General features: G+C 69.4%; 38 protein-coding genes and 6 pseudogenes. 25 read left to right on the top strand and 19 right to left on the bottom strand.

Going from position 1 to position 44,561, the window contains the following annotated elements:
• Positions 1-91: 91 nt before the first annotated feature.
• Complete coding sequence (locus ACH4F2_RS33060; protein ID WP_398136431.1) at positions 92-535, bottom strand: VOC family protein; 444 nt, start codon at positions 533-535, stop codon at positions 92-94.
• Between the two features lie 703 nt (positions 536-1,238).
• Here ACH4F2_RS33060 and ACH4F2_RS33055 point away from each other — a divergent pair.
• Positions 1,239-2,222, top strand: coding sequence for an ATP-binding cassette domain-containing protein (locus tag ACH4F2_RS33055; RefSeq protein ID WP_398136430.1), 984 nt, complete (start codon positions 1,239-1,241; stop codon positions 2,220-2,222).
• Positions 2,219-3,010 (top strand): ABC transporter permease, encoded by a 792-nt coding sequence (locus ACH4F2_RS33050; protein ID WP_398136429.1) that lies wholly within the window; start codon positions 2,219-2,221, stop codon positions 3,008-3,010. The genes ACH4F2_RS33055 and ACH4F2_RS33050 overlap by 4 nt, the downstream gene beginning before the upstream one ends.
• Here ACH4F2_RS33050 and ACH4F2_RS33045 read toward each other — a convergent pair.
• From ACH4F2_RS33045 to ACH4F2_RS33035, 3 genes are all read right to left on the bottom strand, one after another.
• Positions 2,991-6,128: an ATP-binding protein gene (locus tag ACH4F2_RS33045; protein WP_398136428.1), complete on the bottom strand. Its 3,138-nt coding sequence runs from the start codon at positions 6,126-6,128 to the stop codon at positions 2,991-2,993. The genes ACH4F2_RS33050 and ACH4F2_RS33045 overlap by 20 nt on opposite strands.
• Before the next feature lie 248 nt (positions 6,129-6,376).
• Complete coding sequence (locus tag ACH4F2_RS33040; RefSeq protein ID WP_398136427.1) at positions 6,377-6,919, bottom strand: ATP-binding cassette domain-containing protein; 543 nt, start codon at positions 6,917-6,919, stop codon at positions 6,377-6,379.
• Positions 6,920-7,050: 131 nt separating this feature from the next.
• Complete coding sequence (locus ACH4F2_RS33035; protein WP_398136426.1) at positions 7,051-7,707, bottom strand: type III effector protein; 657 nt, start codon at positions 7,705-7,707, stop codon at positions 7,051-7,053.
• A 128-nt stretch (positions 7,708-7,835) separates the two neighbouring features.
• Here ACH4F2_RS33035 and ACH4F2_RS33030 point away from each other — a divergent pair, with 128 nt between their 5' ends.
• The 3 genes from ACH4F2_RS33030 to ACH4F2_RS33020 all read left to right on the top strand — a co-directional run bounded on the left by ACH4F2_RS33030 (position 7,836) and on the right by ACH4F2_RS33020 (position 9,305).
• Positions 7,836-8,273 (top strand): Hsp20/alpha crystallin family protein, encoded by a 438-nt coding sequence (locus ACH4F2_RS33030; RefSeq protein WP_398136425.1) that lies wholly within the window; start codon positions 7,836-7,838, stop codon positions 8,271-8,273.
• A 97-nt stretch (positions 8,274-8,370) separates the two neighbouring features.
• Positions 8,371-8,793, top strand: a complete 423-nt coding sequence (locus tag ACH4F2_RS33025) for a DUF2267 domain-containing protein (protein ID WP_398136424.1) — start codon at positions 8,371-8,373, stop codon at positions 8,791-8,793.
• Between the two features lie 71 nt (positions 8,794-8,864).
• Positions 8,865-9,305, top strand: coding sequence for a DUF2267 domain-containing protein (locus ACH4F2_RS33020; RefSeq protein ID WP_398136423.1), 441 nt, complete (start codon positions 8,865-8,867; stop codon positions 9,303-9,305).
• 232 nt (positions 9,306-9,537) lie between these two features.
• On the opposite strand, the gene ACH4F2_RS33015 is transcribed toward ACH4F2_RS33020, so the two are convergent.
• The 3 genes from ACH4F2_RS33015 to ACH4F2_RS33005 all read right to left on the bottom strand — a co-directional run bounded on the left by ACH4F2_RS33015 (position 9,538) and on the right by ACH4F2_RS33005 (position 11,869).
• A complete protein-coding gene (locus ACH4F2_RS33015; RefSeq protein ID WP_398136422.1) occupies positions 9,538-10,116 on the bottom strand; it encodes a TetR/AcrR family transcriptional regulator in 579 nt (192 codons plus the stop codon).
• A 165-nt stretch (positions 10,117-10,281) separates the two neighbouring features.
• The gene (locus tag ACH4F2_RS33010; protein ID WP_398136421.1) at positions 10,282-11,673 is read right to left on the bottom strand and encodes an amidase; all 1,392 of its coding nucleotides are present in this window, start codon (positions 11,671-11,673) and stop codon (positions 10,282-10,284) included.
• The gene (locus tag ACH4F2_RS33005) at positions 11,660-11,869 is read right to left on the bottom strand and encodes a hypothetical protein (protein WP_398136420.1); all 210 of its coding nucleotides are present in this window, start codon (positions 11,867-11,869) and stop codon (positions 11,660-11,662) included. The genes ACH4F2_RS33010 and ACH4F2_RS33005 overlap by 14 nt, the downstream gene beginning before the upstream one ends.
• A 572-nt stretch (positions 11,870-12,441) precedes the next feature.
• Between ACH4F2_RS33005 and ACH4F2_RS33000 the strand changes: the two genes are divergently transcribed.
• Together ACH4F2_RS33000 and ACH4F2_RS32995 are read left to right on the top strand one after the other, a co-directional pair.
• On the top strand, positions 12,442-12,609 hold the full coding sequence (locus ACH4F2_RS33000) for a hypothetical protein (protein WP_398136419.1): 168 nt from the start codon (positions 12,442-12,444) through the stop codon (positions 12,607-12,609).
• A gap of 50 nt (positions 12,610-12,659) precedes the next feature.
• The gene (locus ACH4F2_RS32995; protein ID WP_398136418.1) at positions 12,660-13,562 is read left to right on the top strand and encodes an MBL fold metallo-hydrolase; all 903 of its coding nucleotides are present in this window, start codon (positions 12,660-12,662) and stop codon (positions 13,560-13,562) included.
• Between the two features lie 532 nt (positions 13,563-14,094).
• Here the strand turns inward: ACH4F2_RS32995 and ACH4F2_RS32990 are convergent.
• Positions 14,095-14,856, bottom strand: a complete 762-nt coding sequence (locus ACH4F2_RS32990; protein WP_398136417.1) for a calcium-binding protein — start codon at positions 14,854-14,856, stop codon at positions 14,095-14,097.
• A gap of 759 nt (positions 14,857-15,615) precedes the next feature.
• Here ACH4F2_RS32990 and ACH4F2_RS32985 point away from each other — a divergent pair.
• Both ACH4F2_RS32985 and ACH4F2_RS32980 read left to right on the top strand, forming a co-directional pair.
• The gene (locus tag ACH4F2_RS32985; protein ID WP_398136416.1) at positions 15,616-16,221 is read left to right on the top strand and encodes a lytic polysaccharide monooxygenase; all 606 of its coding nucleotides are present in this window, start codon (positions 15,616-15,618) and stop codon (positions 16,219-16,221) included.
• A gap of 117 nt (positions 16,222-16,338) precedes the next feature.
• On the top strand, positions 16,339-16,518 hold the full coding sequence (locus ACH4F2_RS32980; protein WP_398136415.1) for a hypothetical protein: 180 nt from the start codon (positions 16,339-16,341) through the stop codon (positions 16,516-16,518).
• A gap of 189 nt (positions 16,519-16,707) precedes the next feature.
• Here the strand turns inward: ACH4F2_RS32980 and ACH4F2_RS32975 are convergent, their stop codons facing one another.
• The gene (locus tag ACH4F2_RS32975) at positions 16,708-18,393 is read right to left on the bottom strand and encodes a ribonuclease J (RefSeq protein ID WP_398136414.1); all 1,686 of its coding nucleotides are present in this window, start codon (positions 18,391-18,393) and stop codon (positions 16,708-16,710) included.
• A 132-nt stretch (positions 18,394-18,525) separates the two neighbouring features.
• Here ACH4F2_RS32975 and ACH4F2_RS32970 point away from each other — a divergent pair, with 132 nt between their 5' ends.
• Positions 18,526-19,014 carry a GNAT family N-acetyltransferase gene (locus tag ACH4F2_RS32970; protein ID WP_398136413.1) on the top strand — a complete coding sequence of 163 codons (489 nt, stop codon included), beginning with the start codon at positions 18,526-18,528 and terminating at the stop codon, positions 19,012-19,014.
• A gap of 525 nt (positions 19,015-19,539) precedes the next feature.
• Here the strand turns inward: ACH4F2_RS32970 and ACH4F2_RS32965 are convergent.
• From ACH4F2_RS32965 to ACH4F2_RS32955, 3 genes are all read right to left on the bottom strand, one after another.
• Complete coding sequence (locus ACH4F2_RS32965; protein WP_398136412.1) at positions 19,540-20,760, bottom strand: MFS transporter; 1,221 nt, start codon at positions 20,758-20,760, stop codon at positions 19,540-19,542.
• Positions 20,761-21,274: 514 nt separating this feature from the next.
• Positions 21,275-24,064, bottom strand: coding sequence for a GH32 C-terminal domain-containing protein (locus tag ACH4F2_RS32960; protein ID WP_398136411.1), 2,790 nt, complete (start codon positions 24,062-24,064; stop codon positions 21,275-21,277).
• 207 nt (positions 24,065-24,271) lie between these two features.
• Complete coding sequence (locus ACH4F2_RS32955) at positions 24,272-27,205, bottom strand: GH32 C-terminal domain-containing protein (protein ID WP_398136410.1); 2,934 nt, start codon at positions 27,203-27,205, stop codon at positions 24,272-24,274.
• Between the two features lie 268 nt (positions 27,206-27,473).
• On the opposite strand from ACH4F2_RS32955, the gene ACH4F2_RS32950 reads away from it, so the two are divergent.
• The 7 genes and pseudogenes from ACH4F2_RS32950 to ACH4F2_RS32920 all read left to right on the top strand — a co-directional run.
• Entirely contained in the window at positions 27,474-28,508 is a 1,035-nt protein-coding gene (locus ACH4F2_RS32950) for a LacI family DNA-binding transcriptional regulator (protein WP_398136409.1), read from the top strand.
• 149 nt (positions 28,509-28,657) lie between these two features.
• A complete protein-coding gene (locus tag ACH4F2_RS32945) occupies positions 28,658-29,959 on the top strand; it encodes an ABC transporter substrate-binding protein (RefSeq protein WP_398136408.1) in 1,302 nt (433 codons plus the stop codon).
• Positions 29,960-30,024: 65 nt separating this feature from the next.
• Positions 30,025-30,960, top strand: coding sequence for a carbohydrate ABC transporter permease (locus ACH4F2_RS32940; RefSeq protein WP_398136407.1), 936 nt, complete (start codon positions 30,025-30,027; stop codon positions 30,958-30,960).
• A gap of 1 nt (position 30,961) precedes the next feature.
• Positions 30,962-31,834, top strand: a complete 873-nt coding sequence (locus tag ACH4F2_RS32935) for a carbohydrate ABC transporter permease (RefSeq protein WP_398136406.1) — start codon at positions 30,962-30,964, stop codon at positions 31,832-31,834.
• A 76-nt stretch (positions 31,835-31,910) separates the two neighbouring features.
• Entirely contained in the window at positions 31,911-33,371 is a 1,461-nt protein-coding gene (locus ACH4F2_RS32930; protein ID WP_398136405.1) for a glycoside hydrolase family 32 protein, read from the top strand.
• Positions 33,372-33,550: 179 nt separating this feature from the next.
• A complete protein-coding gene (locus ACH4F2_RS32925; RefSeq protein ID WP_398136404.1) occupies positions 33,551-34,519 on the top strand; it encodes a carbohydrate kinase in 969 nt (322 codons plus the stop codon).
• 213 nt (positions 34,520-34,732) lie between these two features.
• Positions 34,733-34,942 (top strand): annotated as a pseudogene (locus ACH4F2_RS32920) (GNAT family N-acetyltransferase); the annotation flags it as partial.
• A 13-nt stretch (positions 34,943-34,955) separates the two neighbouring features.
• Here the strand turns inward: ACH4F2_RS32920 and ACH4F2_RS32915 are convergent.
• The 5 genes and pseudogenes from ACH4F2_RS32915 to ACH4F2_RS32895 all read right to left on the bottom strand — a co-directional run.
• Positions 34,956-35,150: pseudogene (locus ACH4F2_RS32915) on the bottom strand (transposase); the annotation flags it as partial.
• A gap of 47 nt (positions 35,151-35,197) precedes the next feature.
• Complete coding sequence (locus ACH4F2_RS32910) at positions 35,198-35,572, bottom strand: peptidase inhibitor family I36 protein (RefSeq protein WP_398136403.1); 375 nt, start codon at positions 35,570-35,572, stop codon at positions 35,198-35,200.
• 127 nt (positions 35,573-35,699) lie between these two features.
• Positions 35,700-36,009: pseudogene (locus ACH4F2_RS32905) on the bottom strand (integrase core domain-containing protein); the annotation flags it as partial.
• A pseudogene (locus tag ACH4F2_RS32900) lies at positions 36,005-36,331 on the bottom strand (transposase family protein); the annotation flags it as partial. The pseudogenes ACH4F2_RS32905 and ACH4F2_RS32900, both read right to left, overlap by 5 nt.
• Positions 36,286-36,528 (bottom strand): annotated as a pseudogene (locus ACH4F2_RS32895) (FAD-dependent monooxygenase); the annotation flags it as partial. The pseudogenes ACH4F2_RS32900 and ACH4F2_RS32895, both read right to left, overlap by 46 nt.
• 141 nt (positions 36,529-36,669) lie before the next feature.
• Here ACH4F2_RS32895 and ACH4F2_RS32890 point away from each other — a divergent pair.
• From ACH4F2_RS32890 to ACH4F2_RS32865, 6 genes are all read left to right on the top strand, one after another.
• On the top strand, positions 36,670-37,455 hold the full coding sequence (locus ACH4F2_RS32890) for a hypothetical protein (RefSeq protein WP_398136402.1): 786 nt from the start codon (positions 36,670-36,672) through the stop codon (positions 37,453-37,455).
• A 392-nt stretch (positions 37,456-37,847) separates the two neighbouring features.
• Positions 37,848-38,060, top strand: a complete 213-nt coding sequence (locus ACH4F2_RS32885) for a cold-shock protein (protein WP_398136401.1) — start codon at positions 37,848-37,850, stop codon at positions 38,058-38,060.
• A gap of 189 nt (positions 38,061-38,249) precedes the next feature.
• On the top strand, positions 38,250-38,582 hold the full coding sequence (locus ACH4F2_RS32880; RefSeq protein ID WP_398136432.1) for a 3-oxoacyl-[acyl-carrier-protein] synthase III C-terminal domain-containing protein: 333 nt from the start codon (positions 38,250-38,252) through the stop codon (positions 38,580-38,582).
• A gap of 211 nt (positions 38,583-38,793) precedes the next feature.
• Positions 38,794-39,357: an EF-hand domain-containing protein gene (locus ACH4F2_RS32875; RefSeq protein ID WP_398136400.1), complete on the top strand. Its 564-nt coding sequence runs from the start codon at positions 38,794-38,796 to the stop codon at positions 39,355-39,357.
• A 394-nt stretch (positions 39,358-39,751) separates the two neighbouring features.
• Positions 39,752-40,321: a hypothetical protein gene (locus ACH4F2_RS32870; RefSeq protein WP_398136399.1), complete on the top strand. Its 570-nt coding sequence runs from the start codon at positions 39,752-39,754 to the stop codon at positions 40,319-40,321.
• A 211-nt stretch (positions 40,322-40,532) separates the two neighbouring features.
• Positions 40,533-41,144 carry a hypothetical protein gene (locus tag ACH4F2_RS32865; protein ID WP_398136398.1) on the top strand — a complete coding sequence of 204 codons (612 nt, stop codon included), beginning with the start codon at positions 40,533-40,535 and terminating at the stop codon, positions 41,142-41,144.
• A 644-nt stretch (positions 41,145-41,788) separates the two neighbouring features.
• Here ACH4F2_RS32865 and ACH4F2_RS32860 read toward each other — a convergent pair.
• Positions 41,789-42,616: a helix-turn-helix transcriptional regulator gene (locus tag ACH4F2_RS32860; protein ID WP_398136397.1), complete on the bottom strand. Its 828-nt coding sequence runs from the start codon at positions 42,614-42,616 to the stop codon at positions 41,789-41,791.
• A gap of 162 nt (positions 42,617-42,778) precedes the next feature.
• Here ACH4F2_RS32860 and ACH4F2_RS32855 point away from each other — a divergent pair, with 162 nt between their 5' ends.
• Complete coding sequence (locus tag ACH4F2_RS32855) at positions 42,779-43,186, top strand: nuclear transport factor 2 family protein (protein WP_398136396.1); 408 nt, start codon at positions 42,779-42,781, stop codon at positions 43,184-43,186.
• Positions 43,186-44,028 carry an NAD(P)H-binding protein gene (locus ACH4F2_RS32850; RefSeq protein WP_398136395.1) on the top strand — a complete coding sequence of 281 codons (843 nt, stop codon included), beginning with the start codon at positions 43,186-43,188 and terminating at the stop codon, positions 44,026-44,028. The genes ACH4F2_RS32855 and ACH4F2_RS32850 overlap by 1 nt, the downstream gene beginning before the upstream one ends.
• Positions 44,029-44,170: 142 nt before the next feature.
• Here ACH4F2_RS32850 and ACH4F2_RS32845 read toward each other — a convergent pair.
• Positions 44,171-44,278: pseudogene (locus ACH4F2_RS32845) on the bottom strand (IS5/IS1182 family transposase); the annotation flags it as partial.
• Positions 44,279-44,561: the final 283 nt, after the last annotated feature.

Raw genomic sequence — 44,561 nt, 5'->3', positions numbered from 1 at the left:
CCGGTCCGGGAGCAACGGCTCGATCCGCGCCCACTGCGCATCAGTCAACGGCACACCCGAACCAACGACCGACTGATCCAAACGAAACTGCCTAGCAGCGCAGTTGCTCGGCCAGTCCGACAATGATGCCCTCCGGACCGCGGAGGTAGCAGAGGAGATAGCTGTCCTCGAACCGGGCGATCTCGCCGACGAGTTCGGCGCCGTGGGTGCGCAGGCGGGCAACGGTGTCCTCGATGTCGTCGACGGCGAACATGACGCGATGCGTGCCCAGAATGTTGTGCGGGGGGTTGCGCGGCCCGGCACTGGTCGCCGCAGGGCTGCGGTACCTCGCCAGCTCGAGCCGGCTGTGACCGTCCGGGGTCCGGACCATCGCGATGTCACAGCGGACGCCGTCGAGTCCGGTGCACTGGTCGGCGACGATCCCCTCGACCTCCGCCCTGCCCTCCAGCTCCATACCGAGTTCCACAAAGAAGGCGATGGCGGCATCCAGGTCCCCGACGACAATGCCGACGTTGTCCATCCGCTGAATCGCCATGATGGTTTCTCCTTCTTCCTCGTGCGGCCGGTAGTGGCCGCGGATGTCCCTGGGACGGAGCCGGTGTCACGTTCTCGGCATCCGCAGAGCGCCGAACTTCAATCAATCAGGATCGCGCCTCAGCACCGCTACAGCAGCGCCACGAGCCAGGCACCCCCCACCGAAGGTGAGTGTGGCGCTGGTGACCGCTTCCATAAAAGGCGATCAGCCGCAGCGTGCTGTTTCCATTCCTCAATGGTCCCTCGACTATTCGCGGCGTGCGCGCTTGCGCGTTGCGCATCCCCGAACTAATGCATGGTGCCGGGTCCCCTCTGGAGGGTGGAGTTCCCCGTGCCGCTCGCCCTCGCGCCGCCACCCCCTGCCCGCCGCCCGGCGCGAGCGGGGACACCGCGTCGGCCCCCGGTGGGACCGAGCGTCCCTGGACGGGAAGGCAGATCAACGCTGAACGGGGCTCTGTGAAGAAGCTCCGGTCTCTCACCGTCCAGCCGAACCTCGACGCCGACGTACCGCTGACACAGCGAGTACGCGGTCACCCTCTTGTCGGCTCATCTGTCCCGAGTCGGCTGGTGAGGCCGGCGACGGCCGGTACTCCGCTGCGTACATGCGAGGCCGCGCCGCGCCCGTTCCCTCCGCCGCCCCGGTTTCAGGGCACTGAAAGCATCGTGAAACAGCGCTGAATGCGCCCTGCCGCAAACTCTGCGGCATGACGACAACGACATCGCACCCTTTCGCCATCGCGGCCGAGGGGCTGCGCAAGGCGTACGGGGACAAGACGGTCCTCGACGGCATCGACCTGACGGTGCCGGCCGGCACCGTCTTCTCACTGCTCGGGCCGAACGGCGCGGGCAAGACCACCGCCGTCAAGATCCTCTCCACCCTCGTCACCGCCGACGCCGGCGACCTGCATGTCGGCGGCCACGACGTGACCACCGACCCGCAGGCCGTGCGGGCCGCGATCGGCGTCACCGGGCAGTTCTCCGCCGTCGACGGCCTGATCACCGGCGAGGAGAACATGCTCCTCATGGCGAACCTTCATCACCTGACCCGCACCGCGGGCCGCCACACCGCCACCGAACTCCTCGAGCGCTTCGACCTGGTGGAGGCCGCCAAGAAGCCCGTCTCCACCTACTCCGGCGGCATGAAACGCCGCCTCGACCTCGCCATGACCCTGGTCGGCACCCCTCGGATCATCTTCCTCGACGAGCCCACCACCGGCCTCGACCCCCGCAGCCGCCACAACATGTGGCAGATCATCCGCGAGCTCGTCTCCGATGGCGTCACCGTCTTCCTCACCACCCAGTACCTGGAGGAGGCCGACGAACTCGCCGACCGCATCGCGGTGCTGAGCAACGGCAAGATCGCCGCCGCGGGGAGTGCGGACGAGCTGAAGCGGCTCATCCCGGGCGGGCACGTGCGGCTGCGGTTCTCCGACCCGGCCGCGTACCGGTCCGCCGCCGTCGCCCTGCGCGAGGCGACCAGGGACGACGAATCCCTGGCGCTGCAGATCCCCAGTGACGGAAGCCAGCGCGAGCTGCGCTCGATCCTCGACTGGCTGGACTCGGCAGGTGTCGAGGCGGACGAGCTGACCGTGCACACTCCCGACCTCGACGACGTGTTCTTCGCCCTGACCGGCGGCGACGCCCGCGTCCCCGACCAGCCCAGCCAGACCAAGGAGGCTGTCCGATGAGCGCCTTCTCCCTCGCCGTGCGTGATTCGTCCACCATGCTGCGCCGCAACCTCCTGCACGCCCGGCGCTACCCGTCCATGACACTGAACCTGCTGCTCACGCCGATCATGCTGCTGCTGCTCTTCGTCTACGTCTTCGGAGGCGTGATGAGCGCGGGCATCGGTGGCGGTGGCGCCGACCGCTCCGACTACATCGCCTACCTCGTCCCGGGCCTCCTGATGATGACCATCGGCAGCACCGTGATCGGGGCCGCGATCTCCGTCTCCATGGACATGACGGAGGGCCTGATCGCCCGCTTCCGTACGATGGCGGTCTACCGCGGGTCTCTGCTCGTCGGGCACGTCGTCGGCAGCGTGCTGCAAGTGCTCGCCAGCCTGGTCCTCGTCGGTGCCATCGCCGTGGCCATCGGTTTCAGGTCCACTGACGCCACGGCCGTGGAGTGGCTGGCGGCGTTCGGACTGATTGCCCTGTTCACCCTCGCGCTCACCTGGATCGCGGTCGGGATGGGCATGGCCAGCCCGAACCCCGAGGCGGCCAGCAACATGGCATACCCGCTGATCCTCCTCCCGCTCATCTCGAGCGCCTTCGTCCCCATCGACGCGATCCCGGGCTGGTTCCAGCCGATCGCCGAGTACCAGCCGTTCACGCCGGCCATCGAGACCCTGCGTGGCCTGCTGCTCGGCACCGAGATCGGCGCCAACGGGTGGATCGCGATCGCCTGGTGCGTCGGCCTCACCGCCCTCGGCTATCGCTGGTCGACGGCGTTGTTCAACCGCGACCCGAAGTAACCGCCATGACAGCGCGGGCCGCCTCCCGCAGCTCGTCCCGCTGCAGAGCGGCGTACTCAGACACCGCGTCGGCGTACGCCGCTCTGTCAGCGTCCTCGGCCGCCTTCCGGGCACGGGCCGCCGACATCGTCGGACAGAACTCACGCAACACCCGCAGCCGTTCGGCCAGCGCGATCATCCGTACGGCGGAGGCGTCGCCGGACGCGAGCCCCGCCATGCCCAGCGCATGCATCACCGTCCCCGCCACAGGGAGTTCCATGGGCGAGCCGGGCGGACCGGAGAGCAGGGCCCGCAGCCCCTTCCGCAGCCGGCCGAGCGGCTCCGCGACCAGCTCGAGCCGTCCCGCGTGCGCGTGCGCCGTCACCGCCGCCGACTGGATCTGCAGCACCCACCGGTCGAGGAAAGGGTCGCCGCTGTACACCGGGCCGGCCTCGGCCATCCCCTCCACGGCGCTGCGCCACAAGCCGAGCCCGACCTCCGTCAGTCCGCGGGTGAGCGCGATCTCCGCACGTCCGCCGAGGCCGGGGCCGTGGAAGTCGTCCTGCTGCGAGGCGTTGTCGCCCTCCGCCTGCCGTAGCCAGTCCTCGGCCTCGTCGGGGTCGCCGCGCTGCAGGCAGGCGAGGACGAGGCTCCCGCGGACGCCGATGGAGTCGTGCTCGTCACCGAGTCGCAGCAGTGCCTCGAGCGTCGACTTGAGGTGCCCGTACGCGGCCTCGCCCTGCTCCATCTGCAAACACAGCTCGCTCAGCCGGGCGTGTCCCATGACCTGCAGGAACGGGTTGTCGACCGGCGCCAGTGCGGCGATGATCCGGTGAGCCGAGGCGAACGCGCGGTCGATGTCGTGCTCGTGCTCCCAGACGTAGGTGGCGACGCACTCGGCGACACCGGCGAGCAGCGGCTGCTCGCTGTCGCAGAGCTTCTGCAGCACTTGGTAGTCGGGAGGCAGCATCTCGGGCACCGCGCTCAGCACCACCGCGATGGCGCGCAGCAGTGTGTCCGGCGGGGCCGGGGGCAGCCGCCGGAGGGTGACGAGCTGGCGTACGGCGTGCGGGCCGTAGCCCATGAACAGGCTCCCCGTGCACATCACCGCGGCGGCGCGGGCGACTTCGACGTATTCGGGTTCGGGGTGGTAGTGCGACAGCGTCGGGCCGGTGTCCGCGGCGAGGGCGGTGAGGCGGGGGTAGCTGGAACCGATGGACCACAGGGCGGCGAGGACGGCGGTGAGGGCGGTGGTGGTGGGGCCGTCCGACCGGGCCAGGGCGTGTCGCAGGGCCAGGACGAGGTTGTCCTGCTCGGCCCTGATCCGCTCCCAGGCGACCCGTGGTTCCGAGCCGAAGAACCAGTCGTGGTGGGCGACCCCGAAGTCCCGCGCCCAGGCGAGAAACCGGCCGATGGCCTCCCCTTCCTCGCCCGCCTCCGCGCGCCGGACCGCGCTGAACTCCCGTACGGTCTCCAGCATCCGGAACCGCACGCCGGCCGGGGTGTCGGCGACGGTGAGGAGCGACTGATCGGCCGACTGCTCAAGGAGGAACAGCGCGTCCTCGCCGAGCACTTGCTCCGCCGCCTCACCGGTGAAGCCGCCGGGGAAGACGGACAGCGTGCGCAGCGCGGCCCTGGCGTCCTCGTCGAGCAGGTTCCAGCTCCAGTCCACGACCGCGTGCAGTGTGCGGTGGCGCTCCGGCACGTCCCGCACCCCGCCGCGCAGCAGTGCGAACCGGTCGCCGAGGCGGCGGGCGATCTCCGGCACCGAGAGCACCCGCACCCGCGCCGCGGCCAACTCCACGGCGAGCGGCAGCCCGTCGAGGTGGCGGCACAGCTCGGCCACCGTGTCCGGCGGCAGCTCCACGCCGGGCCGGGCGGCGCGGGCCCGCTGTGTGAACAGCTCGATGGAGGTGCAGAGAGCGAGCTCCGGCAGCGCGTACACCGCCTCCGATGTCAGGCCGAGCGGGGCCCGGCTGGTGGCGAGCACCCGCAGGTCCTTCGAGGCCGCGACCAGGGCCCGTACGAGGTCGGCGGCGCCCCGGACGACCTGCTCGCAGTTGTCCAGCACCAGCAGTGCGGGCGCGGAGCCGAGCACACCGAGGATGCCGGACACCGGGTCGGCGGCGGTGCGGCCGCCCACGGCGCCGGGCCGCCCCTCGCCCGCGCCGAGCGCGGAGGCCACCTCCGCGGCCACGTCCGCGTCCGCGGTGACGCCGGCGAGCGGCACGAAATACACCACGCGCTGCTCTGCCCGGCGGCTGACGGCGTGCGCGAGCCGGGTCTTGCCGAGGCCGCCGGGACCGACGACGGTGACGGCGCGGGAGGCGCGCAGCAGCCGCTGCACCGCCGCGATGTCCTCATCCCGGCCGAGGAGCGGGTTCGGCTCGTGCGGCACGCCGTGCCGGACCACGGCCGCCTCGCCGCGCAGCAACTCCCGCTGGACGGCCTTGAGCCCTGCGCCCGGATCTGTGCCGAGCTCGTCGCGGAGTTCACGGCGGTACACCTCGTACCGCGTCAGCGCGTCGGACGGGCCCGCCGTCGCCGCCACGCCGCGCAGTAACTCGGCGAGCACCTCCTCGTCGCGCGGATGCTCAGCGGCGGCTACGGCCAGCGGCCCGGCCGCCTCCGCGTGCCGTCCGAGGCGGGCGAGCGCGAGGGCCTGCGCGCGTACGAGCGTGCCGCGGACGGGGGCGCGCTCGGTGCGTAGCGCGGCTACGGGGTCGTCGGTGTCGCCGACCAGGGCAGGGGTGCCCTCCCACAGCGCGAGCCCGGCCTCGGCCGCGGCCAGCGCCCCCGCGTGGTCCCCGGCCCTGGCCCGGTCCGCGCTCGCGGCGGCGTGCAGCAGCAGGGCGGAGCTGTCGACCCGGTCCTCGGCGAGGGCGAGCCGGTATCCGGTCGGCGTGCTCGCGAGGACATCGGCGCCCAGCTGCGCCCGCGCCCTGGACACAAGGACCTGCAGCGCCCTTCCCGGACGCTCCGGCAACTCGTCCGGCCACAGCCCCGCCACCAGCCTCTCGGTACTGCAGCCCGCGCGCACGTCGTCCGCGAGCAGCGCGATGAGACCACGGAGCCGGGGCGCGGTGACCTCCTGTCCGCGATAGGCGACACGCGGCAGCAGGGTCAGGTCGATGGTCACCCATGCAGATTAGCCAAGGCTCGGCGGCCGTCCGAACTCCCGTCGTGCGGGCGGTCCCCGTCCAACGCCCGCCCGCCGCACCCGCCCCGACCGTGCCTGCACCCGCGCCGACCGATCCCGCCACCGTGCCGCCGGAGCGCAGCGGCCAACACCGCCAGTAGGAGCACTTACCTGGTTGCGCACCGCCGACACTGCGGGAGTCCAGGGCCTACACGCGTCATTGCGGCGCGAGACCGGTCACACAATGATCAAAGGCCCGCACCCCTGGGTCGTGGGTGACCAGGAGCGTGGTGCGACCGCGGGTGGCGTCGAGGATGTCGGCCAGCACGGCTGCGGCGGGGGTCGGGGTCGAGTCCTTCGGTGGGCTCGTCCAGGACGAGGACGAGGACGAGGACGAGCCGATCGGCGAGCAGCGCGCGGGCCAGCAGCGGACGACTGCGCTGGCCGCCGGACATGGCGGTACCGTCCTCGCCGAGGAGGGTGTCCCAGCCGTCGGGCCGCGACTGGACCCACTCCAGGAGCCGGGCCCTGCGCACCGCCTCGCGCAGGTCGGTGTCCGTGGCGTCGGGGCGGGCCAGGAGCAGGTTGGCGAGGATCGTCGTGTGGAAGACATGGGCGTCCTGGGTCATCCCCGTGATGACGCGGCGGGCGGCGCTGCCCGCGACCTCGCGCAGTTCGCGTCCGGCGACCAGGACGCTCCCGGCCTCGTAGTCGACGAACCGCATGAGCACCGCGCGCCCGCCTGGCGTGGTTCTACGGACACACCCGTCGGAGGCACCTGCCTCCAGCACGGGAAGCAGGCTCACCCGCAAAGATGCACTGCGGTCGCCGTGGCCCACGCCGCAAGCGCCACGGCCGAACCTGGAGCGCATCCGGGGGTGACGGCCCTGTCGTTTCCTCGGCGCTGTCGCCCCCTCACGATTCATTCCGGAGGCCGGCGTTCGCTGTTCGCTGATGCACGGACCTGCTCTGCGTGGCGGGTCAGGGCGTCGATGCGGGTGATCAGTTCTGTGTGGTCGGCTGCAAGGTGATCGCGTGCGCGGGCCAGCGGACCGATGAGTCCGCCGGCGTCGTCCTGGCCGAGTGCCTGCAAGAGGGGGGTACGGGCCTCAGCGGGGAGACCGGTGAGAGCGGTGACCTGACCGGCGAGCTGGCGCAGGTCGCCGGCGTTGCCGCGGGCCCAGGCGGTGACAGTGCGGTCGGCGGCGCGGCGGTCCCGGGCGGCCTGGACGCGCTGTTCGCCCGTGGTGCCGGGGGCCCCGGGGCGCAGGCGCAGATAGCGGCGTTCGGCGGCCTGCCGACTGGCGACGCCGAGTGGACGGGCGAGATCGGCCCAGCTGGCCCCCGCAGAACGTGCGGTTTCGATCAGACCCGTCTCCCAGCCCGCGAGATGGGCGCGGACCTGGCGCAGGAGGAGCAGCGCGGCGAGTGCCTGGTCGGAACTGACCTCGCTGCTGAGCCGCCCTTCGGGCTCATGTGCCTGGGCGGTGTGGACGGCCTCGTCGATCGCCGCCAGTGCCGCCTCGGCGGCAAGGAACGACGCGGGCTGCGTACCGGCTTTCTGGGGGTCTGCGGTCATGATTCACCTCCACTCGAAGGCGTCACCCGACAGGTGACATCTGAACTTGTCATCGTTTCGATGACATGCTACAAGAAATACAGGAAGCAGCGCATGAGCGGTTCTGTTCGTAGTGGAGGTGCTTCACGATGCTGATGCGTACCGACCCTTTCCGTGAGTTCGACCGGCTCACCCAGCAGTTGTTCGGCAACACGTCCGGCACCTGGTCGCGTCCCACGGCGATGCCCATGGACGCCTACCGTGAGGGGGACGCCTACGTCATCGCCCTCGACCTGCCCGGTGTCGACCCGGGCGCGATCGACATCGACGTCGAGCGCAACATGCTGACCGTCAAGGCCGAACGCCGGCCCGTCACCAAGAGCGACGACGTGCAGATGGAGCTCTCGGAGCGGCCCCTGGGCGTCTTCTCCCGCCAGGTGATGCTGGCCGACACACTCGACACCGAGCACATCAGTGCCGACTACGACGCGGGTGTGCTCACCCTGCGCGTGCCGATCGCTGAGCGCGCCAAGCCCCGAAAGATCTCCATCGGCGCCGACCAGGGGCGCAAGGAGATCTCCGGCTGACACGCAGCCACCGCGGTGACGGAGGGCGGACCCGGTCTGCCCGCAGCACCCGCCCTCCGCCCGCCGGTACGAAACCGTGAGGGCAAGGAGGACCCCCATGGCCATGCACTGGGACGTGTTCCTCGACGAGGTACAGGAACGCGGCGAGTACAAGACCCGTGCGGAGGCGGACCGTGCCGCACGCACCGTGCTGGGGCTCCTGGGCGCGCACCTGGTGGGCGAGGTAAGGGTGGAGCTTGCCGCCCGGCTCCCGGAGACCTTCGCCCTGATCCTCCTCAACCCGCTCCAGGCCGCCGAACCCCTCTCCGCCGAACGGTTCGTACGCGCCACCGCGGCCTGGATCGACGGCGCCACCGAACGGACCGCAGCCTGGGACGTCGGCGCCGTGCTCAGCGTGACCGCCGACGCGGCGGGCGAGGAGCTCACCCGCCGCGTCCTGCTGCAACTCCCACCCGGATACGACCTTCTCTTCGGCCGGCCGCACAACGGCACCACCCTCGCCACCACATCCGATGACTGAAACCTGCCGCGTCGGCGGCCACCGGCCCACACAACCGACACGCCCACGAGCGAGAAAGGCACCCTTCACCGATGCAGACCCAGACGGCCCCGGAGACGGTCACCACGACCCCGGCCATGTCGTACGGACAGATGCTGGAACAGGTCCGCTACAACGGCGCCTACCCCACTCGCGAGCGGGCCGAGGAAATCGTCTCCACCGTCCTGGCCGCCCTCGGCCGCCGCATCACCGGCGAGGAACGCGTCGAACTGGCCGCCCGCCTGCCCCGCGAGGCCGCGCAGATCTTCGCCGCCCAGATCCCCGGAACCGACTCCATGACCGGCTGGGCCTTCGTCCGGGACCTCGCCGCCCGCACCGGCGGCTCCCTGGCCACCACCCGCTGGGACGTCGGGTCCGTCCTGGGTGTCGTCGCCCGCATCGCCGGACCCGGCCTGCTCGACCGCATGCTCACCCAGCTCCCCTCCGGCTACGCGATCCTTTTCGGCCGCGCAGAACTCACTCAGGCGGCCTGACCTTTTGCCGTCGCGACGCCTACGGCCGCCTCGCCGCGGCCACCGACTCCCGTGGGACAAGTCGCCAAGAAGGTCATGGCCGCCGCGGCGCCGTACACCGACCAGCTCGATGATCTCCCCGGACCACGCCACAAGCCGAAGGCCCGTGCCTCGCCCGAGCCGCGGTGGCCCGCGGGCATGAGCAACGGTGAATTCGGGCGACGCCCCCTACACGGGCCGCGAGGAGGGTAGATCATGGGCGGGGGTGTTCTGTGCCCGGGTCGAGGAGCTCGGTCACAAGCCGACGGGCGTACGTGGCGTCGAGTCCGGCCGGGCGGAAGAGGATGCGGTACATCATGGGGGCGACCACCCGGTCCATCACCGTCTCGACGTCGGGAGTGCTCTCCTCCCGGCCGATCGCGCGGGCGAGCATGACGTCGACCTGTTCGGCCGCGTAGGCCGAGCACTGGCCGGCGTTGCTGCCGTCCGGGTCGCCGAGCAGGGCGTCACGAATGTAGGCGCGGCCGGAGGGGGACGACATCTCGTCGAGGAACTGTTCGGCCCAGACTGTCAGGTCGGACAGCAGGTCTCCGTGGCCCGCAGGCGCGGTGTCGGGCCGCAGGCGTTCCACCGCGACATCCGACAGCAGCGCCTGAAGGTCGCCCCAGCGGCGGTAGATCGTCGAGGGGGTGACTCCGGCGCGCTGGGCGACCAGTGGGACGGTCACCGCGTCGCGACCCCGCTCCGACAGGATGTCGCGGACAGCGGTGTGCACCGAAGCCTGGACCCGTGCACTGCGCCCGCCGGGGCGCACCATCGGCTTACGACTCATACCTCCACCTTAAGGCACAGATATTGCGTTTAAGGAGGAGCGGGCCGGCTCGACGGCCGCGCCGGGCCCCCGCCGGTCTCCTCGTTGCGGGCATCCGGTCCTGATGCCGACCGGAGTCGAACGGCGTACGGGCCGGGCCGGAACCGTCCGGCCCGCGCGCCGCTCTCAGGCGGTCGGCGCGAGCGATCGGGCGGGCTGTGTCCGCTCGTAGGCGTGGCCCACCCGTAGCAGCTGCCGCTCGCCGAAGGGCCGTCCGAGCAGCTGCATGCCGATCGGCATGCCCGCCGTGTCGTGGCCCACCGGGACGGAGAGAGCGGGCACTCCCGTGATGTTGGCCGGGGAGGACAGGCGCACGTAGGCATCGGAGACGGCCTCGGTCGAGCCGTCGGACCAGGTGACGCTCTCCTGACCGGCCTTCACCGCGGTCATCGGGACCGCCGGGGCGGCGATCACATCGACCTTCTCCAGAAGGCGGGCCCATTCCTCCCGCATGAGCGTCCGGGAGCGCTGGGCACGCAGATAGTCGCCCGCGCCCATCAGCTCACCGGCCTCCAGGAGGATGCGGACGTCCGCCTGGTACAGCTCGGGGACCGTGCGCAGTGTGCCCTCGTGGTAGGCGGTGGCCTCCGGCACCATCAGCCCCCACTGGGTGGCCTGGACGTACCGGGTCATCGGGATGTCGATCCCGACGAGATGGGCGCCGAGCGTCTCCAGCTGCGCGATGCCCCGGCGGACGGCGGCCTCCACCTCCGCGTCGACATGGTCGAAGTAGTAGTTGCGCGGCACTCCGACGCGCACGCCCGCCAGGTCCGGCTCCCGTTCCGGCCGGTGGTCGACGGCGGGGGCATCCAGTGAGGCGGGGTCTCGCGGGTCGTGCCCGGCGAGGACGGTCAGGACCAGGGCCGCGTCCTCGACGGTGCGGGTGACCGGGCCGACGTGGTCCAGCGACCAGGACAGTGACGTGACGCCGTGGCGCGGCACCAGCCCGTAGGTCGGCTTGAAGCCGACGACTCCGTTCAGCGCGGCGGGAACCCGGATCGACCCGCCGGTGTCGGTGCCGAGGGCGAAGGTCGCCGCCCCGGCCGCCACCGCGACGGCGGATCCGCCGCTGGAGCCTCCCGCGACCCGGCCGCGGTCCCAGGCGTTGCCGGTCTGAGGGGTGGTCAGGCCGTAGGCGAACTCGTGGGTGTGGGTCTTGCCGATCAGGACGGAGCCTGCGGCCCGCAGCCGGGCGGCGACCGTGCTGTCGGCGGAGGCGCGGTGACCGGTCCGGACCAGGGAACTGGCGCTGGTGGGTGAACCGGCGACGTCGATCAGATCCTTGAGCCCGGCCGGGACGCCGTGCAACGGCCCCCGGAACACGCCGCGGGCCGCTTCCTGCTCGGCCTCCCGCGCCGAGCCGCGGGCCTGCTCAGCGGTGACCGCGACGTACGCCTCGACGTGCGGGTCCACCTGGTCGATGCGGTCGAGGACCGAGTCCACCAGCTCGACGGGGGACAGCCGGCGGGCCCTGATCTGCTGCGCGGCGTCGGCGAGGGTCAGCTCATACGGCTGCATCGTGCTTCTCCTTTCCGGCGCGGTAGGCGCCGGCGGGCGGGGTGTCCCCGAAGTCCAGCTCACGCAGGACCGCGACGACGGAGTGGATGTGGTGGGCGGTGGCAGCGACCGCGGCGTGACGGTCATCGGGCAGCGGAAGTCCGGCACGGGCGGCCCAGCGGGCGGCCTCGGGGGGCGTGAGTTCAACGGAGGGCACAGGTTTCTCCTGATCAGGGGGCGTGACCACGAGCATTCCACGCCAAAAGCTAACGGTTTGCGTTAACCCGACCGTAGGGCCTACGGTCGGGTTAACGCAAACCCATTGCTTTTATGGAAGGAGCCCCATGCCCGGCGTCATCTCCGACGTACAAGCGGTGGCCGACACACCCGCGTTCTCCGACGCACCCGCGCACGTCGCTCACCACGCCACCCGCACCCGTGCGAATACGAAGAGGCGCACGGCTTCTTTCGCCCTCGACGTGTCGGTACTCGCGGCCCTCCTGGCCGCGTCCAGCGCTCCGACCCCGCTCTACCCTCTCTACCAGGACCGGTGGGGCCTCTCCGCTCTCCGCCGTCACCGTGGTCTTCAGCGCGTACGCCCTGGCCCTGTTGCTGGCTGCACGGTGCCGGGCTGCCCGCCGTCTACGGCGGCGCGGTGCTGGCCGGCATCGCCTTCGGCGCCGTTTCCCAAGGGGCGCTGCGTATGTTCCTCGCCTGTTCCTCGCCTCGCTCGACGAGCAAGACCGTGCCGCGACACTGGCCGCCTACTACACCCTCAGCTACCTCTCCATGAGCCTGCCCGCCGTCGCCGCGGGCGCCGCCACCCAGTACTACGGGCTGGGGACCACCTCACACGCTTACGCCATCACCGCCGCGCTTCTCGCCCTGGCGGCCCTGGCGGCACTCACCGCGTCACGACACGGGGCGGCCCGCCCCGAAGCCGACCGCTCCCGCTGAAGAGAACAACCGACCGCTCGCGCTGCAGAGCACAAAGGAAACGACACACAATGCGCCCTTCCCCAGCCGCCACCCCCACCCCCTCCTGGACCGTGGGCGGCGTCACCGTCCACCGCATCGACGAAGTCGCCCTGCCGCCCGCGACCGGACCCTGGCTGCTGCCCGACGCCACCCCTGAGGTGGTGACCGCCCAGGACTGGCTGCACCCCCACTTCGCCGACCAGGACGGAATTCTGCACATCGACAGCCACAGCTTCGCGTTCGTCGTGAACGGGCTGCGCGTTCTCGTGGACACCGGCATCGGCAACGGCAAGGAGCGGGCCAACCCGGCCTGGCACGATCTGCGGACCGACTTCCTGGAGCGCCTCACCGCCGCCGGTTTCCCCCCGGACTCCGTCGACCTGGTGATTCTCACTCACCTGCACGCCGATCACGTCGGCTGGAACACACGGCAGGTGAACGGCGACTGGATCCCCACCTTCCCCAACGCCCGCTACCTCACCGCTCGCGCCGAGCGGGAGTTCTGGGCCACGTACGACTTGGAGGAGGCACGCGAACAGATGTTCCGCGACTCCGTGTTCCCGGTCGAACAGGCGGGTCTGCTGAGCACGGTCGACGTCCCGCACGAGGGGGCCGAGATCACCCCCGGCCTGCGCTTGATCCCGACGCCCGGCCACACCCCCGGCCACGTCGCCGTGGAACTGACCAGCCAGGGTGAGACGGCGCTGATCTCCGGCGACTGCGTCCACCACCCCGTCCAGCTCTCCCACCCCGTCATCGGCGCCTGCGTCGACATCGACCCGCAGCAGTCCGAGGCCACCCGCCGCAAGCTGCTCGGCTCCCTCGTCGGCACGGACACCGTCCTCCTCGGCACCCACTTCGCACCGCCCACCGCCGGCCGCGTGGTCGCCCACGGGGACGCCTACCGGCTGGAGCCCGTCCCTGCTTCCTGATGCCGTTGCCACGCCGTCCCGGTTACCGCAGGTTACGCCGGATTTCGCGATCCGAGTCACCTGGAGGCTGGATGACGGGCCTCGACGGGACCGGCCCCGGATGTTCACCGTGCTGAAGACGGGGGAGCGCACCCTGGCGGCGGCGAAGGGGGCGTCGGTCCGGTTCGCGTGCCGGAGCGACAAGTTCCTTGAATCGACGAGTGCGGCTCACGTCGACATCGGCCCGGCCCGGCTCCTCGTACCGGACGGTGCGGCAAAGCCCTCCTCGGCGAAGACGCGATCGAGTTCTGCGCACAGGTAGTCCACCCCCCTCGCCGGCCGGGCCGTGCTGACCCGCCAGGATCCGGCCGGTCGGGGCGATCCTCACCGACGGCTCCTGCGCCGGCCTCGCCGCAGCGCCGTGTCGTGATCCCTGTCGTGCTGACCCGCGATTTCCAGGATTTCTCAGGCGCGGTCGGATGTGCTCGAAACACTTCCCGCGGAGCATGAAGTCGAGCGTGTCGTCTCAGGGCCTTCGGGCATGGAAGCGTACTTACGGGAGGACGATGTCACGGCCGGCTCCGCCCTCGAGGGCGTCCTTTCCAGTGCCACCGCAGACGAGGTCGTCGCCGCCCTCGCCGTCCAGTGTGTCGTTGCCGGAGCCGCCGAGGATGATGTCGCGGCCGTCCCCGCCCATGGCGTGGTCGTCGCCCGGGCCGGCGTGCACGGTGTCGTCACCACCGTAGCCCTGGATCATGTCGTCGCCCTGGCCGCCCCAGAGCTGCTGGTTGCTGCTGTCGCCCATCAGGTGGTCCGTGCCGTCGCCGCCGTGCAGGGCTGCGGGTCCCATGACCATGTCGTTCCCCGCGTCGCCCAGCACGGTGCGTGCGGTGTGGGCGTGCAGTTCGTCGTCGCCGGGGCCGCCGCTGACGGTGCCGATCCCGGGGGTGAAGGCGGCGATCGTGTCATTGCCGTCGCCGAGTAAGACGTCGATCCTGTCGGGCCGGGGGCTGTCGGCGGGCAGTTCGCAGACGACGGAGGTGGTCTCCTCGGGTCTGGAGTACGCACAGTGGTCGCCCGGTTCGAGCGGGACCACGTCGCTGAAGCCGATCCGCCGGATCCCGTCGCTGGTGTACATGGAGAATATGTTCAGGCTGTTGGTCTGTCCTGCGGCGGCGGTGAAGGAGATCGACTGAGTTGCCCAGTCGGCTCCGACGCGGGCCTTCGTCTCGGCGGCGGCTGCCGGGCTGACGGCGAGGCCGGCGGTGAACAGGGTCACGGCGACCGCGCTGACGGTGGTTCGGGTTCGGTTCATGAGGCCTCATCTCGGTGGAGTGACGGTGGATCGGCCTGCTTGGCGTGGTGCTGCCCGGGACCGCGCGGGCCCGGTCGTGTAGCAGTCTCCCCTGTTGCTCAGGATCCGCAAGACCGCGAGATGGCGCGGCGTCCTGGTGAGCCGATGTCCCTCCAGAAGTGATGGGTGGGCTACTTTGACCAGGCATGTTCCCGGTGTCGCTGTGTCAGGGCCGGCTGGCCCAATTCTGTTTCTCAAAAGGCGGGTTGGCCGACGCAGGTGATGGCTGGGATTGTCGGAGGAGTGGAAGGTGGTTGCCCGGCTGCGGGCGGAGGAGTTCCGCCCCACGGCCGAGCCGCAACCGTGCCGTCCGCTCGCCGCGGGGCAGCCCTGCCCGGAAAAGCCGACGCGCTGTCGGGAGCTGGGATCTCGGGTGTTGCGGTACTGGACAGCCCTCACGCCAGAACCAGGCCCCGTTGCCGCACCGCGAACGTCCCTCCGCCTGGCATCGCCCCGCACACCGGTCCAGGCCGCGATCTCGCTTCCCGGACCCGGACCCGGAGGCGGTTCTGGCTCCCGGCTCACGGCAGATTCCCAGCTCGCAGCCGCACCTGTAACCAACTTCGTTTGTTTCATTGACATTTCACTCAGGAGACGTAGCGTTGGGAGCGCTCCCATCACAGCTTTGCAACTGGAAGGAGTTCCCCCCACATGCGCAATCAGAGTCCGTTAACCGGGCGTTCGCGATCAACCCTCCGCCGGCCTCTCCAGGCGCTCGTCATGCTGTTCGCCGTGGTTGTCGGCGCACTGGCCTGGTCGGCTCCCGCCCAGGCTCACGGCACCATCGTCGACCCCGCTTCCCGTGCGTACCAGTGCTGGAAGACGTGGGGCAGCAACCACACGAGCCCGGCCATGCAGACCGAAGACCCCATGTGTTATCAGGCGTTCCAGGCCAACCCCGACACCATGTGGAACTGGATGAGCGCGCTCCGCGACGGCCTCGGTGGTCAGTTCCAGGCGCGGACCCCGGACGGGACGCTCTGCAGCAACAACCTTTCGAGGAACGCCAGCCTGAACAAGCCCGGGCAGTGGAAGACGACCAACGTCAGCAGCAACTTCACGGTCCAGCTGCACGACCAGGCGTCCCATGGTGCCGACTACTTCAAGGTCTACGTGAGCAAGCAGGGCTTCAACCCCAAGACCCAGACCCTGGGCTGGGGCAACCTCGACTTCATCACGCAGACCGGCCGCTTCGCCCCGGCGCAGGACATCAGGTTCAACGTCAACACCTCCGGCTACACCGGACACCACGTCCTGTTCGTGGTCTGGCAGGCCTCGCACCTCGACCAGGCCTACATGTGGTGCAGCGACGTGAACTTCGGCTGAGCCGGAGAGCGCCGCACAACGCACCGGCCTCTGCCGGGCGGCGGTAATCCGCCGCCCGGTGGGGGCGTCGGGGTGAACCGCTGCCGGGTGCCGGCGCTGACCCGGGCGAGGACGACGGTGGCGATCTGCATCAACACCGCTCGCGAGGTCGTACAGGCCTGCTGCTTCAGCGGCGGCACACACGCGCCGGAAGGGATCACCCTGCCAGAGGATCTGCGGACCGTGCCCGCATCGGGAGGCTGCGGGCACGGGGGCCGGCTGGACAAGCGGGACCGGTTCCTCACCCGCAACCCCTGACCGCCCACCGATCACCCGCCGGGCCCGGGTCCTCCGTCGGAGGGCCCGAGTCCTGTTGCCGATGACTCATTGTGTGGACGTCTTGCCGCCCCGGCTTCCTGGAGCGGCTGCCGGCTCCCGTTGCCGACCTCGGTGCCGCCGGGGCCGCGACCGGTACCGGGGGGGGGGCACCGGCCGCCGGGCCATGACTCAGGCGTCGATGATGACGGGGATGATGAGGGGCTTGCGGCGGTGGGTGCGGAACGCCCAGTTCGCCACGGCGCGGGCGACGAGCTGTTCGAGCTGGTGCGCGTCCCCGACGCCCTCCTCGGCCGCCGTGGCCAGGGTCTTCTCGATGACGGGGATGACGGGCTCGAAGGTGGCGTCGTCATGGACGAAGCCCCGGGCCAGGAAGTCGGGAGCCTCGGCGAGGGCGCCGGTGTCCGCGTCCACGATCGCCACCACCGTGACCACGCCTTCCTCCGCAAGGGTGAGGCGGTCCTTCAGAGACGCTTCGGTCGCGCCGCCGACCTCCATGCCGTCCACGTAGACGTTGCCCGCAGGGACCTTGCCGGTGATGGACGCCCGCCCGTCGACGAGGTCGACGACGACGCCGTCCTCGGCGATGACGACCCGCTCGGGGGCGACACCCGTACGGATGGCGAGGTCGCCGTTGGCCCGCAGATGGCGCCACTCGCCGTGCACCGGCATGACGTGGCGGGGCTTGACGATGTTGTAGCAGTAGACGAGTTCGCCGGCACTGGCGTGACCGGAGACGTGCACCTTGGCATTGCCCTTGTGGACCACATGGGCGCCCCACCGGGTGAGCCCGTTGATCACCCGGTAGATGGCGTTCTCGTTGCCGGGGATCAGCGAGCTGGCGAGCAGGACGGTGTCGCCCTCGCCGATGCGGATCACGTGGTCGCGGTTGGCCATCCGCGACAGCGCGGCCATCGGCTCGCCCTGGGACCCGGTGCACACCAGAGTGATCTTGTGGTCCGGGAGCTTCTCCAGCTCCTTGGTGCTCACGACCAGACCGGACGGGACCTTCAGGTAGCCCAGGTCACGGGCGATGCCCATGTTGCGGACCATCGACCGGCCCACGAAGGCGACCTTGCGGCCGTGCTGGTGCGCGGCGTCCAGGACCTGCTGGATGCGGTGCACATGGCTGGCGAAGCTGGAGACGATGACCCGGCGCGGCGCGGTGCGCATCACCTGCTCGATCGCCGGATTCAGCTCCCGCTCAGAGGTGGTGAAGCCGGGAACCTCGGCGTTGGTGGAGTCGGTGAGGAACAGGTCCACGCCCTCCTCGCCGAGGCGGGCGAAGGCGCGCAGGTCGGTGATGCGTTCGTCGAGGGGGAACTGGTCCATCTTGAAGTCGCCGGTGTGCAGCACCATCCCGGCGCCGGTGCGGATCGCCACCGCGAGGCTGTCCGGAATGGAGTGGTTGACCGCCACGAACTCGCAGTCGAAGGGGCCGAAGCGCCGCCGGTCGCCCTCCCGCACCCGCACCGTGCGCGGCCGGATGCCGTGTTCCTTGAGCTTGGCCTCCAGGAACGCCAGGGTCAGCTTGGAACCGACGACGGGGATGTCGCGCCGCTCGCGCAGCAGGTACGGCACGCCGCCGATGTGGTCTTCGTGGCCATGGGTGAGGACGACGGCCACGATGTCGTCCAGCCGGTCCCGGATCGAGGTGAAGTCCGGCAGGATCACGTCCACGCCGGGCTGGGTCTCCTCCGGGAACAGCACACCGCAGTCGACGACGAGCAGCTTGCCGGCGTGCTCGAAGACGGTCATGTTGCGGCCGATCTCACCCAGGCCGCCCAGGGCGGTGACTCGCAGCCCTCCTTCGGGAAGGGGAGGGGCGGCTTTCAGTTCGGGGTGCGGATGACTCATACCTCGACGTTACCCGTAGAACGGAACCAGATGACCCGTCGCCTGCGCGATCTCTCCGTGACAACGGGTGAGACGGCGCGGCCCCACCGAGGAACATCCTGAGGGGGGACCTCGGTGCGACATACTGTCCCGATGGGTTCACGCACTTCCCCGATCAGCCAGCCGGTCACGATACGGAGGGCCGTCGCGCGGGACGCCAAACGGCTCACGCGGCTCGTGCGGGGCTCAGGCGCCTACGAGGGTGAGTACTCGGCCGCAGTCGAGGGCTACCGGGTCGGTCCTGATTACATCGAGGTCCACCGCGTCTTCGTAGCCGTCGGCGCCGACGAGAACGGAGACCGGGTCCTCGGGTTCTACTCGCTCGTCCTCGCTCCACCGGAGCTCGACCTGCTGTTCGTCGCCGACGAAGCGCAAGGACGGGGGATCGGACGACTGCTCGTTGCGCACATGCAGTCCGAGGCCCGTGGCGCCGGGCTCGACCGTGTCAAGGTCGTGTCGCATCTTCCCGCAGCGGACTTCTACCACCGCGTCGGTGCAGTGCGGACCGGAACCGCGCTCGCATACCCGCCCGCCGTGCCGTGGGACCGTCCCGAATTCGAGTTCCGTATTCCTCCGGCCTGACGCGGTGTGCCGGTTCGCGGAACACCGGCTTCTCCTGCATCGCTGACAGAGCCCAGCGCGCGGCTGTGGACCGTCACGACGACACTGCCGAGAGGCGGTCGTCGGCCTGCCACGCGGTGCCGCGGAAGAGCTCGCAGCTACGTCGGAGAGCCCGCCCCGTTTCTCGGGCCTTGGCGAGGTGACCTGGAGGTCTCCCTCTCGGGGAGCTTGACGGCGGCACTCCGATCTTCGTCCCAGGCGCCACCGTCGAAGACGTGCAGTATCTCGTCGGGGAACCGCATGGGCGACGGCGCGTTGGCGCCGTGGGCGGAGACCCCGTCGCATCGTGGCCCGGCCTCTCCTTCTGACGTTGGCCTACCTCCGCGTTCGCGATGTCGAGGCCATCGCCTCCGAGTTCGGTGTGCAGGCGAAGGACGACCTGCCCGGCGGCCTGCGGCCCCTCCGTGCCCCGGACGCTGTCGGCGAGTAGCGAGACGCGGCGGGCGCATCTGGCCGCGCCCGCCGCTCGCACCGTCGTGCGGGTCTCTATGCGTTGGCCGCCTGGACGCGGACGGCTCGGGCGCGGACCACGAAGGGCCGGGAGAAGACGGTGATGGCGATGGAGACGGCGGCCACAAAGGTGATGGCCGTGCCGGCAGTGAAGTGCTGGGCAATGCCGCCGGCGATCGCGGCTCCGATACCTTGCCACGTCATCCGGCCGGCGGACTCAACTCCCTGGATCTGGCCACGGACCGGATCAGGGGTCAGCTCCAGAAGCTGCTCCTGGAGCGGCAGGGTGGCAGCGAAACCGGCACTGGCGATGAACACCGCGCCTGTCGCCACCAGCACGGGCGGGTGGACGGCGAACAGCAGGTAGGGGGCGGCGAGCAGCAGTCGCAGGGCGAATGCGTAGCGGCGTCGCTGCTCGGCGGTGAACAACCGTCCCACAGTCAGGTCACCGAGGAGCATGCCTGCCGATCCGGCGGCAAGGAAGACGCCGGCGTGATGTGGGGCGTAGGAGATGAACAGGGCCTCGCAGCCGACGATCAGGCCGTTGGGGACCCACAGGTTCAGCAGCAGGGCGCGTTGGCCGGAGTGGGAGAAGAGCTCGGTGTTCGTCGTCCAGGTCTGGCGCAGTCCAGGGCGACGGGTCAGACGAATCGAGCGTTCCCGGACCGTCACCGCGACGATGATCAATCCACCGCCGGTCAGGGCTGTCGCGACGGCGAAGACCTCCTGCGGGCTCAGGTACCGCAACAGTGCGGCGCCGATGGCGTAGCCGAGGATGGCAGTGCCTCCCGAGGTGATGTTCATCAGCGAACGTGCCAGCGCATAGGTGGAGGCCGGCACCACCTCGGCGAGCAGCCCCATCCGTGTGCCCGTTCCCAGGGACTGGAAGAACCCCAGTACGAGGAGCAGACCGAACCGGGCGGCGAGCGACAGCCCTGGAACCGCCTGTGCGGCAACACCTACGAGCGAGACGCACTGGAGGGCGACGAGGGTCCGGCGAGGACGGCTTCCGTCCGCGACCGACATCAGCGTCAGCGCACCGAGTACCGTCGCGAAGGTGGCGCCGTACATGCTCACAGCGGTCAGGAACGGGGACTCGGTCTGCTGGTCGACCAGCGTGCCGAGCGCGAAGCCCGACAAGGTGCTCGCGGCCACCGTCAGCGTGAAGCTGGCGTACAGGCCGACGAATTCACGGTTGCGGAGCAGGTCACGGTAGGTGGTAGGAGGTGTGCCGGAGGCAGATGTGTGAGAAGGCATGAAAAAAGCCTTCGCGCGCACCCGTCCTGGGGCGCCGAAGGCTGACCGGTCGATTATAGCAAGTGCCCCAGGCCCACCATGGCCCGCATCGGACCGGGGGAGACGCGGACGCCGATGCGCACCGGTCGGACAGCACTGCACTGGCGGCGAGGTCGCGGACCGGCCGCTGGGGTAGAGGAGCCGCTGACGCGGAAGGTTCCGTCCCGCCCGGCGGGCGCGGGCACCGGCGGCGAACCCCACGTAGTCAGCCCGGCGGCACTCGCACCCGCACCCGCATCCGCGAACGCCTCACCCGCGGCCGCCGCCCGGGCGAGATCGTGCCGATGGCCACGCTCACCCACGAACTGGGCGGCGGCGGTCTCCGGCCCCAGGTCGGCGACTGCAAGCGGTCAGTTCGGACCGTGGACTGTGCGGAGCAGCCGGGCGCCCGCAGCCCCGAGCTCAGGAGCCCCGGGGCTGCAGTGACCAGGCCATGGGCCGGGCTGTCGTCCCAGTATGTGGGTGAGTGCCTGGGTCAGTCGGTCATGTTGCCCATCTCCCAGACGGTCATGGACTTGACGGTGCTGCCGTCGCCGAAGAGGCGCAGGCCGAGGGAGTCCTGGCGGAAGGGGTAGGCACGGGTGGTGATGGACTTGTGGCTGTTCGCGTACGCCTCGATCATCGAGCGGTCGAGGAACACGTCGAGGGTCAGGGTGCCGTTGGCGAGTGACAGCGGGCCCTTGTGGATGCCGAAGCCGGGTTCGGCGCTGGAGTTGTTCCCGGAGCGTGTCCGGTCGACGCCCAGTTGTCCTGCGGGGGCGTCGTAGAACAGGCGGGTCCGTTCTTCGTCTCCGGGGCTGCGGAGCACGTCGAGTCCGAACATGCCGGCGGTGCCGCGTTCCATCGTCAGCTTGATGTGGAGCATGTCTCCCTTGATGCCGGCGAGGCGGTTGTTGGCGTCGGTGAGGGAGGTCGGTTCGCTGATGTCCATGAGGGGTTCGCCGTCGTGGAGGCGGGAGACCTCCTCCACGGGGCGGAATCCGAGGTCGCCGTCGGGCCGCATGGACAGTTCGATGGGCAGGCCCGCGTTGTGCGCCCAGCCGGCGTCGTAGTGGGCGCGTTCGGTGCGACGGTCCTGGGCGATGCTGAAGACGAGGGAGCGGCCCTCGTCGTCCACCGTTCCGCTGGGGCCGGTGAAGTGGTCGCCGTAGTCCATGAGCCGGGGTTCGGTGGTGTCGGGGGTCCAGCGGCGGGCCTGGGCGTCCCAGGTGCCGACCCAGTAGTGGACGTACTTGCTGCTGTACTCGCCGGGGCCGGCGGGGAAGGCGGGGTTGATGAGCAGGGCCCGGCGTTCGCGGCCTTGGGCGTCTCTTCCGATGGGAAGGAAGGTGGGCAGCTCCCAGACCTGGCCGGTCTTGGGGTGGGCCGCCACATCACCGGTCATCAGGGGGCCCGAGTAGGTCCAGTCGGTGAGGTTCTTGGAGGTGTAGAGAAGAGCGGTGCCGCCGATGTCCTTGCCGTCGGTGGTCTGGACTCCGGAGCCCATCAGCTGGAACCAGGTGTCTCCCTCCTTCCAGACGAAGGGGTCGCGGAAGTCGCCGAAACGGACTTTGCGTCCGGCGCCGACGTTCAGGTCGGCGGTCTGGCTGGTGACGAGGGTGGGGTGCATCTTCCACTCGACCAGGTCGCTGTCGCCGGGGTCGACGGGGCGTGCGAGGCCGGTCGCCTGGTTGGGGCGCTGGGAGTCGTTGCCGGCGGTGAACAGCAGGACAGGCACGCCGTTCTCGTCGTAGGCCGCGTCGCCCGACCAGACTCCGTCGGGAGCCACGCTGTCCTCGGTGGGTGCGAGTGCGACGGGCAGGTCGCGCCAGTGGACCAGGTCCTCGCTCACCGCGTGTCCCCAGGCGATGTTGTGCCAGTAGGGGCCGTGGGAGTTGTGCTGGTAGAAGAGGTGGTACTTGCCCTTGTACTGGATGGGGGCGTGGGGCTCGTTCATCCAGTGGTTCGGGGCCGTGAAGTGGTAGCCGGGACGGTAGCGGTCACCGTCGTACCGGGAGCGGTCCATCTCCAGCCGAGCCTGGGGAGTGGCGCCGCCCGCGAAGGTCTGCACGTCCTTCTGGTGACCGGCCGTGACCGACGCCGGGGTGAGGGCGCTGTTGTGGATCTTCACCTCGTCGATGAGTCCGTTGAACATGTTGACGGCGAATGTGCCGTTGATGAGGGCGGGCTGGTTGTGACGGCCGATGATGAGGGGAACGTCGGCCTTGGCCAGCCGCGCGTCGGTCGGGACGGCGGTCCGGGCGACCTGCTCGCCGTTGAGGAAGAGACTGATCGCTCCCTCACTCGGAGCGAACACGGCCGACAGGTGCGCCCACTTGCCCGTGGCCAGAGCCGCCGGCTTCGGGACCGTCACCTCGTGCCACGCGTCGCCGGTGCCGATGCCGAACTGCCACCTGCCGTGCCGGCCGACACCGAGGGAGAAGCCCCGCTTGGCTGCCTTGTCCTGCTGGTTGACGACGGCGGACGGCTTGCCGTCGTCTCCCCACTCGAACGCGCGCGGTGCGACCCATGCCTCGACGGTCAGGCCGTCCGTGGGCAGCTGCGTCTGCGCTGCGGCGCGGGTGACCCAGGTGGAATAACCGTCGAACAGCAGGGCGCCGGAGAGCACACCGTCGGCTTCGTTATTCGGGCGCCAGAGCGGGCCGCTGTCGGGCTTGTACTGCGCGTCGTTGAAGACGTAGCTGATGGGGTCGGCGGCCTGGCTGACCTTCTCCCTGGTCGTGCTGGACCGACCCTCGGTGAAGTCCCAGTGGGCGGCGAGTCCCCGCTGGGAGGGATCGGGTGCGGGGTCGGTGCCGACGCGGACGTCGTCGAGGTTGATGTGGCCCCAGCCGCCGGTGGCCCTGTCCACGAGGGTGATGCGAAGCTGCTTGCCGAGGTGTTCGCGGGCGTCCCAGGTGACGCGGCGGTACGCCTCGTCGTCGGTTCCGGTGGCCTTGTGCAGCACGGTTCCGCCGAGGGTCGTCAGAGCCGCGTAGAGGTCGTTCTCGTCACGGCCGCCGGAGACCAGGACGCTGACCGTGCCGGTGCCGGTCAGGGTGAACGGCTCGGAGGTCACCGTCCCGGTGGCGGCGTCACCGCCCGCGGCGAATCCCCACAGGTGGTAGGAGCCCTGCTGGTTGAAGCAGCAGCCCCAGCCCCAGCCCGGGTCGTCGGTGACCGCCCCGTTGAACGCGGTGCCGGTGGTGGTCCAGCCACTGAGGTCGCCGGACTCGAAGTCGGGGTTGGACAGGCTGGTTCCGGTCGCGCCGGCGGTCTGCGTCATCAGGGGTGATGTCAGGCCCAGGCATATCGCGAGCGCGAGCAGCAGCCGCAGCAGACTGTTTCTGGTCGCGTTCGCGGTTTTCGCTGGTGCGCGGGTTCGCATACGAACCTCCGTCGGTGTGGGGTTGGGCTGATCGGGCGGAGCAGGACGCCGCCCTGGGTGCGTCACGGTCCAGGGCCGGCGTGTACGTGGGGTGGGGCTGGGGGTTCAGGAGCGCCGGACGGGGACGTTGACGTCGGCGACGTTGATGTGGCCCCAGCCGCCGTCGGCTCGGTCGACGATCTCGATGTAGATCCGGTCGCCGATGTGGGCGGAGAGGTCGAAGGCGACCCGGCGGTACTGCTCGGTGCTGCGGCCGGTGGCTTTGGCGAGTACCTTGCCGTCGTCGGCGCGGACGGCGGCTGCGTAGAGCCGGTCGGGGTCGTTGCCGCCGGACACGAGCAGGTCGATCCTGCCGTCTCCGCCGAGGACCACGGTGGCAGAGCGCAGGACGCCGGTGGCGCCGTCGCCGCCTGAGGAGGGGTTGAAGCCCCACAGGTGGTGGCCGGCCGGGTCGCGGGCGGTTTCGGCCTGGTAGAAGGGGCCGCCCCACCCCCAGTCGGTGCGGGTGGTGACGTTGGCGTCGCTGAAGGTCGTACCGGAGACGACGGTCCATCCGGTGAGGTCGCCGGTGGCGAAGTCGTGGTTGGGCAGTGCGTCGACGTCTGTTGGGCGGGGCGGGTCGTACGCGGCCGGGGCGGTGGGTGTGTCGTAGGCGCCGTTCATGCGCCAGACGTCGAGGGACACCACATGGGGCGCTCCGCCCTCGCTGGTCAGGCGCAGGCCGGTGGCGTCTTCGCGAGTGGGGTAGACGCGGCTGGTGATGCTGTTGGTGCCGTTGACGTACGCCTCCAGCATCGATCGGTCGAGCAGGACCCTGAGTGTGAGGCGCCCGCCGTCGAGTTCCACGCTGCCGCCGTGGACGCCCTTGCGGACGTCCGGGTCGAGGCTGGAGCGGCTGCGGTCGATCAGGAAACGGCGCGCGCCGGTGTCGTAGGTCAGCAGGGTTTCCTCGGTGCCTTCGGCACAGGCACGGACCGCCAGAGTGATCGTTCGCGCACCGTTGGGTTCGATGACGGCGCTGATGTCCAGCAGGTCGCCGCCTACGCCGGCCAACCGCCGGTTCGCTTCGGCGAGGGAGGTCTGCCGGATGCGGGCGAGTCTCATGCCGCGCAGACCGGCGGTCTCGGTGATCGGTTCGACCGCGAGGGATCCGTCGTGGCGCAGGGAGACGGAGACGGGCATGCCGGCGTTGTGGGCCCAGCCGGACTGGGCGTGTTGCTGCTCGGTGCGGCGGTCCTGGGTGATGCTGAAGACCACGGAGCGGCCGTCGGGGGTGACGAATCCGGAGGGGCCGGTGAAGTGCTCGCCGAAGTCGAACTCGCGGGGCTCGTCGTGGTCGGGCACGAAGCGGTGCTCGCGCTTGTCGAAGGCGCCGATCCAGTAGTACGTGTGCTTGACGGCGTTCGGGTTGAACCCCTCCCACCACGGACAGATCAGCAGGATGTGCTTGCCGGTGCGTCGGCCGCGGGGGCCGGGGAGCGGGAGGAGCACCGGCAGCTCCCACACCTCACCGGGCCCGGGCGTCGTGGTGAGGTCGTTCCAGTACAGGGGGCCCTGGTACGTCCACGGTCCCTCCGGGCGGCGTGCGGTGTAGACGAGCGCGGTTCCGCCGTGCTTGCGGGTGACCCGCGCGCCGTCGTAGTCGACGATGCCGCTGCCGACGAGCTGGTACCAGACGCCGTCCTCTTCCCAGACGAACGGGTCGCGGAAGTTCTCCGCCCACGCCGTTCCCGGGCCGGCCGGCAGATTCGCCGGGGCTTCGGTGACCGGCTTGGAGCGCATCGTCCAGGTGGGCAGGTCGGTGTCGCCGTCGGCCGGGTAGGCGGACACGGCGAGGCCGGTGCGCTGGCGGTAGGGCAGGCGGTCGTCGCCGCCGGTGAAGAAGAGGACCGGTCCGCGGTCGCCGTCGACGCAGGCTGAGCCCGACCAGATGCCGTCCGGGCCGACCGAGTCCGCGGCGGGGGCGAGGGCGAGGGGGAGGTCGCGCCAGTGCACCATGTCGGTGCTGACGGCGTGCCCCCAGTGGATCTGACCCCAGAACGGTCCCAGCGGGTCGTGCTGGTAGAAGATGTGGTACTTGCCCTTGAAGAACACGGGTGCGTGCGGCTCGTTCATCCAGTGCCAGGGCGGCAGCATGTGGAACTGGGGGCGGTGCCGGTCGCCGTCGAAACGGGCCCGGTGGGGGGCCAGGTCCGGGCGGGGCACGCGGTGGCCGGGCAGGGCGGCGACCTTCTCGGCGTGTTCTCGCTGTGCCGTTGTGTCGTCCAGGGTGCCCGGGCGGATCGCCACGCTGTCCATGAGGCCCATGTACATGTTGGCGTGGAACTCGCCGTTGAGCAGGGTCGGGCGGTTGTGCTTCCCGATGAGGAGGGGTTCACCGGGCACCGGTGCGGGGGCCTTGTCCGGGGTGGCGGCGGTGCCGATCAGGTGGCCGTCGCGGTAGAGGCGCAGCTGGCGGGCTGCGGGGTCATAGGTGGCCGTGACGTGGCTCCACCTGCCCTTGGCGGCCGGCCGGTCCGGGGCACCCCCGACCTCGACCAGGTCGGTGCCGAAGCCCAGCTGGAAGACGATCTGCCCGAAGCGGCGCAGGCCGAGCAGGAAGCCGGTCCTGGCGCCCGGGTCGTGCTGGTTGACCAGGGCCTGGGGCTTGCCGTCGATGCCGTGCTCGTATGCGTAGGGGGCGATCCACACGTCGATGGTCATGCCGCCGGCGATGTCGAGCTTGCCCGGCCCCTCGGCGGTGACGTAGGTGGAGTAGCCGTCGAAGTACAAGGCCCGGCCGCTCACGCCACGGCGGCGCACGGGGTCGCTCTCGGGCTTGTAGCGGGCGTTGTCGAAGACGTAGCCGACGGGGGTGGCGGAGCCGGAGACCGCCTCACGGGCAACCGTGCCGGTTCGCTCGTCGAAGTCCCAGCGGGCGGTCGGCTTCTGAGGGCCCGACCGGCCGCCGGCTGCGGAGTGAGCGGGAGTGAACGAGAGCGGTACGACGGCGCCGCCGACGGCGGTGGATACGACTCTGAGCGCTGTTCTTCTCCTCATGCTGCCTCCTGGGCTGCGTGACGGACGGCGCCTGCCGGCCTGCCAATTCGATTTAGGTGATGGGTCGGCATGGTTCGCGCGTCGTCTCCGCTAAAGCAAGAGCTAACGCATGCGAAGTTCAACTTTCCGCTGCCCAGAGGCGCATAAATCGCTACATAAAGTCACTGTTATGCAGGCGAGATGTCCGGGGTGTTGACAGCGCATGACAGGTGGAGCACTCTCATCGCGTCTTGCTAATCCGATTTAGCCGAGCGGAGCTGATCCACTGATGTCCGAACGCCGCGTGACCATGGCCGACGTTGCCCGCGAGGCGGGCGTGTCGCCGACGACCGCGTCGTTCGCCCTGTCCGGCCGCACCGACATGCGCATCTCCGACGCCTCCCGGCAACGGGTCCTCGAAGCGGCCAGACGGCTGGGTTACCGTCCGAACGTCACCGCACGCAGCCTCCGCACGAAGTCCACGCAGACCATCGGGCTCGTCTCGGACCGGATCACCACCACGCCGTTCGCCGGCGATGTCATCCGCGGCGCCATGGAGGCCGCCCGCGAGCAGGACCACCTGCTGTTCATCACAGAGGCCGACGGCGACCGCACCGCCGAATCGTCCCTGGTCCACGCGCTACTGGACCGCCAGGTCGACGCGGTGATCTACGCGACCATGTTCACCCGGTACGTCACTCCCCCCAAGGAGCTGTTCGGACGCCGTGTGGTGCTGCTGAACTGCCTGGCCCCGGGTTTCGACGCCCCCTCCGTCGTCCCGGACGAGCTGGAGGCCGGCAGGGACGCGGCCCGCGCCCTGCTCGCGGCCGGCCACTCCCAGGGCATCTGGGCGATCGGCGGCCACCAGGCGGTCCCGGCCACGCCCGAGGGGATCATCGCCGGCAACGAGCGCATGCGAGGCCTGGAGGAAGTACTGCGCGAGGGCGGCGCCCATCTGGCCGGTGTCATCGAGTGCGACTGGGACACGCTGGACGGCTACCGGGAGGTCACCGCCCTGCTGGCGGCGGGGACCCGCCCCCGGGCACTGGTATGCCTGGCCGACAGGGTGTCCTTCGGCGCCTACCAGGCGCTCGGTGAGGCGGGTCTTTCGGTGCCCGGCGACGTGTCGGTGATCTCTTTCGACGACCAGGACATCGCGTCCGTGCTGCGTCCGGCCCTCACCACGCTGAAACTGCCGCACTACCAGCTCGGTCGCCTCGCCGTGGAGTTGATCCTGCGAGGCGGGCCGCTCGAAGCGGCCGTCCACCGTGTGCCCATGCCGCTGAGGGAGCGCGCCTCCCTGAGTGCCCCCGCCGGGGAGTGACACCGGCACCCGAAGACAGCCGTCCCGACGCCCGCTCCGATCACTCCGGCGCAGGCGACGGGACGGCCACCAAGAACAGCGACCGTCGCAACCGGTCGCCAAGGGCGGGTCCTGCAAGACCCGCCTCCGTGAGATGGAGGAACCTCGTGGTGTTCAGAACAAGGCACCTCGCGCTTGCGAGTGTAGCCGCAGCCGCGGCGACCGCGCTCGTCGCCGGGTGTGCGTCCGGCACTGGCGGGAGCTCGTCCGGAGCCAGCGGCGACACGCTGACCCTGTGGACGCACAACGCCGGCAACTCGGCCGAACTCGATGTCGTCAAGAAGATCATCAAGGACTTCAACGACTCCCAGGACAAGTACACGGTCGAGCTCCAGTCGTTCCCGCAGACCGACTACAACAACTCCGTCGTGGCCGCCGCCTCGGCGCGCAAGCTGCCCTGCCTGCTCGACGTGGACGGCCCCAACGTGGCGAACTGGGCCTGGGGCGGCTACCTGGCCCCCATCGACGTGACCGGCAGCGAGGTGCCGGTGAAGGACCAGCTCGCCAGCACCGTCGGAACGTACAAGGATCAGCTGTACTCCTTCGGTTTCTACGACGTCTCCCTGGCCTTCTTCGCCCGCGCCTCCGTCCTGAACGAGCACGGCATCCGCATACCCACCATGGACAAGCCCTGGACCAGGGGCGAATTCGACGCCGCGCTGGCCAAGCTGAAGAAGAGCGGCAAGTTCACCTACCCCTTGGAGATGGGCACCGGTGGCACCGGCGAGTGGTGGCCGTACGCCTACTCCCCGCAGCTGCAGAGCTTCGGCGGCGACCTCATCGACCGCGACGGCTACGAGACCGCCTCCGGCACCCTCGACGGCAAGGACTCCGTCGAGTGGGGCAACTGGTTCCGCTCGCTGGTGACCAAGGGCTACATGGCGAAGAAGTCCGGAGCCGACCCCAACAAGGACTTCCTGGCCGGCAAGAGCGCCATTCAGTGGGACGGCAGCTGGAACGCGGCCAAGAACGCCCAGAAGCTCGGCGACGACCTGGCGATCATCCCACCGGTCGACTTCGGCAACGGGCCCAAGATCGGCGGCGCCTCCTGGCAGTGGGCCATGAGCTCCACCTGCTCCAACAAGGACGGCGCGCAGGAGTGGCTGAAGTTCTCCCGCCAGACCAAGTACTTCGTCGACTACGCCGAGGCCACCAGCACCATCCCCGCCACGGACACCGCCGCGCGACAGATCGCGGACTACCAGCCGGGCGGCACGTTCGAGGTGCTCGTCCAGTTCGCACGCGAGTACGCCACGGTGCGTCCGGTCACCCCGGCCTACCCGTACATCTCCACCGAGTTCCAGAAGGCGGCCCAGGACATGCTGGCCGGCGCCGATCCCGAGGATGCTCTCGGCCAGGCCGCGAAGAACATCGACAACAACCTGAAGTCGAACAACAACTACTCAGGCTGACCCGCCCCGGTCCGGTTCGGTCCCCGACCGCGCCGTCCGAACCGGACCGGCTCCCTGGAGATACCGTGACCACCAAGACCGCAGCTCCCGAGCGGCTGCGTCCGGTCCGGCGAACCCGAACGACCAACGCCCGTCGCCGTGAGAGCTTCACCGCCCTCGGCATGGCCACCCCGGCCGTCGTGCTGCTGATCGTCTTTCTCGTCGTACCGGTCGCCCTCGCCTTCGCCCTGGCCTTCACCGACGCGAGGCTCATCTCGCCCACCCCGGCCCGCTTCGTGGGCCTGCGCAACTTCACCCAGCTCTTCGAAGACCCGGTCTTCTACAAGTCCCTGCGCAACACCGCGTACTTCGCCGCCGTCGTCGTCCCGCTCCAGGCCGGCCTCGCCCTGGCCCTGGCGCTGCTCGTCAACGCGAAAGTACGGGGCGTCAACTTCTTCCGCACCGTCTACTTCCTGCCGGTCGTCACCTCGATGGTCGTGGTGTCCCTCCTGTGGACCTTCCTCTACCGGAAGGACGGCCTGGTCAACCACGTCATCTCGACACTCACCCTCGGCCACTTCCAGGGCCCGGACTGGCTGGGCGACCCGGCCACCGCGATGCCCGCCATCATCCTGATGTCGGTGTGGCAGGGCGTCGGCTTCCACATGGTCATCTGGCTGGCCGGCCTGCAGACCATCCCCGCCGAGCTGTACGAAGCCGCCGAAATCGACGGCGCCACATCCTGGCACCGCTTCCGCCACGTCACCTGGCCGGGACTGCGTGCCACCCGCACCTTCGTACTCGTCACCATCACGATCGCCGCGTTCAGCCTCTTCACCCAGATCAGGGTGATGACACAGGGCGGCCCGCTCGACTCCACCACCTCCGTCGTCTACCAGGCGGTACGCACCGGCTACGACCAGCAGCAGACCGCCTACGCGGCAGCCATCTCGCTGATCTTCTTCGTACTCGTCCTGACCGTGTCGCTCGTCCAGCGCTTCCTGACCCGGGAGAAGGACTGACATGACCTCCCTCCTCAAGCGGCTCGGCGGTCACGCCGGCCGCATCGTCCTGGCCCTGGCCTTCGCGCTGCCGCTCCTCTTCATGCTGGTCTCGTCGTTCAAATCGGACGACCAGATCTTCGGCGACCTGGGCTCACTGCGTGCCTTCCTGCCGGTCGGAGCCCTGTCGCTGGACAACTACACCGACATGTTCGAGCGGGTCCCAGCTGCACGGTTCCTGCTGAACTCCGTGCTGATCTCGTCGATCACCGTGGTCCTCGGCATCGTCGTCAACAGCCTGGCCGCCTTCGCGCTCTCACGAATGCGGTGGCCCGGCCGCAAGCTCGTCCTGACCGTGGTCATCGCCACCCTCATCGTGCCGTTCGAGACCTTCGCGCTGCCGCTGGTGTGGTGGGTCAACCAGCTCCCGCTGCTCCGCGTGAACGGCTTCCACCTGGAGTGGACCACCGGCTGGATGGACACCTACCAGGTGCAGATCCTGCCGTTCGTCGCCAACGCCTTCTCGATCTTCTTCTTCCACCAGTTCTTCCAGAGCATCCCCAAGGAACTCGACGAAGCGGCGACCATGGACGGCGCCGGCTGGTTCACCGTCTACCGCCGCATCGTGATGCCGCTGTCCGGTCCGGCCGTCGCCACCGTCGCCATCCTCACCTTCCTGCCCGCCTGGAACTCCTACCTGTGGCCGCTGATGGTCGTCCAGAGCGAGGAACTGCGACCGGTGATGGTCGGCATCTCCTACTTCTTCCAGCTGAACGTGGGCTGGGGCCAGATCATGGCCTACGCCTCCATGATCACCGTGCCGATCCTCGCCCTGTTCGTGGCGTTCCAGCGGTCGTTCGTCAACAGCATCGCCTCCACCGGCGTCAAGGGCTGACCCCCGTACCGCACTGGCGATTCCTCCTCGACCTCATGACTCCCGTGTGCTTCGCACGCCCTGAGAAAGGCCCCGTGTGTCCACGTCGCCTGCCGACCCCCACCTGCCCGCCGTCCATCTGCGACCGCCCAGCAACTGGATCAACGACCCCAACGGCCTGGTCTTCCACGAGGGCCACTACCACGTCTTCTTCCAGTACAACCCGCACGGCCCCCAGCACGCGAACATGCACTGGGGCCACTACCGCAGCCCCGACCTGATCAACTGGGAACCCCTCCCCGTCGCCCTCACCCCCACCCCTGGCGGCTACGACGCCGACGGCTGCTATTCGGGCAACGCCGTCTCCGACGGCAACCGCATGGTGGCTTTCTACTCCGCCCACCGCAATGACCGCTGGTGGCAACCGATCACGACTGCGGAGTCGTCGGACAACGGTCACACCTGGGCCAAACGCCCAGATCTGCTCATCCCCGAACCACCGGTCGGCACCACCATGTACCGGGACCCCTACGTCTGGCGGCAAGGAGAACGCTGGCGGATGCTGGTCGGATCCGCCCTCGTAGACGGCCGCGCCGCGGCGCAACTGTACGAGTCCGACGACCTGGAGCAATGGACCTACCGCGGCCCCTTCCACACCAGCAGTACGACCGGCCAGGGCCCTGTCGGCTGGGAGTGCCCCCAGTACGCCACCTTCGGCGACCAAGGCGTCCTGATCCTCAGTGACTGGACTCCCCAGGGCGGCCCCAGCCACACCACCGTCGTCACCGGCCGGGAGAAGGACGGACACTTCGAAGCGGCTACAGCCCCCGTGCCGCTGGACCACGGCCCCGACTTCTACGCCCCCGCCCTGCTGAAGGTCCCCGGAGAGGACCGCTGGCTGATGTGGGGATGGGCCTGGGAAGCACGTGACGACGCCTGGGCTCACGAAGCGGGCTGGGCAGGCGTCCTCACGCTCCCCCGAGAAGTCAGCCTCGCCGACGGGACGGTCGCCCAGCGCCCCGCCCGCGAACTGCTGGCCCTGCGCGGCCCGCGCATCCTGCACGGAACCGGGTACGTCACATGGACCGAACCGGCCGAACTCGGCCAGGTCAGCCACACCTTCGACCTCACCGCTGCCCTCGTCCCGGACAGCACCGGTACCAGCGGGCTGCGCCTGATCACCTCGGCCGACGGATCCGAGTACCTCGACATCAGCCTCGACCCCACGGCAGGCCGTCTCGTCATCGACCGCACTCACGCCTCACCCGACGTACGCGCACGGGGCGGGGCATACACGGCACCGTGCCGGGCCGCGGCACGCCCCCACACTCCCGTCGAGCTCCGCGTGATCGTGGACCGCTCGATAGCCGAGGTCTACCTGGCCGACGAGCAGGTCCTCACCCTGAGGTTCTACCCATCCACCGACGGACCGTGGCGGCTGCAGGCCCGCACGACAGGCGCAGGGCGCAGCGAGTTCGCCGTCGCGGCCTGGAACCTGGCCCCGAAGGATGTTCGGAACGAAACCCGGTCGGCGCGCTGGGCAGCACAGAGCGCTTGATCGCCGGGTCGCACAAGACCTGAAGGCCGGCCCACCCGCACACGGACGGGCCACGCGCCGTTCCCCCTTGTGCGGCAGACATGTCCATCGCAGCACCCCACGCCCTCATGGCGTCCTCGGCTGCGTTCCGTGGTGCGGGGCAACAGCCCCGCGCCCTTCCTGAGAGGCAGACAGTCACCATGGCCCAAGCCGGGTCCCGCGGCAGTGTCGACGTCCTCGGCGAATGCGTCGCCGACATCTTCGAGGACCGCGACCGGTCCGGAGCCGGGGGACTGGCCCTGCGGGCGCTGGCCGGTGGCGGCCCGGCCAACACCGCTGTCGCCCTCGCCCGGCTCGGCACCCCCACTCGCTTCCTGGGACGCTTCTCCGAAGACGCCTTCGGCACCCTCTTCCGAACCCGCCTCAGCGCCTCCGGTGTCGACCTGACCGGCAGCGTGACCACGTCCGGGCCCAGCGCGCTCGCCGTCGCCGACCTCGACGCGACCGGTCAGGCCGCCTACACCTTCTACGCCGACGGCGCCGCCGACTGGCACTGGACCGCTGGCGAACTCACCGCTACGCGGAACAACGACGCGATCTGCCTGCACGCCGGCTCCCTCGCGCTGATCCGCCGACCCGGCGGCAGCCGAATCGAGGAACACCTCGCTCAGGTGCGCGAGCACGCCACCATATCCATCGACCCCAACGTCCGCCCCCTGCTCGTACCGCCCTCCGCTTACCACGAACGGTTGCCCCACTGGTGCGCCGTCGCCGATATCCTCCGCCTCAGCGAAGACGACTGTGCCCTCCTCACTCCCGGTACCGGCCTCGAAGAAGCCTGCGACACCTGGCACGCCGCCGGCGCGCGCCTCGTTGTCATCACTCTCGGCGGGCGCGGCGCTCTCGCGTCACTCGACGGTGGGCGCGTCACCGTCCCAGCCCCTCCTACGGTGGTCGTTGACACCGTCGGTGCCGGCGACTCCTTCACCGCGGCCCTTCTGCACCGCCTTGCCGGCCTCGGACACCTGGGCGGCCGACTCGACGAACTGACCCTCGAAGACGTCGCTGACGCCTGCTCGTTCGCCGCCCAGGTCGCCGCCCTGACGTGCTCGGTCCTCGGTGCGAATCCACCCTGGGCGGACGGTCTCGCCATTGCAGATCGACGCTGACTGAAAGTTGCCACGTCACATGGACCGAAGGGTAGGCAGTCACGGCTACGGGGTCTCGCCTGAAACGACTGCGGCGTTCCGGGAAGGTCCTCAGTCGGCGCCGCCGTGGCAGCTGCCGACCCAGCCCGGCCTGACCAGTCCTCTACTGAGGTTGAAGCGTGATGTCGGGGCCTGGTGCTCCCCTCACGAGGTGCAGTCGGAAGGTTGCCTGTCATGGCTGAGCTTGGACCCGTTGTCCAGCCGCCGGCCCCGTTGCGGACTGAGCGGCTCGTGCTTCGGGAGCCCGAGGCCCAAGACCGTGCGGCGTTCATCGACCTGTTCGCCTCGTCGGGGGTGCGGACGTACCTCGGTGGCCCCCGACCACGTGCTGAGCTCGAGAGTGCAGTGCCTGAAGTGCCCGGGTGGCGCCCTGGCGTGTTCCTTGCCGCTGATCCGTGGAGATGGTCTGCCGGGAGACCTCGCCGCCATAGATCTCCGCGGGATGGGCCTGAATCTCACCTGCGGTCAGGTCTCTCGCGGCCGGCGAGATGGCCATCTCGTCGATGCCGGTCAGGCGCTTCTGCCGCTTCCTGACGATCTTCGGTTCGCACGCGTGAACTCGCGTGTGAGGGAGGCATGCCCCGCCTCCCAGCGGTACTGGCGGGGCGGGCGGTTCGGGGGTTCGGTCAGCCAGTCGGCTCAGCCTCCGCAGCCACCGTACTCAAGGGAGCTCACTGCGTTGTCGTAGAGGAACAGAAGTTCCTGCTTCTCACCCGGCGGGATGGTGTAGTGGTAGCCGCGGTAGTCGGTATCAGTGTAGATGCAGACGAACCCCTCGCCACGGTTCCACACCGAGCTGGCTCGGTCGTTCCACGCCCAGCCGATGTTGGGGGTGTCCACCCGATACTGGAGCTGCAGGTTGTCCCCGGTGAGGTTGTGGCCGTCGTAGAGGCAGATCTGGCCTTCTTCACAGCGGGTCAGGGGTTCATCAGCCGATGCGGTTCCCGGAGCCGCCAGTACGGCGGTGGAGGCGAGAACTGCTCCTACTACCGAGGTCTTGAACGTCAGGTTCATGACTACCCTTTCCCGTTGTTGCGCGTTGGTATCTGTGGAAGCGCGGCGATGGTCCCGCCTCCTACTGCCCGGGGCTTGACCCGAGATCGTGGACACCGGTTCATGCGGCGGTGGTCAGCGTAACTGATCATTGTTCGAAGGTGTTCGGGCTGGTCTGGCCGATACTGGAGTGCCTCCTCCTGGTGTTGTGGCGGGTGGTCCATCGGAAGACCGCGAGGCGGGCCGCTCGGGCGTCTGGCCGGCGTTTCCTTCCCTGAAGCGTTTCGCGTTTGTCGCGTTGAACGCCTCGGCGGCGGCGTTGTCCGCGCTCGTGCCCACCGCGCCGCGCGAATCTGACCACGCCGAGGTCGGTGCAGACCTGGGCGAACTCCTTCGAGGCGTATCGCGCCCCCGTTGTCGCTGTGGAAGATCACTCCGCGCAGGCCGTCGGCCCCCCGAGCCGTCGGCGAGATCAGCCAGGATGGGGACGCCCTGGCGCTCGCAGATGCGGATGATCCGGTGGGTGCGGGCGGCGGTCAGGTCGTGCGACCGGCCCGGCAGCGCGGGCGAGAGCCACAGCAGTTGGCCGTCCGGGGCGGTGACAACCTGCACGTTCACGCCGTGCCGGCGGTGCTTGTGGAAGTAGTCGGCCCGTCCGTCACCCACCCGGTCGCACGCGGCGAGCCTGCCACCCAGCAGAACGAAGTCAGGGTCGCGCGCCGTGCAGCATGGGCGTCGTACGAGAACCGCTCGGCCTGCCAGACGCGGCGCAGGCAGGTCGCGGAGTAGGTGTCGAGCAGCTCGTCGGAGCCGGTTTCGGTGCGGTGGGCCAGGGCCCGAGCGAAGGTGGCCACGTCGCCGACGGCGAGGTTGAGGCCCTTGGCGCCGGTGGGCGGCACGATGTGTGCGGCGTCGCCGGCGAGCAAGAGGCAACCGTGCCGCATGGGCTCGGGGGCGTAGGAGCGGCGTCCCGTGATCACGACAGGAGTGTCATGACACCGTAACCGCGCTTCCCAGGGGGGCGCCGCACCGTTCAGGATGGTGATCGACAAAGCAGAGACCAGCCGGAAAGACCAGTCCGGCCCGGCCACATCACCACCAGCAGGGGGAGTCCCGCCATGCTTCGCACGCACCGCCGCAAGTCCGTCCTCGCCGCCGCGGCCCTGGTGGCCACGACGATGCTGCTGACCGCCTGTCAGGGAGAGGACACGGAGGACGGCGGCAAGTCGACCGGGGCCACGGCCTCGGACTCGGCCGCCAAGGGGAAGTCCGACGACGGCGGGAGTGGCACCGGAAGCGAGTCCCCGTCGGGCGAGAAGGGCTCGAAGAGCGGCATGGTGTCGGGCAAGTGGGCCGGCACGGTCTCCTACCTCGCCCCCGGCAAGTACACCGTCACGGACGCGAACGACACAGAGCAGGCGTTCTTCACCTCCGAGGACACCGACATCGAGGGCGCGGGCAAGATCTGCGGTGACGCGGACGGCCAGGCCGCCACGCCGTGCACCGAGGAGGAGCTCGAAGCCGCGGCCAAGAAGGGGTTCGGAGCGACGGTCGACGTCAAGGACGGAGTGGCTGTCAGCATCATCGAGGACCACACCGGCAGCGGCACCGGTACCGGCGGCGACAACGGTATGGGCGAGGGCGAGAGGTCGGGGCTCTTCTCCGGCACGCTCGGGTACATGGCCCCGGGCAAGTACTCACTCAGCCGCGACGGTAACGAGCGTGCGTTCTTCACCGCCACCGAGACCGTCATCAACGGCGCCGGCTGGATCTGCGGTGACGCGGAGACCGTCACGCCCTGCACCGAGGAAGACCTCGAAGCCGCGGCCAAGAAGGGCGGCGTCGCTGTCGCCGTCCAGGTCGAGGACGGGGTCGCCGTCACCATCGACGAGGAGCACAACTGATCGCGGACCCGAGCGGGGCAACGGGGCGACGTGCTCTCCACGACGCCCCGCGAAGATCTGCAGCCTCGGTGAACGCGTCATGACGATCCTCAAGTCCTGGCGGCTCCTGCGGATCTGCTCGTCGGCGGCCGCGTCAGTTCGGCGACGTCGCCGTGGTTCTCACTCCACTCGCTCACGAGTCCGCCGCTCTGCGCGCCGGCCGGCTGCACCAGGACGTACGGAAGCTGAGCTCCCACGGGGGGCCATGACGGTTGCCGGGCGAGCTCGACTCTCTGGCCGAGACTTCTCGCGACAAGGCCGGGGATGCTGCTGTTCCTCCCCGCGATCGGCAATGATCAGCTCATTGGGCGTCCTGAGCGTCCAGCCCGAGCATGTGATTCGAGGGAGTGGATATGGCGGAGCGGCAGTCCGGCATCGTGAAGTGGTTCAACGATGAGAAGGGGTTCGGCTTCATCACCCCTGAAAGCGGTCCGGACCTTTTCGTGCACTTCAGGGCTATCCAGGGGAGCGGTTTCAAGGCGCTCAAGGAAGGCCAGAAGGTGACCTTCGTCGCGGTGCAGGGGCAGAAGGGTATGCAGGCGGACGAGGTCATCGCGGAGGGCTGAGGGCCTGAGCAGAGCGGCGCATGCCCCGGCCCGGAGCCGAAACGGCTGCCGGGCCGTTGCATCGGCTGGCCTGCAAGAGGCGGTCCAACGCCCGCGCCCCAGCAAGCGGCGTGTAGTCAACCGCCGGCCGCTCCGGTGTGCTCCGTCACCCTCGATACGATCGCAAGCATCAGCAGTGACGTGGTGCTGATGATGTCGTTGGGATCGCCACCGGCGGGGCAACCCGCAATTCCCCGGTCCCGACCGCTACAGCAACCGGGAGGCCGCCCGGTACCTCGACGGCCTCACCGGCGTCGTGCCCGAGACCGAGCCGGTCCGGACCGCCGCAGGTCGGCGGATCACCCGCCACGGCGGCTGACGAGCCGCCCTCTGCCACACGGCACCGGCAACATCGGCGCAGCTACCCTCCCCCTCCAACTCGCCCATGCCGCCGACCAAGGCCGGCTACGCCCGGGCGCACAGGCGATCCTGTTCCGCATGGCCAGCGGCGCCAGCGGCGGCGTGATGCTGATCAGCTGGTAGGGGCCAGTTGCCAGGCACCGCGGACCACGCGCTCACACGCGTGACACCACGGGCGGGCCGGCATCTCCACTTCGGCTTTCCGCCACTGTGTCCACTATCCAACAGGTAGTCGGTTTATCCGCCGTAACCACGTATTCAACTGGCGCCCGTACGGGTACCACCGGTCGTCAATGGCGTTTCAGGAGCTGCTCTGGCAGGCAGAGTGGCGGGCATGGACATCTCCCCGTTCCTGCAGCGCAAACTCGCCCGCCGCTTCGCCACCTTCGACACCAACCATGACGGCTATATCGACCGCACCGACTTCGAGTCAGCCTGCGACCGCCTCGCCGCCGCCTTCCACCTCGCGCCCGAAACCCCCGCGCTCAAGCACATGCGCGAGCTGAGCGACGGCCTGTGGCAGCACTTGTCACAGGCCGCGGACACCGACGTCGACGGGCGCGTCAGCCTCGCCGAGTACCAGGCGGCGTTCGCCGCCGGGCTGCTGGTCACGCACGCCTCCTTCGACGCCGGGTACGTGCCGTTCCTCGATGCGCTGATGGACATCGCGGACGAGGACGGCGACGGGAAACTGACCCGGGACGAGCAGGTCCGCTGGTCCGGCGCCCTGATGGGGCTACCTGAAGGGGACGCTCGCGAGGTCTTCGGCCGCCTCGACCGGGACGCCGACGGCCTGATCAGCCGCGACGACATGCTCCAGGCCATCCGTGAGTTCTACTTCAACGAGGAGCCCACCTCCACCGGCGCGTGGCTGCTCGGACCACTGGACCCCGCTTAGAAAGCAGACCTGTCGCCCGGACAGGGCGAAAGCAACGCCCTGAGCAGTCCCCAGTCCCTCTCACCGGTGCCACGCGGTGTCGCGGGGGCCGCTCTACGGGCCCTGGCCTGTCCCCGGGCGCGTCGATGCGCGCGTGTCCAGGTTCAGAAGCCATCGATCCTCAGACGGCTGCCGCGAGTTCGGCCCGGATCGCCCCGGCACAGACGATGCCGCCCCGTGCGCCCCTGGTGGTTCTGAACCGCGGTCACGCCTCCAGCGCCCCCCTCACGGGCGGTTTGGCATCCGGGCAGGTCGCGGCCTGGCGCAGGACTGTGACACTCGGATGGCTGCGGGGGATGCCCTGGCCATCGGCGAGGGAACCGTCCGCATGCCTTCCGTCGACCAGAGGAGAAGCATGGCCAACGAGTTGAAGTACGGCGACCAGATCCACCTGCAGAACGGCTACAACAACTGGGCGGGCGGTTACCTGGACACCAACGGCCACAGCAGCGACGGCGGGGCGAAGTACGGGGTGTCGACGGCGGACTCGCCCACGCGGGGAGAGGGCACCGGCACCTGGCAGATCCTCTCCGCCGCCGGCAAAGCCGTTGGCGCCAACGTGGTCAGCGGGGACCTGGTCTACCTGCGCAACCTCTACGGCAGTGACGGCGGCTACCTCGACACCAACGGGCACGCGACCACCGACCAGAAGAACAGCGGCGGCAAGTTCAACGTCCTGACGTCCAAGGACCGGGACCGCGCCCCCGGCACCGGCCGCTGGCGTCTTTTCGCACAGGCGTCCAGCCCCGGGGATCAGAACGTCCGGCCGGGCGACGTGATCCACCTGTGGAACGCCTACGGCGACAACGGCGGCTTCCTGGAGACGAACGGAGGCGGGCCCGCCGGCGGCAAGTACGACGTGTGCACCAACGCCTACTACAACCGGGCCCAGAACGTCGGCGACTGGAAACTCCACCGCGCGTGAGCCGGCGCTGGCTCGGGGCCCCGTGCCGGCGCGGCAACGGCGCTGGCTCGGGGCCCCGTCCGGCACCCCTCGAAGGGCGCTCACGCGGAACCCGCCCTGGACCTCACGGCCGGAGCGGGTTCGCGACCTTCGGCCGGGAGCGGCCACCGCTCGTCCGTGAGCCGGCCGCCGCCGCTGCCCCTTCCCGGGTGCCGGTGGCGGTGACGTGCGGGTGCTCGGGCTGGCCCGCCAGGCCTACTACCGGTGGCTGTCCTCACCGGTGACCGATGCCGAGCCGGCTGAGGCATACCGGGCAGGCGCCCTGTTCCATGCTCACCGCGACGATCCCGAGTCCGGCCACCGGTTCCTCCCCGACGAGGCCCGCGCGGCCGGTGAGGCGATGGCTGAGCGGACCGCCTGGAGGATCTGTCGCGACAATCGTTGGTGGAGCGTCTTCGGCAAGCGGCGGGGCCGGGGCAAGAAGGTCAAGGCCGACCCGCCGGTGCACGACGACCGGGTCCGGCGCGACTTCACCGCCGAGGGCGGGACCGGCTGTGGCTCACGGACATCACCCACCCGCAGCCCTGACTGCATAAACCCCGCTGTCACCCAACTCTGCGGCAGTCCCGTGCACCCGGACTTGGTCCTTGACGGCGGGGTACGCGAGCTCGAACGCCGCTGCGACGAGGCTCTCTTCTCGAGTTCCGTCCGCTTGTGCGGGCCCCTTGCCCGGGAGGGGCTGGCCCAGGTGCCGAAAGGCAGCAGGGAGCGGGCTGGCCGAGGTGGTCAGGCAGACGGGCGGCCGGTGATGGCCGGCAGGGTCGTTGTCCTGATCCGGCGGTAGGTCCTGAAGCCGTGTACGGTCAACGCTGTCCAGATGACGGTACTGACCAGAGGCCACCACAGGTCCCAGCCCTGCTCGCCCTGGATGAGATTGACGATCCAGTTCACCGCCCAGCTGGCCGTAAGGACAAGGGCTGCCCACCTGGCCCATCGCCAGATCCGCATCGTTCCTCGGGCACGGGTTTCCTCTGAACTCTGCTCGTCCTGTCGAAGTCGTGTGCCATTCATACCTATCCGCCTACCCCCTGCCCGTCCCTTGCCTCCCGGTTCTGGGGAGAGGGCCGAAAACGGGCGGCCCCACCCGGCGTCAGCAGACCCTCTGGCAGGGTGACGCTGCAAACCGGGCAGGGAGTTCGATCTTGAGCAGGACGTACAACCCGGTGCCGGTCAAGACGCGGCCCGCAGTTTTCAGACGGGAGGGGCCCATGCTGAAGCAGGTCGCCGAGGGTGTACTGATCCACCGGAGTGAGTTGCTCGAGAACAACACCTGTCGTGCATGGCAGGGACGGCGTGCTACTCGTAGACGTGGGGATTACCGGCGCCGAAATGACCTGCCTGGTGAACACCGGCACACGGCTGGCCTGGGCTACTCGACACAGGTGTGTGAAGCTCCAGAGTGGGCAGTTCTCCGTCCTGAGGCTGCGGTCAAAGGCTCTTCAGTGCAGCGGCGCTGGGGCTGTCGGATTCTGCCGTGTACATCACCAGAGAGAAACCTGAGCCGGGCAGGCTGAGGGTGTGCCGGTCGATCTCCAGCTCGCCTATTGTGGGATGGTGTAGTTTTTTTCGCACGCTGGGTATGGGACGCACAGTGTGATTGCGCCAGCTGCTCGCAAAATCTGGATCGTGGGTTGCGAACTCGTTGATCAGCTCTGCGAGCACGTTATCTGTGGGGTACAGAACGCTGGCTGCGCGCAATTGAGCGGCTACCTGCTGAGAGAAATCGGACTCCGAACCGGGGACGCCGATGCAGAGGGTGTCACGGAATCTCGTGGAGATGCGCGTGAGGTTGCGCTCGTCGGGTGTGAGACGAGAGAAGTCTGTAATCAGAGCTGCAGCTGCTGCGTTCCAGGCGACGATGTCTTGCCGGTCGTTGACGATGTAGGCAGGGATGCCGTCGAGTCTGCCGAGTAGCTGTTGGGCGTCCTCGGGCACGTGCTCCGGCGCGCCGTCGTTCTCTGCCGGCAGCACTTGTCCGGCCAGGCGGGCCAGATGGTCACGCTCTGCTTCAGTGAGCTGGAGAGCCGTCGCCAACGCGGACAGCACCTGCGGTGAGGGCCGGGGTGCCCGTGCCTGTTCGAGTCGTTCGTAGTAGCTCACCGACACCTGCGCCAGGGCGGCTACCTCTTCGCGGCGCAGTCCGGGTGTGCGACGGGCACGCCGACCTGGTGGAAGTGTCGCTTCGGTCTGCACATCTTCTGGTCGCAGGTCCTCGCGGCGGCGGCGGAGAAAGTCTCCGAGTTCCTGGCTGCTCACTCTTCCATCCTGTCACAGGAGGGACAGCTGAGCCTCGCACTGTTGGTCCGGGGCTTAGCTGTCCGTTCCGCGCCCACAAATCTGCTGTGCATGGTGGCCTGGTCGGTTCGTTGACTACGAGGAGAAATGATGTCCAGGACCCCTGAGGAGATTTTTCGCCGCATGATCGATCTGATGCTGGCCAAGGACATGAACGCCGTGGCAGATCTGTGGGCGCCTGACGGAATTGCGGAATTCCCTTTCGCAGCCGGGAGCTCCCCTCGTGTTCTCCGCGGACCTGAGGAGGTACGTGCCTACCTCGCTCACTATCCGGATCTGATGGACATGAAGGAGGTGGCCGCGCTTACCGTGCGGCCCACGGACCAAACGGACACCGTCGTGGTCGAGTGGACGGCCACCGGCCTCACTTTGGCCACCTCCCAGTCCTACCGCCTGGACTACATCGTGGTTCTCACGGTCCGCGACGGGCTGATCACCCTGTTTCGGGATTACTGGAGCCCGCTGTCGGCGGCTGCCGCTGCCGGCGGTCTCGCGGGGCTGATCAACTCGCTTGAAAGGAAAGACGCCTGATGTCCGGAGTGCTCGTGACCGGAGGTACCGGCAAAACCGGCAAGACGCTGGTGCAAGTGCTCCGCAACGCTGGTGTGCAGACACGGGCCGCCAGCCGGAACCCCGCCGCAGCCGATCCTGATGCGATCCGCTTCGACTGGAACGACCCGACCACTCATGGACCCGCGCTCGACGGGATGGACCGGATCTTCCTGCTTCCGCCGGTGGAGAGTGTGGACCCGCTGCCGCTGGTCGAGCCCTTCCTGCGCCAAGCGCGGCGGGCCGGTGCCCAGCGCCTCGTGATGCTCGGCTCCGCCATTGAGCTGCCGAACGCACCCAGCGCTGCGGAGATGGCCGCTCAGGTTCAGGCTCAGCCCGGAGGCGTCGTACTCCGCGCGTCAGGCTTCATGCAGAACTTCCTGCGCCCGCACCCGCTGGCCGAGCACATCCATCGACACGGTGAGATCCGCACCGCAGCCGGTGACGGCAAGCTGGGGTGGATCGATGCGCGGGACGTCGCGGCCAGTGCTGCCGCCCTGTTGGCTGACCTGGAGGTGGACGCTCGAAGCGACTACCTGATCACCGGGCCGCACGGGATGAGCTATCCACAGGCCGCGCACATCATCACCGCGCAGACCGGCCGACAGGTTCGGGCGGAGCCGATTACGGAGGAGGAACAGGCTGCCGCCTACCGCGCCTCCGGCATGCCGGCCGAGTTCGCCGCCGCCCTTGCCGCCGTCGAGCGCGGAATCAAGGAGGGACGTGAAGCCCAGGTCAGCACCGCGGTGCTCGAACTGACAGGCCGTCCACCGCGCACATTCGCCGAATTCGTCTCTGATCACGCGTACGAGTGGACGCAGTAGTGCCTGAACAGCAGCGATGTGCGGTCGAGTAGGTACCACGCAGAGAGTGCCGTTTGGCGTCACGTGATGTGACACACCATCGGAGTGGAGGCGACCCGCCTGTGCCTACCGCAGTGAATGCCGCATTTACTGGTCAATTTCGCTATGAGGTTCGGAGTCCTCGCAAGCGGATGATGCCGCAGGCGAGTTGGAGGAGCCGGAGGTGGAGGTCGGCGCGTATCTCGTAGCGGAGTCGGAGCCGCTTGAACTGTGGTTGCGGTAAACGAATCGGTGGTCGGTCGGCACCGTCTCCGGAGTAAAACAGCAGGCCGGCCAACAGGTGCCCGGCGAATTCGGCAACCACCGGGGCGGGGATGCCGGAGCAGGGCCACTCCAGCTTCTCGCCCCAGTCCGCCCCGGCGGGCGCTGCCGAGCGTCACAGCGCCGGATACGCCCTAGCCTCGAAGTTTCGTGACGGTCCGCCGACGGAGTCGGTGGACCGTTTTCGTGCCGTGGGCTGAGGGTGGGCAGGCCGAGGGCCCGAGTGTCGTCTC

The organism is Streptomyces sp. NPDC017890, assembly GCF_044328675.1.
In the GTDB taxonomy this organism is placed as follows: Bacteria; Actinomycetota; Actinomycetes; order Streptomycetales; family Streptomycetaceae; genus Streptomyces.
This window is presented reverse-complemented; position numbering and strand designations above follow the sequence as displayed.

What these genes read in the sequence shown, in the direction of transcription:
- ACH4F2_RS33060 (WP_398136431.1), bottom strand. Translation starts at nt 535, where the DNA reads ATGGCGATTCAGCGGATGGACAACGTCGGCATTGTCGTCGGGGACCTG.
- ACH4F2_RS33055 (WP_398136430.1), top strand. Translation starts at nt 1,239, where the DNA reads ATGACGACAACGACATCGCACCCTTTCGCCATCGCGGCCGAGGGGCTG.
- ACH4F2_RS33050 (WP_398136429.1), top strand. Translation starts at nt 2,219, where the DNA reads ATGAGCGCCTTCTCCCTCGCCGTGCGTGATTCGTCCACCATGCTGCGC.
- ACH4F2_RS33035 (WP_398136426.1), bottom strand. Translation starts at nt 7,707, where the DNA reads ATGACCGCAGACCCCCAGAAAGCCGGTACGCAGCCCGCGTCGTTCCTT.
- ACH4F2_RS33030 (WP_398136425.1), top strand. Translation starts at nt 7,836, where the DNA reads ATGCTGATGCGTACCGACCCTTTCCGTGAGTTCGACCGGCTCACCCAG.
- ACH4F2_RS33025 (WP_398136424.1), top strand. Translation starts at nt 8,371, where the DNA reads ATGGCCATGCACTGGGACGTGTTCCTCGACGAGGTACAGGAACGCGGC.
- ACH4F2_RS33020 (WP_398136423.1), top strand. Translation starts at nt 8,865, where the DNA reads ATGCAGACCCAGACGGCCCCGGAGACGGTCACCACGACCCCGGCCATG.
- ACH4F2_RS33015 (WP_398136422.1), bottom strand. Translation starts at nt 10,116, where the DNA reads ATGAGTCGTAAGCCGATGGTGCGCCCCGGCGGGCGCAGTGCACGGGTC.
- ACH4F2_RS33010 (WP_398136421.1), bottom strand. Translation starts at nt 11,673, where the DNA reads ATGCAGCCGTATGAGCTGACCCTCGCCGACGCCGCGCAGCAGATCAGG.
- ACH4F2_RS33000 (WP_398136419.1), top strand. Translation starts at nt 12,442, where the DNA reads ATGAGCCTGCCCGCCGTCGCCGCGGGCGCCGCCACCCAGTACTACGGG.
- ACH4F2_RS32995 (WP_398136418.1), top strand. Translation starts at nt 12,660, where the DNA reads ATGCGCCCTTCCCCAGCCGCCACCCCCACCCCCTCCTGGACCGTGGGC.
- ACH4F2_RS32990 (WP_398136417.1), bottom strand. Translation starts at nt 14,856, where the DNA reads ATGAACCGAACCCGAACCACCGTCAGCGCGGTCGCCGTGACCCTGTTC.
- ACH4F2_RS32985 (WP_398136416.1), top strand. Translation starts at nt 15,616, where the DNA reads ATGCTGTTCGCCGTGGTTGTCGGCGCACTGGCCTGGTCGGCTCCCGCC.
- ACH4F2_RS32975 (WP_398136414.1), bottom strand. Translation starts at nt 18,393, where the DNA reads ATGAGTCATCCGCACCCCGAACTGAAAGCCGCCCCTCCCCTTCCCGAA.
- ACH4F2_RS32970 (WP_398136413.1), top strand. Translation starts at nt 18,526, where the DNA reads ATGGGTTCACGCACTTCCCCGATCAGCCAGCCGGTCACGATACGGAGG.
- ACH4F2_RS32965 (WP_398136412.1), bottom strand. Translation starts at nt 20,760, where the DNA reads ATGCCTTCTCACACATCTGCCTCCGGCACACCTCCTACCACCTACCGT.
- ACH4F2_RS32960 (WP_398136411.1), bottom strand. Translation starts at nt 24,064, where the DNA reads ATGACGCAGACCGCCGGCGCGACCGGAACCAGCCTGTCCAACCCCGAC.
- ACH4F2_RS32955 (WP_398136410.1), bottom strand. Translation starts at nt 27,205, where the DNA reads ATGAGGAGAAGAACAGCGCTCAGAGTCGTATCCACCGCCGTCGGCGGC.
- ACH4F2_RS32950 (WP_398136409.1), top strand. Translation starts at nt 27,474, where the DNA reads ATGTCCGAACGCCGCGTGACCATGGCCGACGTTGCCCGCGAGGCGGGC.
- ACH4F2_RS32935 (WP_398136406.1), top strand. Translation starts at nt 30,962, where the DNA reads ATGACCTCCCTCCTCAAGCGGCTCGGCGGTCACGCCGGCCGCATCGTC.
- ACH4F2_RS32925 (WP_398136404.1), top strand. Translation starts at nt 33,551, where the DNA reads ATGGCCCAAGCCGGGTCCCGCGGCAGTGTCGACGTCCTCGGCGAATGC.
- ACH4F2_RS32910 (WP_398136403.1), bottom strand. Translation starts at nt 35,572, where the DNA reads ATGAACCTGACGTTCAAGACCTCGGTAGTAGGAGCAGTTCTCGCCTCC.
- ACH4F2_RS32890 (WP_398136402.1), top strand. Translation starts at nt 36,670, where the DNA reads ATGCTTCGCACGCACCGCCGCAAGTCCGTCCTCGCCGCCGCGGCCCTG.
- ACH4F2_RS32885 (WP_398136401.1), top strand. Translation starts at nt 37,848, where the DNA reads ATGGCGGAGCGGCAGTCCGGCATCGTGAAGTGGTTCAACGATGAGAAG.
- ACH4F2_RS32880 (WP_398136432.1), top strand. Translation starts at nt 38,250, where the DNA reads ATGATGTCGTTGGGATCGCCACCGGCGGGGCAACCCGCAATTCCCCGG.
- ACH4F2_RS32875 (WP_398136400.1), top strand. Translation starts at nt 38,794, where the DNA reads ATGGACATCTCCCCGTTCCTGCAGCGCAAACTCGCCCGCCGCTTCGCC.
- ACH4F2_RS32870 (WP_398136399.1), top strand. Translation starts at nt 39,752, where the DNA reads ATGGCCAACGAGTTGAAGTACGGCGACCAGATCCACCTGCAGAACGGC.
- ACH4F2_RS32855 (WP_398136396.1), top strand. Translation starts at nt 42,779, where the DNA reads ATGATCGATCTGATGCTGGCCAAGGACATGAACGCCGTGGCAGATCTG.
- ACH4F2_RS32850 (WP_398136395.1), top strand. Translation starts at nt 43,186, where the DNA reads ATGTCCGGAGTGCTCGTGACCGGAGGTACCGGCAAAACCGGCAAGACG.